This window comes from Gordonia sp. (in: high G+C Gram-positive bacteria), assembly GCF_012515855.1.
Lineage (GTDB): Bacteria > Actinomycetota > Actinomycetes > Mycobacteriales > Mycobacteriaceae > Gordonia.
The window spans coordinates 1-42621 of record NZ_JAAYXO010000085.1; the positions used below are offsets into that span (position 1 = coordinate 1).

Sequence of the window (42621 nt, forward strand, 5' to 3'; positions counted from 1 at the left end):
ATCGCCTCGACGATCACCGGTGCGAGGCCCATGCTGAGCTCGTCGATCAGTAGGACGTCGGGCTGCTGGAGCAGCGCGCGGGCGAGTGCGAGCATCTGCTGCTCGCCACCCGACAGTTGGCCCGCGGCCACCGACATCCGCTTGCGCAGGGCGGGGAAGTAGTCGAGCGCCACCTCCATCTCCTTGGCTGCCGCCTTGCGGCCCCGTGCGCGACACGCCAACCGCATGTTCTGCTCGGTGGTCAGCTTGCGGAACAGCGACCGGTCGTCGGGAACCAGCACCAGTCCGCCGCGGACCGCTGCGCGCGGATTGCCCGACGGCAGGTCTGCGCCGCCCAGGACGACCTTGCCCGACTCGCGAGGGAGAAGGCCGGCGAGGGTCTCCAGGAGCGTGGTCTTGCCCGCCCCGTTGGGGCCGAGCAGGGCGATCACCTCACCCTTGTCGACAGTCAGGTCGACGGCGTGGACGCACGGATTGCCTGCGATCCGTGCGGCCGAGAGGGACTCGCATGCGAGAACGTTCACTTCTGGGCCTCCGTCGTTGCCGTCGCGAGCGGTGAGCCGAGGTAGGCCTCGACCACCTTGTCCGATGTCCGAATCTCGTCGGGTGTACCGCTGGCGATGACCGCCCCGAGATCGAGGACGATCACTCGATCGCACACGCCGAGAACCAGGTCCATGTCATGGTCGATCAACAGCATCGCGGTGCCCGAGGTCTGCGCGGCGCGCAGTCGGGCGCCGAGCCACTGGCTCTCGGCGGTGTCGAGGCCGGCCGCGGGCTCGTCGAGCAGTGCGACGCGAGGTTCGCCGGCGAGCACTCGAGCCAGGGACACGAGTTGGCGTTGCCCCTGGGACAGGTCGGCGGCAGCGACGTCGGCCAGGTCGGTGATGCCGAGCAGTTCCAGGGCGTGCTCGGCGGCACCGTCCGGGCTGCGGCCCGCGGCGACCTTCAGGTTCTCCGCGACGGTGAGGTCGTCGTACAGTTCGATGTCCTGGAAGGTACGCCCGAGACCCGCGCGTGCCCGCCGGTGCGGCGACATCCCGTCGAGGCGGACGTCGCCGGCGGTCACCCTGCCGGTGGCGGGAACGAATCCGCAGATGGCGTCCACCAACGTGGTCTTGCCCGCGCCGTTGGGGCCTATCAAGCCCACGATCTCGCCCGCGCGGAGCTCGAAGGAGACGTTGTCGACGGCGGTCACGTTGCCGTACTTGACGCTCACCTGATCGACGGTGAGAACGGGTTCGCCGATGGTTCGGGCGGGGACGTCGGCGTCTGGAACCGCGTCGGTGCCACGGGAGACCTCGACCTCCGAGTGCTTGGCCGGGCGCAGGTTGGTGAGGCGGCCGGCGATGCCGTCGGGGCTGGTGACCACCGTCAGAATGAGGAGTACGCCGCTGGCGAGCATGTAGTAGTCGCCGAAACTGAGCCACCGGTCGGTCGCGAAGTACATCAGTGCGCCCGGCGCCATCAGACCGGCGAGGATGGATCCGGTGATCGAGGTGACGCCCGCGATGTAGATGACGGCGAACAGGGCGATCCCGCTGAACACCATGTACGACGCCGAGGCCGCGAGGGTCTGCTGGTAGGCGAGGAGAGATCCGCCGAGGCCCGCGATGAACGAGGCGATCGCGAAGGCGGCCAGCTTGGTGGTGCCGACATTGATTCCGGCGGAGGCCGCCGACCGCTCGTTGGCGCGGACCGCGAGCATCGACGCGCCGAGCCGACTGCGGCGCAGCGCCGCCACGGCCAACGCCGTCAGGGTGAGGACGACCAGACACAGGAGGCCGAAGGCGATGCGGGGATAGCCGTCGCCCGCACCGATGCCGAGATCGAGACCGAACAGCGTCGGGTTCTCGATGGGCGCGCCGTCGATGCCGCCGTTGAAACTGGGGTTGCGGAACCAGAAGGCTTCGGCGAACACCGCGAGGGCCAGGGTGGCGACCATCAGCGGGAGTCCGCGGACGCGTAGCGCAGGCAGCCCGACGACAACGCCGATGACCATGGCGACCACGGCGGCGAGCAGCGGGGCGATCGGGAACGGCAGGCCCATGTTGACGCCGAACCGGCTGAGCGCGAAGGCCCCGGTCCCGGCCAGCGTCAGCTGGGCGAGGGAGACCTGTCCGGCATATCCGGTGACCACCAGTTGCGACAGCGCGATCATCGCGAAGATCGTCGACGAGATCACCGCGAGGCGCAGGCTGCCGGTGGTGGCGACCAGTGCGACCACCGCGATCGCGATGCTGATGAGCGCCGGCACGACAATCCGTTTCGGCCGGGGCGACCGCCCGAGGTCGCTGGTCGAGATGGCGCCGCGCCCGGGGAGCGGTCGACCGCGCAGAAGCAGGAAGCCGAGGATCAGAATCAGCGGAATCGCTTCGGCCAAGCCCGCATCGGGCAGGGTGTCCCACACCGACTGCAGGTAGGTGGACTCCGACTGCAGCATCCCGATCGCCAGGCCCGCGGCGACGGTGACGCCGATGCTGGCGAAGTCGCCGACCAGTGCGGCGGCCAGGGCGGGCACGATGAACATCGTGTACGCGATGGGATTGAGCGGCACGATCGGCGCGATCACCACGCCGCCGATACCCGCGGTGGCCGACGACAGCGCCCAGTTGGCCACCGAGATCTTGTTCGGTGACAGACCGGTCAGCAGCGCGCCCTTCTCCGACTCCGCCGACGCCTCGGTCGCAATGCCGAAGCGGGTGTATCGCAGCACCAGGCCCGCGCAGACGGCCAGCGAGATGATCACCGCGGCCAGCCACAGGCGGTCGGTCGGAACCACGGCGTCGCCGATCCGAATCGTCGACTGTTTGAAGATCGGTGCCACCGAGGGGGTGTCCGAGCCGACCTGCAGCGCGATGAGCGCCTGCAGCACCAGCATCACACCGATGGAGGCGACGGCTTTCGCCAGCACCGGAGCGGTGCGCATCGGCCGGAAGACGAGGAGTTCGACGATCACGCCGACCACGGCGGCCAGCACGACGGCCACCACGAGGGCGGGCAGCACCGACCACGGGCCGCCGACGTCGATGGTGGACTTGAGGCCGGGTATCGGGACCAGCAACTCGCCGTGACGCAGGTAGGCGAACGTGTACGCCGCGTACAGCGCGACGGCTCCGGTGGCGAAGTTGACCACGCCGGAGCTCTTGTAGGTCATCACCAGTGCCAGGCCCAGGGCGGCGTAGACGGCGCCATTGCCCATGCCCAGCAGCAGGTATGCGAAAACGGAAGTCATTGGTGTCCTCGGGAGGCGAAGGGGATTAAGCCGGGGAAGCACATCGGGGACTGCCGATCACGGCAGCCCCCGATATGCCCCACTGGTTCGTGCGCTGTTGTCAGTCCTTGTTCACGACGACGCTGTCGACGAGCTTGCCTTCGGACGAGATCTTGCTGACGAGAGCGGCCTTGCTGCACAGGCTCGGCAGCTGCGGCATCGCCTTGCCGTTGCACGTGAACGTCAGGCCCGGAGCGGCCGGGATCGGAACGTCGGTGGCTTCGCGCAGTGCCTTGGTGAAGTCGGCGGAGCTGACCTCGGCGGCCGGCAGCTTGTTGCCGATTCCCTGCATCGCCATGACGACCTGGTAGCCGAGGTAGCCGATGCCGCGGGCGTCGGCCTCGGGAGCGTACTGGGCCATCACGCTGCGGTAGATCTTGACCGACTCGTCGGCGTCGTCGTCGAGGTTGACGGTCGAGATCGCGGTGGATCCGGCGATCGTGTCGACGCCGACGGCTTCCACGACCTGCTGGTCGAAGCAGGTGGAGATGAGGTACTTCTTCATGTCCGGTGCGACGGTCTTCAGCGCCTTGAGCGCGGTGATGCACTGGCGCGAATCGCCGAGGATGTTGATCGCGTCCGGCTTGTTCGCATTGATCGCGGCGGTGATGTTCGGCGTCGGATCGGCGATCGACGTCGGGACCGTGATGACGTCGAATTCGACGCCTGCGCGCTTGAACATCGGCTCGCCGAGGGCCTTGACCGAGGCGGCTGCGTCGCCGGTGTCACCGATGATGACGGCGAACTTCTTGACGCCGTCCTTGGCGGCCTGCGTCGCCATCGCCATCAGGGTTCCGGGCGTGCCGGCCGAGAGCATGAACGACATCGGGGAGACCATCTCGGCCTGCGAGACCGGGGCCATCGAGATGTAGGGGATATTGGCACCGGACAGGATCGGCAGAATCACCGCGCCGGTGGAGGTGAAGGGCGAGACGACGGCGGCGACCTTCTGCTCCACCATCTGGTTGGCGCACTTGGTGGCCGACGCGGGCTCCTCCTGCTCCTTGCAGACCACCAGGTCGATCTTGTGGCCCGCGATGCCGCCGCCGTTCTCGTTCAGGTACTTCACCGCGGCCTCGCCCGCCTGGCGGACCTCCGGCAGGCTGACCGCGCCGCCCTCGGGGGTGATGAAGCCGAGTTTGATGGCGGGACCGGTGGCCGGGTTCGCCGACAGTTCGACGGTCGCGCCGGTGGTGTCGGACGACGAATCGTCCGACGCGCAGGCGGTCAGTCCGCTGCCGAGGACCGCCGCTGCCGCGAGGACCGCGCCGGCGGCGCGGAGTCGACGCATTCGGGGTGAGGTTACTTTCACGAGATTCCCTTCGGTGAGGTCCGCGCCGCCGCCCTGTGGCGGTGCTGTGCGGATCAACTGACTCGGAAGGAATGTCCGAGTCGGCCAACCCTGGGAATCTAACGTGATCTGAATCATGAAAAGACCAGATTCGTGAACTTCATCACCGATCTGACTCGGCGCTTTCTATCCGCACCATGGATGACGAGGGCGGACCCGATTGCCGAAGGTGGCACAGATTTGACGTTGTGCGCTGTCCGATCGGGCTACGCGACGCGGTTCAGCACCCGCAGTGAGCCGTGCACCGACTCCTCGACGAACCGACCCGAATCGAGCGCTTGCCGGTAGATCTCGTAGGGCGGTCGGCCGCCGTCCCTCGGGTCGGGAAAGACGTCGTGAATGAGGAGGGCGCCGCCGGGGCGCACCCACCGGGCCCAGCCGTCGTAGTCGTTCTGCGCGGCCTCCATCGAGTGCCCGCCGTCGATGAAGACGAAGTCCACCTCTCGTCCCCAGACCTGTGCTGCGGCGGTCGAGGGCGCGAGCAGGCCGAGGATCGTGGCCTCGAGTTCGGCGTCGAAGATCGTCTGGCGGAAACGCGCAGCCGTGTCGAGGAGTCCGCTGTGCTCGTCGACCAGCGCGGTGTCGTGGTACTCCCAACCCGGCTGATGCTCTTCGGATCCGCGGTGGTGATCGACCGTCACCACCAAGGCGCCGACCGGTTCGGCGGCAGCGCCGAGGAAGACGGTCGACTTGCCGCAGTAGGTGCCGATCTCGACTCCGAGGCCGACCGAGTCGGTCTGCGACAGATAGCGAGCCGCGATGTCGTGGAGTGCGCGCGCCTCGTCGATCGGCATGAAGCCCGGTGCCTCGTCGGCGACGCGCAAACGGTGGTCGGAGAGGCCCTGCGAGGGGGAGGTCGATGCCATGAATCGATCGTATAGACAGCTGTCCGGCAGTTACGGTAGGAGGTATGAAAGCACAGGTGATCGTGACCGAGTCCGGCCCGGAAGGGCTGGAACTGCAAGACATTCCGAATCCCGAGCAGCATCCGGGGATGTACCTGGTGGACGTGCGTTCGTGCGGCATCTGCTTCCCGGACCTGCTGATGAGCCAGGGCAAGTACCAACTCCGACCGCCGCTGCCGTTCACCCCCGGAACCGAGGTGGCCGGTGTCGTCAGCTCCGCTCCCGAGGGTGGAGCGTTCGCCGTCGGAGATCGGGTGGTGGTCGCCTCCATGCTCGGCGGCTTCGGTGAGCAGATCGCCGTGGTCGAGCAGCAGTTGTTCCCGCTGCCGGATGCGCTGACGTTCGACGAGGGCGCGGCGCTCGGCATCAACTTCCAGACCGCGCTGTTCGCTCTGAAGACGCGGGCCAACCTGCAGCCGGGGGAGACCGTCGGAGTCCTCGGGTCGGCGGGCGGCATCGGCGTCGCGTCGATCATCGTGGCCAAGGCGATGGGCGCGAAGGTCGTCGCGGTGGTGCACCGCACCGGCAATGAGGAGATGCTGCGCGGGCTCGGCGCCGACGAGGTGGTGCAGCTGACCGACGGATGGAAGGACAAGGTCCTCGAACTCACCGGAAACGGCGTCGACGTGATGATCGACCCCGTCGGCGGCGACGTGTTCGACGAAGCCCTCCGTGCGGTCGCGCCCGACGGCCGCTTTGTGGTCATCGGTTTCGCGGCCGGCGGCATCCCGACGGTGAAGCTCAACCGCGTCCTGTTCCGCAACGTCTCCATCGTCGGCGCGGCATGGGGCGAGTACATCCGCACGCACCCCGAGGTTCCGGGCAAGCTGCACGAGGACATCGTTCGCTTGGTCACGGAAGGCATGCGTCCCCCGGTGAACCACCTCTACGAGCTGGCGCAACTGCCCGAAGCGCTCACCGACCTCGCTGAGGGTCGAGTGCGCGGCAAGGCCGTCGTGCGGGTGTCGGAGGGCTGACGGCGCCGGCGGCCGATGCCTCCCCTGTTGGTCGAGTAGGCGAGCGCGCCCTCCCTGTTGGTCGAGTAGGCGAGCGAGCGTAGCGGGGGTGCCTCCCCTGCTGGTCGAGTAGGCGAGTGAGCGTAGCGAGCCCGCTCAAAATCGAGACCGGACCGACCGCGCAGGGGGGATCTCGATACACCGTTGCGGGCTTCGCGCCGCAGCGGCACTCGATCATCTTGCTGGTCGAGTAGGCGTGTGAGCGTAGCGAGCCCGCCTGATATCGAGACCGGGGCGACCGCGTGCCGGGGGATCTCGATACGCCGTTGCGGGCTTCGCGCCGCAGCGGCACTCGATCATCTTGCTGGTCGAGTTGGCGCCGCAGCGGCACTCGATCATCTTGCTGGTCGAGTCGGCGAGTGAGCGTAGCGAACCCGCCTGATATCGAGACCGGGGCGACTGATCAGCTCCGTCGCACGGCCGATCCGACCTCAGCCAGCAATTCGGGATCGGCCGCATACGGGGTGTTCAGTCCCATCCGGTCGACCAGGTCGCCATACCGAGACAACAGATCGGCCGCTCCGGCGGCGGGGCCGTCGATCGTCACCGCGATCGCGTCGACGAGGGTGTCGTCGACCAACGTCGCCATTGCGGTCCAGTCGCCGGATCGCGAAAGCTCGTGCAGTCGTGGACCGATGTCGCGGTAGCCGACCGACTCCAAGACCGGGTGATACGCGGGAGTGGAACCGTAGAACGCGATCTGCCTGCGGACGGCCTCGCGTGCCTCGGCGCGCGCAGCGGCGTCGTGGCCGACGATCACCATGGCGGAATGGTGAATCGCAGGCATCGAACGCTCGGACTGCGTCGCCGCCGATCTGAGTGTGGGCACGGTGGTGTCACGGAGGAACTCCGGCGGGCACAGCGGATGGGAGAGGAACCCGTCGGCCACCTCACCCGCGACTCGGGTCATCGCAGGCCCGACGCCCGCCAACCAGATCGGCGGGGGACCGAAGCCGTCGACCTGCGCCGCGTCGGGTCGGAACAGCGGCGGCATCAGCGTGTGCTGGTAGAACTCCCCGCGGTGGTCGAGCCGACTGCCGTTCTCCCAGCTGTCCCAGATCGCGCGGATGCCTGCGATCATGTCGCGCATCCGGGCGGCCGGGCGACTCCACGGCATCGAGTAGCGGCGGGTGATGTGCGGTTTGATCTGAGTGCCCAGGCCGAGCACGAATCGACCGCCCGAGTACGCCTGCAGATCCCAGCCGATGGTCGCGAGCGTCAGCGGATTCCGCGCGAAGGCAACCGCGATCGAGGTGCCCAACTGCACGTTCTCAGTGTGCTCCGCCGCCAACAACAGCGGGAGGAACGGATCGTGCGCGCCCTCGAACGTCCAGATGCCGTCGTATCCGGCTGCCTCGGCTGAGGCGGCCGCAGCGCCCATGTCTCGCAGGTCGCGGACGATCGTCGAATCGACCAGCATGGCGTCAGCTGATGCCGAACAGCTTCGAGGCGTTGTCGTGGAAGACGGCGCGCAGCCAGTCGTCGCCGAACCCGAGACGCGCGCACGCGTCGAGGGCGTGCGTGTACCCGTAGGGAATGTTCGGGAAGTCGCTGCCGAAGAGGACCTTCTCGCCGAGGTCGCCGAGCCGCTTCATCAGGTCCTTCGGGAAGGGAGCGCCCTCCTCGGAGAAATCGGTGAACGACATCGTGGTGTCGAGCCGGACGTTGTCGAAGCGCTCGGCGAAGTCGAGGAACTCCGCGTACTCGGGCATCCCCATGTGCGCGACGATCAGCGGCAGCCGAGGGAAGCGATCGAGGAGCGTCGCGATGCGGTCGGGTCCGGTGAACTCACCCGGCGCCGGGCCGGATCCACAGTGGATCACCACCGGGATCTGGGCGTCGTCGATCTGCCCCCACACTCCGTCGAGCAGGGGATCGATCGGCGAGTACGCCCCGACCTGGATGTGTGACTTGAAGATCGCCGCGCCGGCTTCGATGGCCTCGGCGACGTACTCGGTCGCGCCCTCCTCCGGATAGAAGGTCGCCGTCTGCAGGCAGTCCGGGTGTTCGGCGGCGAACTCGATGCCCCACCCGTTGAGCCACTTCGCCATGTCTGGCTTGTGCGGGTAGATCATCGACGAGAACGCGCGCACGCCGAAGGACCGCAGCACCTCGACGCGCTTCTCCTCATCGGCGCGGTACGCGATGGGCCATTCCCGGCCCAGCATCGGTCCCGCGGAATCGAAGTAGGCCCACACCTTGTCCATCACCGGACGCGGCATGAAGTGCGTGTGCACATCGATCAGGCCCGGCAGGCCGAGTTCCTGCCAGCGGCTGCGGACCGCGTCGGCCTCGGCGTCCGAGAAGGGCTTCACATCGTGATCGTCGCACATGGACCCGACGCTACCTGTGGGACGAAACGCCGTCCGCGGAACCCCTGAACGAGTGCTTACTCGGGGGCCCCGGGCCTACTCGGACAGCTCGGCCCGGAGGCGTTTGATCTCCTCGTGGCGGGGATGATTCGCCGGCGAGATCATGATGCCCTCGGCCACCACCGTGGGGCCTTCGGCGTCGCAGAGCTCCGCGCGAGCGAAGAACTTGCGGCCCTCGTTCCCGGTGGTCACCGCGTTGAGGCTCAGCGGGCCGAGCGGCGTCGGGCGCAGGTACTTCACCGTCAGCGTGCCGGTGAAGCAGGGCGTTCCGTTGCCGACGCTCACCGCCTCGCCGAGCAACTGATCGAGAAGCATCGCCGACACGCCGCCGTGCACCAGCCCGGCGGGACCCTCGTACGCGGCGCCGAGAGTCACCTCGCTGGTCGCGCTGCCGTCCGGGTGGTGCTCGATCCGGAGCGGCGGCGCGATGGCGTTGCGCGCCCCGACCGCCGCGTTCCCGTACGGCATGCCGTGCAGGGTCTTGGTGAACGGAACGCCGTAGCTGCCCGGCTTCTGCTGCTCGCGCAGCGACTCCACGACGGCCTCGATCTGCTCGCGGGCAGCGTTCAGACGGTCGTCGTCCACCTCGGTGCGGATCACCGCATCGATGAGTTCGCGCACCGAGTTCGCGAGGGGCTCGACGACGCTGAGCTCCTGTTCGATCTCCGCGTCGGTCATGTCGGTCAGTCGGAAGTCCATGCGGTCACCTTACGAGTCCGGGTGGTCGGCGACGATTGCACGCTGTGGTCACTGCACAGACTTGCGGTGCTTCTTGATCTGCTCACCGAACATCATCGTCATCTTGGTCCCGAGCGGCCAGCCGACGTAGTAGCAGAGGAACAGGCCGATCTCGTTCAGCTCCTCGGGCGTGAGTTCGCCGTTGCCCAGGGCGGCGCCCGCTTGGATCTCGGCGATGTCGACCTGTCCGTTCGCGGCGAGGGCGCCCAGTAGCAGCAGCCGACGGTCGCGGTGGGTGAGGCCTTCGCGGCTCCACACCTCGCCGAAGACCTGATCGGCGGTGTGCGCGAAGAAGTCGCCGGGACCGTCGGCCATCTCCCATCCGTAGACCTCGGACATCGTCTTCAGGCCCTTGCGGCGCTGGTCGGTCATCGGTGACGCGTCGTCACCGGGCTGTTGGGAAGTCATGAGGCTCCTTGACTGGTGTGGGGCACGCCGAGTCCGGCGGCCAGGTCGATGCGGGCTCGACGACCCAGGGGGAGGTCGACGCCCAGATGGTCGGCGAGGTCGAGTGCGAGACCGAGATCCTTCTCGCCGAGACTGCGGACGTGGGTGAAGACGCCGTACCAGAAGTCGTCGGGATCGATGGCCGCGGTGGTGTCGCGCAGCATGATGGCGCCCGCTCCGCCGGTGATCGCATCGGTGTGGCGCACCACCTTGCCGAGTTTGGCGATGTCGATGCCCGCGGCCTCGGCCAGTCGGGACGCCTCGGCGGTGGCGGCGAACGAGACGAAGTGGAGCAGGTTCCGTGCCAGCTTCATCCGCGTTCCGTCGCCGGCTTTCTCGCCTGCGTGGACGATCATGTCGCCTGCGGGAGCGAGTGCGGTCTTGGCTTGCTGGTAAGCGGCGCGGTCGCCGCCGATCATGATGGCGAGGCGCCCCTGCTGGGCGCCGGGCGCTCCCCCGGAGATGGGCGCGTCGAGCAGGATCACGTTCTGCTCGGCGCAGACGACCGCCTGCTCCGCGGCGGTCTCCGGCGAGATGGTGGAATGCACGGCGATCAACGCTCCGGGCGCCAGGTGGGGGAGCAACTCGCCGACGACGTCGCGCACTTGCTGGTCGTCGCGCACACAGATGCTGACGAGATCGCTGGACCGGGCGAGGTCGGCGATGCTCCCGGCCGCGGTCGCGCCCGCCGCCACCAGTGTGGCGACGGCCTCTGTGGCGACGTCGAAGACGGTGATCGGGCCGGCCTCGGCGAGTCGCCCGGCCATCGGACCGCCGATGTTTCCCAGCCCGATGTAACCGAGGCGCAGAGGGGTGTCCGTCATGAACGGATCACCTGACCGCCGTCGACGTTGAAGATCTGCCCGGTGATCCACGACGCCTCGTCCGACAGCAGGAACAGGCACATGCCGACGAGATCTTCCGGCGTGCCCATCCGGCCCATCGGCAGCTTCGACACCATGTCCTTGACGATCTCGGTGGGCGTGGTGGACCGCGTCGCCTCGGTGTCGATGGGGCCCGGCGCGATGGCGTTGATGCGGATCCGCTGGCCGCCGAGTTCCACGGCTAGCTGCTGGGTGAGGCCGTTGACGCCGACCTTCGCCAGTCCGTAGAAGCCGCTGTACACCCAGGCCGCGGTCGACGACTGGTTGACGATGGCACCCCCGTGCCGCATGTGGGTGTAGCAGGCGCGGGTCACGTTCAGTGCGCCGTCGAGGTTCACGCTCATGAACTTCTTGTAGTAGTCCCACGGCACGGTGGTGAGGAAGTCGAGCTTCATGCCGCCGTAGATGGCGGCGTTGTTGACGAGCGCGTCGATCTTGCCGCGCTCATCGACGACGGCCTTGGCCAGCGCTGCCGCGGAGTCGGGGTCGGCGACGTCGGTGTGCACGTACATCCCGCCGATCGAGTCGGCGACCGCCCGGCCGGCCTCGTCGTTGACGTCGGCGATCACGACGTACGCGCCCTCGGCCGCGAGCGCGCGCGCATAAGCCTCGCCGATCCCGCCTGCCGCGCCGGTGACGATCGCGGTCTTGCCTTCGAATCTGTTCATGTCTTCCTCTTTCTGTGGGTGTGTGGTTTTTGGGCGGGTGTCCGCCGGTTGTGCGGGGCTCGGGCTGCGTTGCCTCGACAGTCCTCGCTCCTCGGCTAGCGCCTCGTCCCTGCGGAGAGCTCGGCAATCACAGCCCGAGCCCCGCACAACCGGCTGCTTCGCGACCACCTGCCGAATCGACATACAGCGGCTGGGATCGCAACTGCCAACGAAACGAACGGACTACGAAGCGGGGAGCGAAACGAGCGAAGCAACGAAACAGGGGGTGGGCGGGATGGTTGCGACGAGCTCTCCGCAGCGACGAGGCGCTAGCCGAGGAGCGAGGACTGCCGAGGAGTAACCATCCCGCCCACCCCCGGGCAACAAGGAACCGAAACGCAACAAACGAAACGAATCACAAGACAGGCACGGCAACAGCCTTGGTATCGAGATACTCGGAGAACCCAGCCATCCCCATCTCACGCCCGATCCCCGATTGCTTGACGCCGCCGAACGGCACGTCGGCGGAGTACCAGATGCCGCCGTTGACCCCCATGGTTCCGGTGCGGACGCCGTCGACGACGGCGTTGATGCGGTCGGGATCGGTGCCCCAGACCGCGCCGGAGAGGCCGTAGGGCGAGTCGTTGGCGATGTTGATCGCGTCCTGATCGCCGTCGTGCGGAAGGATCACGAGCACCGGCCCGAAGATCTCTTCCTGGGCCACCCGCGCGGAGTTCTCGAGGCCGGAGATGAGAGTCGGTTCGACGAAAAAGCCGCGGTCGTGTGCGCCGGGACGACCACCGCCGGTCTCGATGACGCCGCCTTCGTCGCGCGCGAGTTGGATGTAGCCCTCCACGCGTTCGCGTTGGCGTGCGGAGATCAGCGGACCGCAGATGGTTCCCGGTTTGGTCGGATCGTCGGCGGCGAGGCCTGCCATGGCGTTCTTAGTGAGGGTGATCGCTTCGGCGAGGTTCTCACGCGGGACCAGCAGCCGGGTGGTGATGGCGCAGCCCTGGCCGGCGTGGGTCACGACGGAGAATGCGGCCATGTTGCAGGCGGCGGCGAGGTCGGCGTCGTCGAGCACGATGAACGCCGACTTGCCGCCGAGTTCCAGGAACACCTTCTTGAGGGTCGGTGCGGCGGCCGCCATCACGGCGCGGCCGGTCGCGGTGGAGCCGGTGAACGAGACCAGGTCGACACGGGGGTCGGTCGAGAGTTGTGCGCCGAGGCCGTGGTCGGTGGAGGTCACGATGTTGATGACGCCGGGCGGGAAGTCGGTCTCCTCCGCGATCACCTTGCCGACCAGCGCGGCGCTCCACGGGGTGTCGGGCGCGGGTTTGAGGACGACGGTGCAGCCGGCGGCGAGCGCGGGACCGATCTTGGCGAAGTTGATCTGGTGCGGGAAGTTCCACGGGGTGATGGCGCCGACCACACCGACCGCTTCGGAGCGCAGTTCGCGGCGGTTCTTGATTCCCATCGGGCTGGCCTCGCCGAGGTCGACGGTCCAGGTGTGGTTCTCGGCGAGGTCGGCGAAGTACCCGAGGTCGGTGATCGGTCCGACGAGCTGGGGGCCGTGGGTGAGGAAGCTGGGGCAGCCGACTTCGGCGACGGTCAGCTCGCGCAGTTCGTCGGTGTGCGCGAGGAGGGCGTCCCGGAGTTGACGCAGGCAGTGGGCTCGGAAGGCGTGGTCGCGTGACCAGTCGGTGTGGTCGAAGGCGCGGCGGGCGGCCGCGATGGCCGCGTCCATGTCGGCGGCGGTGGCCTCGGCGGCCTGGCCGATCACCTCTTCGGTCGCCGGGTTGATCACGTCGAAGGTTCCGCCGGATCCGGGGATCAGAGCGCCGTCGACCAGGAGGTCGCTGGCGATCGCAGGGCGGAGTGGCTTGGGTGGGGCGGTGGCTGGTCGAGTCATTCTCGGAACTCCATCTGGACAAGTGTCTGGACTTCGATTCAACCGTAGAGTAGCGTGCGTCACATGTCCACTACCAATACGTCCGGGGTCGCGGTCGAATCCACTCGCCGACGCCTGAGCCCGCAGCAGGCAGAGAAGATCACCAAGATGGCCGACGCGGCCGTCGAGATCCTCGCCGACGGTGGCTTCGACGCCCTCACGGTGCGCGACGTCGCCAAGCGCGCGGGGGTCGCCCCGGCCACCGCGTACACCTACTTCAGCTCCAAGAGTCACCTGGTTGCGGAGGTGTTCTGGCGTCGATTGGCGGCCGGTGTTCCGGAGCCCGATCTCTCGCTTCCCGCCGCCGAGCGGGTGGCACAGGTGCTGCGCGGGGTGTCGATGGTGGTCGCGGGCGAGGGCCAGCTCGGCGGCGCGGTCACCGTCGCGCTGCTGGGCAGCGACCCGGACTCCGAACACCTCCGCTGGCGGATCGGTGGGTTCATCCACGATCGCCTCAGCGTGGCCGTCGGCACCGATCATCCGGATCACGAACGGGTGGTGGACGCCCTGCAGATGCTCTACGCCGGCGGACTGGTGACCGCGGGAATGGGCCATCTGACCTACGAAGCCACGTCCGAGCGGCTGGTTGCAGCCGCCGCACTGTTGATGGGATGACGCACACGATGACAACCGTTGCCGACGGCATGCAGGGCTCGATTCCGTTCGACCCCTACGACTACGACTTCCACGAAGACCCGTACCCGACGTACGCGCGATTGCGCGAGCAGGCGCCGGTGTACCGCAACACGGACGGCGACTTCTGGGCGCTGGCCCGGCACCACGACGTCACCGACGCCTTCCGCGACAACATCCGGCTGTCGAACAGCTGGGGCGTCTCGATGGACCCGGCGTCGTACAACGAGAACGCCGAGTACGCGATGAGCTTCCTCGCCATGGACGACCCCCGTCACCTGCGCCTGCGCAAGCTGGTCTCCAAGGGATTCACACCGCGCCGCGTCAGCGAGTTGGCGCCGCGGATCGAGGAACTGACCCGTCAGCACTGGGCGCGCTGTCTCGAGATGGGCGAGTTCGACTACGTCCACGACTTCGCCGGGCTGCTCCCGATGGACGTGGTCTCCGAGCTCCTCGGGGTGGGTCCCAACGACCGCGCCTACCTGCGCACGCAGTCGGATCTGCTGATCCACCGCGAAGAAGGCGTCACCGACGTGCCCCAGGCGGCGATCACCGCCTACCTCGAGCTGCACCGCTACTACACCGACCTCATCGCCGACCGTCGCAACAATCTCGGCGACGACCTGGTCTCGGCGCTCATCGGCGCCGAGATCCGCGACGACGACGGCGAGCTCACGATGATGAGCGACCAGGAGATCATCGGCTTCATGATGCTGATGGTGGTCGCGGGCAATGAGACCACCACCAAGCTCCTGGCCAACTCCGTGTACTGGGCGCACCGCAGCCACGACCAGCTGGCGCAGATCCTGTCCGCGGTGGGCGACGGCGCCGACGCGGTGGAGAGCGTGCAGGACTGGGTGCAGGAGACGCTGCGCTACGACACCTCCACCCAGATGCTGCTGCGACGAGTGGTCGAGGACGTCGAGTACGGCGGCTTCACCATTCCGGCCGGCGATCGGGTGCTGCTGCTGATCGGCTCGGCCAACCGCGACGAAGAAGTCTTCGGCCCCGACGCCGATCGGTACCGAATCGGTCGCGACAGCGATCGCACGATCCTCTCGTTCGGGCTCGGCACGCACTTCTGCCTGGGCGCACACCTCGCGCGACTCGAAGCGGAGCTCGGGCTCGCTGAGATCGCACGCACAGTGTCCGACTTCGAGGTCGATCTCGAGGCGGCGGAACGGGTCCACTCGGTCAACGTCCGCGGCTTCGCCTCCCTCCCGATGAAAGTGCAGGCTCGATGAAGTTCCAACCCCATCCCGAACGCCGTCCGACCCTGGTCGCCGGCGCCTCCTCCGGCATCGGTGAAGCGACCGCCCGCGCCCTCGGTGCGGCCGGATATCCGGTGGCACTCGGCGCGCGGCGCGTGGAGAAGTGCGCCGAGATCGCCGCGCAGATCGTCGCCGACGGCGGCGAGGCCGTCGCGGTCGCGCTCGACGTGACCGACGACGAGTCGGTGCGCGCCGCCGTCGCCGCGGCCGAAGCGGCACTCGGTCCGCTCGAAGTGGTGGTGACCGGGGCGGGCGATCTGCAGATCGGCCTCGCACACGAGATGCCGGTCGCGGAGTGGGCGGCGCAGATCGACGTGCACCTGGTCGGCGCCTATCGCGTCTACCGCGCGGTGGCCCCGGCGATGATCGAGCGTCGTCGCGGCGACATCGTCTTCATCAGCTCCGACGTCGTCGCCAATCCGCGCCCGTGGTCGTCGGCGTATGTCGCCGCCAAGTTCGGCATCGAAGGTCTGGCCACCACCATCGGGATGGAACTCGAGGGCACCGGCGTGCGGTCGGGTCTGGTCCGCCCCGGTCAGACCCTCACCGGCATGGGAATGAACCTCGACCAGAAGCAGACCGAGTCGATGCTGAACGACTGGATCAAGTTCGGCCTCGCTCGCCACGGCCACTTCCTCCGGCCCGAGAATCTCGCCGCCGCCGTGATGGCGATGGTCTCGATGCCGCCCGGCGCGCACATGCGCTCGGTGGACGTCGAAGCCGAAGGCAAACTCATCGCACCGACTCCCCAGAACGAAGGAGCCCCAGCATGACCTCGACGACGTCCACCACCTCCCTCCGGGTCTCCGGCGGGGAGGGCCAACACGGCCACCTCGACGAGCTCGCCACCGACCCGATCGCCCTCTTCCAGCGGGTGCGCGACGAGCACGGAGAGGTCGGCATGTTCCAGCTCGCCGACCGCGAGGTGGTCCTCGTCAGCGGCGCCGCCGCCAACGAGGAGTTCTTCCGAGCACCCGACGAGGTGCTCGATCAGGGCGCCGCGTACCCGTTCATGACGCCGATCTTCGGCGAGGGCGTCGTCTTCGACACCAGCCCGGAGCGGCGGTCGGAGATGCTGCACAACCAGGCGCTCAAAGCCTCGCACATGAAGCAGCACGCGGTGACGATCCCCGACGAGGTGGAGCGGATCATCGCCGACTGGGGCGACGAGGGCGAGATCGACCTGCTCGAGTTCTTCGCCGAACTGACCCTGTACACCTCGTCGTCGTGCTTGATCGGTCGCAAGTTCCGCGAGGAGTTGTCGGCCCACATCGCGCACCTGTACCACGAGCTGGAGAAGGGTACCGACCCGATCGCGTACGTCGACATGCACGCCGACATCGAGAGCTTCCGTCGTCGAGACGCCGCGCGCGAGGAACTGGTGGAGTTCATCGCGGGCGTCCTGGACGGTCGGATCGCCAACCCGCCCGCCGACAACAGCGACCGCGACCTGATGGACGTGCTGGTCTCGCTGAAGAACGACGACGGCTCGCAGATGTTCAGCCCCGACACCGTCACCGGCATCTTCATCTCGATGATGTTCGCCGGGCACCACACCACGTCGGGCACCGCCGCGTGGACGTTGATCGAGCTGCTGAAGCATCCGGAGTACCTGGCGGAGGTGACCGACGAGCTCGACGCCATCTACGCGGACGGAATCGAGTACAGCTTCGCGGCCATGCGGCAGATCCCCAAGCTCGAAGGCGCGATCAAGGAGGCCCTGCGGCTGCATCCGCCGTTGATCATCTTGATGCGTCTGGTCCAGGAGGACTTCGAGGTCGGCGGCGTCACGGTCCGCAAGGGCCAGTCGATCGCCGTCTCGCCGGCCGTCTCGAACCGCCTGCCCGAGGACTTTCCGAATCCCGACTCCTTCGATCCCGCGCGCTACCAAGAGCCCCGGCAGGAAGACCTGGTCAACCGCTGGACGTGGATCCCGTTCGGAGCCGGCCGGCACCGCTGCGTCGGCGCGCAGTTCGCGATGATGCAGCTCAAAGCGATCTTCTCGGTGCTGCTGCGCAACTATGAATTCTCCCTCGCCCAGGACCCCGAGAGCTACCGCAACGACCACTCGAAGATGGTCGTTCAGCTTCAGCAGCCGTGTCGGGTGAGCTATCAGCGTCGGGTCGACGCAGAGTCCTTCGCCGGAGAGTCCTGATGCGCGTCGTCGTCGACCTGGACCTGTGCCAAGGCCACGGGATGTGCGAGATGGAGGCACCCGACGTCTTCGAGGCCGGGCGCGACTCGGTCTCGATCCTTGAACCCGAATTCGATGAATCCCGGCGCGCCGAAGTCGAGGCCGCCGTCCGTTACTGCCCAACCCAAGCCCTGAAGATCGTGGAGGATTGACATGCCCTTTGACCGTGCCGAACTCGATGAGATGAAGCGCCGCTGGCTCGACGCCAACGTCGAAGCCGAGAAAGCTGGTGACTGGAAGCCGCTCGCCGAGTTCTACACCGAAGACGCCACCTACGGCTGGAACTACGGACCGGAGAAGGACTTCATGGCCGTCGGGCGCGACGAGATCCGCGATCTCGCGCTCGGCCAGGAGATGGACGGCCTCGAAGGCTGGGAGTACCCGTACCAGGCGTGGGTGATCGACGAGCATACCGGCGACATGATCGGACTGTGGCGACAGATCAACGAGGGCACGCGAGCCGACGGGACGCACTACGGCGTGCACGGCATCGGCGGCAGCTGGTTCCGGTATGCGGGTGACTTCCAGTTCAGCTGGCAGCGCGACTTCTTCGACTTCGGCAACGTCTCCGCGCTGTTCTTGGAGATGCTGACGAACCAGGCGTGCAGCGACGGGATGTTGAAGCGGATCGAGAAATCGGCGCCCGGCAACCTGCCCGGCTGGTATCCGCTCGGCGAGGCACCCGTCGGCCTGTGGACGCTGCCGTGACCCTGCATCATTTGACGCACGACCAGCTGGCCGCGCTGGTCCCGGAGTCGTTGCTGTCGGGCCAGCTGATCGACCGCTCCGGCATGGCCCACCTGATCTCGGCGTTCGGGCGCGAGGGCATGACGCAGGTCGCGATCGAGGAGTGGATGGCCGCCAGCCCGGTCTACACCGGCCGGATGCGGGACGCGCTCGGGATCGACGGCGACGGTGTCGAGGACATGTTCAAGTGCCTTCAGCTCGACATCGGCGCGCCGCCGCAGTTCATGGACTTCCGGTATTCGATCACCGACAAGTACCACGGCTCGTTCGTCCTCGATCACTGCGGCGCGCTGCTCGACGTGGAGCCGATGGGCGATGAGTACGTGACCGCGATGTGCCACGACATCGAAGACCCGACCTTCGACGCCACCGCCATCGCCACCAACCGTCGGGCTCGGATCCGACCTGTGCACCGACCGCCGCGCATGCCCGTCGACCGCACGCCGCACTGCGAGTGGACCGTCACGATCGAACCCGATCGCGACGAACTGCCGCTGCCGAAGGTCACCGAACCGACGTTGCAGACCCGGGCTGCGACCATCGAGCTCAGCGCGATCGACCCGACGGCAGGCGACGGTCGCAGCGACTATCGGGGGCCGCTGACGGAAGACCTGGAGTTCGGTGAGTTCTCGTCGTCGGCGCTGGTGCGGATCGCGGAGGAGGCCGCGCTGCAGCACCAACTCCTGGCGTTCGGCTTCCTGATGTCGGTGTTGCGTCGGACCGATCCCGATGCGGCCGACGACATCCTCGAGAAGCAGCTCATCGGCATCGCGGGCATCACCGCCGAGCGTCTGGCGGCCGCGCTGTTCGACGGCCGTTCCGATGCCGCGACCCTCGCCGACGTGCTGACCGTGCACCCGGTGTTCGGGCCGGTTCAGTACACCGGAGTGGTGGCCGAGGCGGTCGGCGACCAGGTCCGCGTCCGGATCCCGCGTAGTTCGCCCGCGGTCGAGGACGGCGCCTGGCTGCGCCTGCTGTCGCAGGGACGCGTCGACGCACTGCAATCGGCCGCACGTGCGGTCGACGAGACGTGGGTCGTCGGTGAGACCGTCGTCGAAGGTGATGAGCTGGTCGTCTCGATCGCGCGCGGCGAGCCCCAGCGCGAGTCGGGCGAGGTGGCGATCGTGCGCTTCTCGGCTGGGTCGTCGTTCGCCTTCGCCGATCGCGGTCCGTCGAGGCCGCTGCCGCTGACGGTGGTGTAGCGCCTGCCGGCGATCTCTAGACTTCTCGCATGACCTCGATCGAAGCCGTCCAGCGGCGGACGCTGCGCGTCGTCGTCGCCAGCCAGGTGATGGGCGGAGCGGGACTGGCCGCGGGCGTCGCGGTGGGCGCGCTGCTGGCGGCCGACATGCTCGGGAGCGACGGCCTCGCGGGACTTCCGATCGCGCTCTTCACTCTCGGTTCGGCCTTGGCCGCCTACCTCATCGGACGGTTCACGCAGAGTCGCGGCCGACGGCTCGGACTCGGCCTCGGCTTCGCTGCCGGCGGGCTCGGCGCCGTGGGCGTCGTCGTGGCCGCCGTGACCGGGAGCATCCCGCTGCTGTTCGTCTCGTTCGTCGTCTACGGATCGGGGACCGCCAGCAACTTGCAGGCGCGGTATGCGGGCACCGACCTCGCGACCCCCGAACAACGCGGACGGGCGGTGAGCGTGGCGCTGGTGTCGACCACGCTCGGCGCGGTCGCCGGGCCGAATCTGATCGAGCCGCTCGGACGACTGGCCGAGGCGTTGGGGATACCGGCGCTCGCTGGACCGTTCCTGCTCGCCGCCGTCGCCTACCTCGCGGCGGGCGCGGTGCTGATCGCGCTGCTGCGCCCCGATCCCTATCTGCTGGCACGCACCCTCGAACCGCAGTCCGACGACGGTCCGGCCGTCGGGAAACGGTCGCCGTTCAGGTCGCGCGCGGTGATCGCCGGGGCCTCGGCGATGGTGCTGACCCAGATCATGATGGTGGCCGTCATGACCATGACGCCGGTGCACATGCGCGCCCACGACCATTCGCTGGGGCAGGTGGGTCTGGTGATCGGCGTGCACATCGGCGCGATGTATCTGCCGTCGTTGGTGACCGGAGCGTTGGTCGATCGCATCGGCCGCACCGCGATGGCACTGGCAGGCGGGGTCACCCTGCTGCTCGCCGGGGTGCTCGCCGCCCTGGCGCCCGCCGACTCGCTCGCCCTGCTGATTCTCGCGTTGGCGCTGCTGGGTCTGGGCTGGAACTTCGGTCTCATCGCGGGCACCGCACTGATCGTCGACGGGACCGCAGTCTCCGAACGGGCACACGTTCAGGGATCGGTCGACGTTCTCATCGCTCTCGCGGGCGCCGGCGCCGGCGTGGCGTCCGGCGTCGTCGCGTCGGCGACGAGCTTCGGCACGCTCGCCGTGGCGGGCGGCGTGGTGGCGATGGCGATCGTCCCGATCCTCATGTGGAGTCGGAGCTCCGGGGACACGCCACCCCGACCGTCGTGACGGTCGCGACGAGCCCGTCGCCTCAGACGTCGAACCGAGCGTCTGCGGTGGCGCGGCCCAGGAGCTGCTCGCCGTCGTACATGCGGGCGTCGAAGATCGACAGTCGACGACCCAGCTTCACCGGCGTCACCTCGACGCGGACCGAGCGACCGTCCACGACGGGGGAGCGGTGGAATTCGCAGGTGAAGTCGATCAACTGGTAGCCGCCGCCGGCCCGGACGTTGCGCTGTGCGTCGAACGAGCAGGCCTGCGCGAGCATGGCGGCGATCACGCCGCCGTGCATGGTCCCCATCAGATTCGCCATCCAGGGGGCCGCGGTGAACTCGACGGCCACCGAGCCATCGTCGTCGCTGCGGGTCACCGAGCCGCCGAGGAGTTCGGTGATCGGGCCGACGGGCAGGGTGCCGTCGATCAACTGCGCGACGACCTCCGCACCGGACAGCGCGGGATCGAGCGGCGCGACCGCGGGCTGCGAGTTCGGGGCGACGGGCTCGGGCAGCGCGAGGTCGTCGGAGCCGTCGACGACGGGACGGCCGACCCGGACGTTGCGAGCGGTGCCGACGCAGACGACGGAGCCGTCGGCGCGCGTGATCTGCACGGTGGTGGAGCCGTAGCCGGGGTCGCTGATGGCGAGTTCGGCCGTGGCGCGCAGACGGTCGTGGACCTCGGGGCGATGCAGCATCGACATCGACAGACGTGCCTGCATCGAGGACGTCTCGGGCTCGGCGAAGTAGAAGGGCATGCCGCCGAGGTCGTCGAACAGCACGGCCAGCGCAGGCAACTCGACGAGGCCGCGGTGGTCGGTGACCCCGGTGCCGAGCAGTTGCGTCATGGCCGGTGGCGGATAGCCGGGCTCGCGATCGATGGCGAACGCGGCGAACGGGTCGGTGGTCGTCGAGGCACCGGGAGGCATGGTCATGGGTCTGTCCTATCAGGAGCGCCCAGGTCACGAGAAACCGTCGACTGGGCGGCGGGGACCGTCGCCGACCTGGCGGCACTCGGCGGTGCGGTGAAGATCAGCCGTCGGACGGACGCGCGAGGGAAGGCTTCCCTCGAAACATCGTGAGCGGGAGGATCTTTGCAGTTCAGGGCGTCGGCTACCGAACGCCGTCGACTTCGACCGTAGAAACAATCATGCATGCTTGATTTGTTTGTCGATTCGTGTGACTCTGGTCGCATGGCGATTGTGGACCAACTCGTACAGGCTCTGCAGGACGAATCCGATTCGCTCGATGGGCTTGTCGCGACTCTGCCCGACGAGAAGTGGGCGACGATGACGCCGTCCGAGGGCTGGAGCATCGCCCATCAGATCGGGCACCTGCTCTGGACCGACCGCGTCTCGCTGCTGTCGATCACCGACGAGGCGGCCTTCGCCGAACTCGTCGCGTCGGCGATGACCGACCCGATGGGTTTCGTCGACGCAGCCGCGGAAACCGAGGCCGCACGACCACCGGCCGAACTGCTGACCGACTGGCGCAAGACGCGTGCCAGGCTCGCCGGCGCACTGCTCGCCGTCGAGGAGGGCCGCAAACTCAACTGGTTCGGCCCGCCGATGTCGGCGGCGTCCATGGCCACGGCTCGACTGATGGAATCGTGGGCGCACGGACTCGACGTGGCCGAGGCGCTCGGCGTTCCGCATCCCGAAGGCGACCGCATCAAGCACGTGGTCCATCTCGGCGTGCGGACCCGCAACTTCGCGTACCTGGTCAACGGTCTCGACGCTCCCGCCGACGACTTCCGCTACGAGATCACGGCGCCGTCCGGCGAACTGTGGACGTGGGGGCCGGACACCGCGACCAACGTCGTGCGCGGCCCGGCGGTCGACTTCTGCGAACTCGTCACCCAGCGCCGACACCTCAGCGATCTCGCCCTCGAGGTGATCGGCGACGACGCCGCGCAGTGGGCGTCCATCGCGCAGGTCTTCGCAGGCCCGCCCGGAGGCGGCCGCCCCGCGCAGAGCTAGTCCGACACCAGCGCTCGCCAGGTGAACCCGCTTCTCTCAGTGCACACAGGAGGAACTCTTCATGTCTGACACCCCTCGCCCCATCCGCATCGGCAACGTGTCCGGCTTCTACGGCGACCGTTTCAGCGCGGTCCGCGAGATGCTGGAGGGCGGCGACCTCGACTACATCGTCGGTGACTACCTCGCCGAGCTCACCATGCTCATCCTCGGCCGCGACCGCCTCAAGAACCCCGACCTCGGTTACGCGAAGACCTTCCTGCGCCAGATGGAGGAGAACCTGGAGCTCCTCGCCGAGAAGGACGTCAAGGTGATCGTGAACGCCGGCGGTCTCAACCCGCACGGCCTGGCCGTCGCGCTGCGCGAGGTGATCGACAAGCTCGGCGTCGACCGCCGGGTGGCCTTCGTGAACGGCGACGACATCGTCGGCCGTGCCGCCGAACTGGGCCTCGGCACCCCGATCACCGCCAACGCCTACCTCGGTGGATTCGGGATCAAGGCGGCGCTCGACGCCGGAGCCGACATCGTCGTGACCGGTCGCGTCACCGACGCCTCGCTGGTGGTCGGCACGGCCGCCTCGGCCTTCGGCTGGGGCTACGACGACCTCGACCAGCTGGCCGGCGCCGTCGTGGCGGGCCACGTGATCGAGTGCAGCGCGCAGGCCACCGGCGGCAACTACTCGTTCTTCACCGAGATCGAAGACATGGGCAAGCTGGGCTTCCCGATCGCGGAAGTGGCGGCCGACGGCTCGTCGGTCATCACCAAGCACGAGGGCACCGGCGGTGCGGTGCTGGTCGGTACCGTCACCGCGCAGCTGCTGTACGAGGTCGCCGGCCCGCGCTACTACAACCCCGACGCCACCGCCCGCCTCGACACCATCGCGCTGTCACAGGAAGGACGCGACCGTGTTCGCATCAGCGGGGTCAAGGGCGAGGCCCCGCCGAAGGACCTCAAGGTCTCGATGAACCACCTCGGCGGCATCCGCAACGAGTTCGAGGTGGTCCTCACCGGCCTCGACATCGAAGCCAAGGCCGCCCTGTTCCAGAAGCAGTTCGAGGCCGCGCTGCCGTCCCGTCCGGCCGAGCTGACCTGGGAACTGGTCCGCCTCGACCGCCCGGACGCCGACACCGAGGAGAAGGCCAGCGCCATGCTCCGCTGCGTGGTCCGCGACGCCGACCCCAAGAAGGCCGGTCGCCAGTTCACCAGCACCGCCGTCGAACTCGCGCTCGCCAGCTACCCGGGCTTCACCCTCACCGCACCTCCCGGCAACGGCTCGCCCTACGGCGTCTTCGAACCCGGTTACGTCGACGCCGCACTGGTGCCGCACCAGGTCAACCAGCCCGGCGGGGTCACCGTCCGCATCGAGCCGTCGCCGCTGCGCGCCGAGCCGATCGTGGACCAGAGCGTCCCGTCATCCGGTACCACCGCGGAGTGGGGCGCCACCGTCGACGCGCCCCTCGGGACCGTCGCCGGAGCCCGCTCGGGCGACAAGGGCGGCAGCGCCAACATCGGACTGTGGGCCCGCAGCGACGACGAGTACGCGTGGCTCGACCAGATCCTCTCGGTCGACAAGCTCAAGGAACTGCTTCCCGAGGTCGCCGATCTCACCGTGCACCGCTACCCGCTGCCCAACATGCGTGCGGTCAACTTCGTGATCGAAGAAGTCCTCGGGCGCGGTGTGGCCGAGAACGTCCGCTTCGATCCGCAGGCCAAGGGCCTCGGCGAATGGCTGCGGTCGCGCGTCGTCGCCGTTCCGGCCCGATTCTTGAACGAGTCGACCACCACGAATGAAGGGAACTGACCCGTGCCCATCGCCAGTGCCATCTGGGACTCCCCGGAGCGCCGCGAACTCCGCAGCATGATCGCCGGGTTCGCCGAGCGACACATCCTGCCGTTCCAAGACGAGTGGGAAAGCGACGGGCTGATCCCGCGCGAGCTCCATCTTGCGGCCGCGGAACTGGGGCTGTTCGGCCTCAGCGTCCCCGAAGAGATCGGCGGGAGCGGTGGCGATCTGATCGACGCCTCGATCCTCGCTGAGGAACTGCACTACAGCGGAGTTGCCGGCGGCGTCTTCGCTTCGCTGTTCACCAACGGGATCGCGTTGCCGCACCTGATCGCGGCCGGCGACCCCGATCAGCTCGAGAAGTGGGTCAGTCCGACGCTGGCCGGCACCAAGATCGGCAGCCTCGCGATCACCGAACCCGGCGGCGGCAGTGACGTCGGGCATCTGCGCACCACGGCCGTGCGCGACGGCGACCACTTCGTCGTCAACGGCTCCAAGACCTTCATCACCTCGGCGGTTCGCGCGGACTTCGTCGTCACCGCGGTCCGCACCGGCGGCGACGGCGCGGCCGGCGTCTCGCTGCTGGTGATCGAGAAGGGCACGCCGGGCTTCGAAGTGGCACGCAAGCTCGACAAGATGGGCTGGCTCAGCTCCGACACCGCCGAGCTCTCGTTCACCGACGTCCGGGTCCCGGTCGCCAACCTGGTCGGCGCCGAGAACTCCGGGTTCGCGCAGATCGCGCAGGCCTTCGTCACCGAACGCGCCGCGTTGGCCGTGCAGGCGTACGCGAGTGCGCAGCGCTGCCTCGACCTCACGCTCGAGTGGGTCCGCAACCGCGAGACCTTCGGCAAGCCGCTCATCAAGCGACAGTCGGTGCAGGACGCGGTCACCGAGATGGCCCGCAAGGTCGACGTCGCTCGCACGTACACCCGCGCGGTGATCGAGCGTCGCGTCGAGTCCGGCGACGATCTCATCGCCGAGATCTGCTTTGCCAAGAACACCGCGGTCGAGGCCGGCGAGTGGGTGGCGAACAAGGCCGTGCAGTTGCACGGCGGCATGGGCTATATGCGCGAATCCGAAGTCGAACGCCAGTACCGCGACATGCGGATCATCGGCATCGGCGGCGGCACCAACGAGATTCTGACCGGCCTCGCGGCCAAACGATTGGGGTACCAGGGATGACCATCATCCGGAGTAAGGTCGACACCTCGTCTGAGGAGTTCGCGGCCAACGTCGAGGCGATGAACACCAAGCTCGCCGAGCTTGATCTGGAGTTCCGCAAGGTTCTCGCGGGCGGCGGCGAGAAGTACGTGGAGCGGCACCGGGCGCGCGGCAAGATGACCGCGCGCGAGCGCATCGAGCTCCTCATCGACGAGGACTCGCCGTTCCTGGAGCTGTGCCCGCTCGCGGCGTTCGGCTCGCAGTTCACCGTCGGGGCCTCGGCGGTCGTCGGGATCGGCGTCGTCGAGGGCACCGAGTGCATGATCGTCGCGAACGATCCCACGGTGAAGGGCGGCACCTCGAACCCGTGGACGCTGCGCAAGATTCTGCGCGCCAACGACATCGCCATGCAGAATCGCCTGCCGGTGGTCTCGCTGGTGGAGTCCGGCGGGGCCGACCTCCCGACGCAGAAGGAAGTCTTCGTCCCCGGCGGACGGATGTTCCGCGACCTCACGCGGCTGTCGGCGGCAGGCATTCCGACCGTCGCGCTGGTGTTCGGCAACTCGACGGCGGGTGGCGCCTATGTCCCCGGCATGAGCGATCACGTGGTGATGATCGAAGACCGCTCGAAGGTGTTCCTCGGCGGTCCGCCGCTGGTCAAGATGGCCACCGGTGAGGAGAGCGACGACGAAGAGCTGGGTGGTGCCAAGATGCACGCCCGCGTTTCCGGTCTGGGCGACTACCTGGCCGCCGACGAGCAGGACGCGGTCCGGATCGGTCGACGCATCGTGGCCCGGCTCAACTGGCGCAAGCAGGGCCCGGACACCGTGGCCGAGGTGGTAGCGCCGCGCTACAGCGAGGAGGAACTGCTCGGCATCGTGCCCCCGGACCTCAAGATCCCCTTCGATCCGCGCGAGGTGATCGCCCGGATCGTCGACGATTCCGACTTCGACGAGTTCAAGGCCGAGTACGGCTCGTCGCTGTGCACCGGCTGGGCGCGCATCCACGGCTATCCGGTCGGGATCCTCGCCAATGCCCAGGGCGTCCTGTTCTCGCAGGAGGCGCAGAAGGCCACCCAGTTCATCCAGCTCGCCAACCGCAGCAACACGCCGCTGCTGTTCCTGCACAACACCACCGGGTACATGGTCGGCAAGGAATACGAGCAAGGCGGCATCATCAAGCACGGCGCGATGATGATCAACGCCGTCTCGAACTCCACCGTTCCGCACCTGTCGGTGCTGATCGGCGCCAGCTACGGCGCGGGCCACTACGGGATGTGCGGTCGGGCCTACGACCCCCGCTTCCTGTTCTCCTGGCCCAGCGCCAAGAGCGCCGTGATGGGTGCCGCGCAGCTGGCGGGCGTCATCTCGATCGTCTCCCGCGCGGCCACCGAGGCCCGCGGCGGCACGGTCGACGAGGAAGCCGATGCAGGCATGCGCGCCATGATCGAGGCGCAGATCGAAGCCGAGTCCGTGCCGATGTTCCTGTCGGGAATGTTGTACGACGACGGCGTGATCGATCCCCGTGACACCCGCACGGTGCTCGGCCAGTCGCTGTCGGCCATCGCGTCGGCGCCGATCGAGGGCACCAGCAACTTCGGCGTCTTCCGGATGTGAGGAACCAGAACATGACTACTGCAACTCTCCAGAGTGCAAGCACCCAGAAGACCATCACCCGCGTCCTCGTCGCGAACCGCGGCGAGATCGCGAGCCGCGTGTTCGCGACCTGCGTCGCAATGGGCCTGGGCACTGTCGCCGTCTATTCCGACCCGGATGCCGACGCGCCGCACGTACGGGCAGCCGACGCCGCGGTCCGACTGCCGGGCTCCACGTCGGCCGAGACCTACCTGCGCGGTGAGAAGATCATCGCCGCGGCGCAGGCCGCGGGCGCCGACGCCATCCACCCGGGGTACGGCTTCCTGTCGGAGAACGCCGAGTTCGCTCAGGCCGTCATCGACGCGGGCCTCACCTGGATCGGTCCGCCGCCCGCGGCGATCGTCGCGATGGGATCCAAGGTCAACGCGAAGGCGTTGATGGACGCGGCAGGCGTGCCGGTCCTCAAAGACATCGACCCGGACGCCGTCACCGCCGACGATCTTCCACTGCTCATCAAGGCCTCGGCGGGCGGCGGCGGTCGCGGGATGCGTATCGTGCGCGACCTCGCCGAGTTGGCCGACGCCGTCGCCGGTGCTCGCCGAGAAGCGGAGTCGGCGTTCGGCGACGCGACGGTCTTCTGCGAGCCCTACGTGGAGCGCGGCCATCACATCGAGGTGCAGGTGATGGCCGACGAGCATGGCGAGGTCTGGACCGTCGGGGAGCGCGAGTGCTCCATCCAGCGACGCCACCAGAAAGTGGTCGAGGAGGCGCCGGCACCGCTCGTCGAGCGGGTGGGCGGCGACATGCGCGAACGACTCTTCGCCGCGGCAAGGACGGCCGTCGAGTCGATCGGGTACCGCGGCGCGGGCACCGTCGAGTTCCTGGCCGACGAGTCGGGCAAGTTCTTCTTCCTCGAGACCAACACCCGACTCCAGGTGGAGCATCCGGTCACCGAACTGACCACCGGCGTCGACCTCGTCGAATGGCAGCTGCGCGTGGCGCAGGGCGAGCCTCTCGGCGACTCGGCTCCGACCTCGTCCGGCCATGCGATCGAGGTACGGCTGTATGCCGAGGACCCGGCGCACGACTGGCAGCCGCAGTCGGGCACCGTTGCCCGCATCGATCTGCCCGCGACCACGCGGTTCGGACTGCTGGAGCGGCCCGGCGTGCGCGTGGACTCCGGCATCACGGGCGGTAGCGAGATCTCCACCTTCTACGACCCGATGCTCGCCAAGGTGATCTCGTGGGCGCCCGACCGCACCCGGGCCGCGGGCATCCTGGCACGTGCCCTGGCCGACGCGCGGATCCACGGCCTTGTCACCAACCGCGACATGCTGGTCAACACCCTCCGCGAGCAGGACTTCCTTGCCGGACACACCGACACCGGCTACCTCAGCGAGGAACGGATCGCCGAGCTGTCGAAGCCCCTCGCGGGCGACGGCGCCGACCTGGTGGCCGCGACCGCCGCCGCACTGGCCCAGTCGGTGCGGAACCGCGACGGCGCGGTCGCCGTTCCCGGCGCTCCATCGGGGTGGCGCAACCTCGCCTCCGACTACCAGCGCAAGGCGTACGTAGCCGCCGACGGAACCGAGATCATCGCTCGGTACCGCATCGGACGGGGCGGCGAGGTGGAACTGCCCGACCTGGACGGGGTCACCGCGGCCGCGGTGTCGTCGGACGTGGTGGTCCTGATTCGTGACGGCGTGGCCCGCCGGTACGAGGTCAGCCTCGTCGGCGATCAGGTGTTCGTGGACTGGCCCGGTGCGTCGGTGACGCTCACCCGCGCGCCGCGTTTCGTCGATCCCGCGGCGGTTCAGCGCCCGGGTTCGCTGCTGGCGCCGATGCCGGGTTCGGTGATCCGCGTGGCCGTCGCCGAGGGCGACCGGGTCACCGCCGGTCAGCCGCTCCTGTGGCTGGAGGCGATGAAGATGGAGCACACCATCTCGGCCCCCGCCGACGGCATCGTCTCCGTTCTCGCCGTGGAAGAGGGCCGCCAGCTCTCGGTCGGTGAGGTGCTGGCCGTGATCACCGAGGAAGACGAGTAGCGGGCAGCAGGCCGGCCCGCCACCAGCACGAGAACCACGCGTCACCAGACACCAGACACCACACAAGAAGGACTCACATGAGCTTCATCGAAACCGAAGAACAGACCGCCCTCCGCGAGGCCGTGTCCGGCCTCGTCAAGAAGTACGGCCAGCAGTACTTCAACGACTGCGCCCGTCAGGGTCGCAAGACCGACGAACTCTGGAACGAAGCAGGCGAGCTCGGCTTCATCGGCGTGAACCTGCCCGAGGAGTACGGCGGCGGCGGAGCGGGCATGTACGAGCTCGCGATCGTCATGGAAGAGCTCGCCGCGGGCGGCACCGGTCTGCTGATGCTGGTGGTCTCGCCCGCGATCTGCGGCAACATCATCGCGCGCTTCGGCACCGACGAGCAGAAGCAGCGCTGGATCCCGGGTCTCGCCGACGGCTCCATCACCATGGCCTTCGGCATCACCGAACCCGACGCAGGCTCCAACTCGCACCAGATCACCACCACGGCCGCGCGCGACGGCGACGAATGGGTGCTCAACGGCCGCAAGGTGTTCATCTCGGGCGTCGACCAGGCGCAGGCCGTGCTGATCGTCGCGCGCACCGAGGACTCGAAGACCGGTCGCCTCAAGCCCGCGCTGTTCATCGTCCCGACCGACGCCAAGGGCTTCGAAGCCCAGATCATCGACATGGAGATGCTGAACCCCGAGAAGCAGTTCACCCTGTTCCTCGACGACGTGCGCCTCCCGTCGGACGCCCTTATCGGTTCCGAAGACGCCGCGCTGAGCCAGCTCTTCGCGGGACTCAATCCCGAGCGCATCATGGCCTCGGCGTCGGCCGTCGGCATGGGCCGCTACGCGCTCGACCGCGCCGTGGCCTACGCCAACGACCGCACCGTCTGGAAGACGCCGATCGGCACCCACCAGGCCATCGCGCACCCGCTGGCGCAGGGCAAGATCGAGCTCGAGATGGCCAAGTTGATGATGCAGAAGGCCGCCACGCTGTACGACGCGGGTGATGACTGGGGCGCCGCGGTGCCTGCCAACATGGCCAAGTACGCCGCGGGTGAAGCTGCGGCGAAGCTGGTCGACCAGGCGATCCAGACGCTGGGCGGCAACGGGCTCACGGTCGAGTACGGCCTGGCCGCGATGCTCCCGCTGTCGCGTCTGACTCGGATTGCGCCGGTGAGCAGGGAGATGATTCTGAACTTCGTCGCTCAGACGAGTCTGGGTCTGCCCAAGTCTTACTGATATTCGTTCGCTCGGTTTCACCCGGGTTCGGCGGGGAAGTTCCCTCCTCGGCAGTCCTCGGTCCTCGGCTAGCGCCTCGTCCCTGCGGAGAGCTCGTCGGGAACTTCCCCGCCGAACCCTGTTCCAGCGGACCTCTTGCTGGTCGAGTAGGCGGGGACGTATCTTGCTGGTCGAGTAGGCGGGGACGTAACTTGCTGGTCGAGTAGGCGGGGACGTAGTCACCGGCGTTATCGAGACCGCCGCGGGCCGGGTCAGCATTCACCATCGTTCTAGGAGTCACCAATGACAGACGACATCCTCGTCAGAACAGCGGTCGACGCGTCCGTGCTCACGGTCACGCTCGACTCGCCGTCGAATCGCAATGCGCTCAGCTCGACCCTCGTCGGGCAGCTTCAGGACGCGTTCGACACCGCGGCCGATTCGGCGATCCGTGCCGTCGTGCTCACCCACACGGGCGGGACGTTCTGTGCGGGCGCCGATCTCGGGGAGGCGTTGAAGCGCGGGCTCAGCCCGGAGGAGGCGACGGCCGAGGGCGGCAAGGCGATGGTCGGGTTGATCCGCACCATCCTGGAGCTCGACAAGCCGGTGATCGTCGTCGCCGACGGACACGTCCGTGCGGGAGGCCTCGGCCTGGTCGGGGCGGCCGACATCGCGCTCGTCGGACCGGCGACCACCTTCGCACTCACCGAATCGCGGCTCGGACTGGCGGCGTCGATCATCTCGATCCCGCTGCTGGCGAAGATGACCGCGCGGTCGGCCGGACGCTACTTCCTGACCGGAGAGAAGTTCGGCGGTCAGGAGGCTCAGCAGATCGGCCTCGTCACCGCGGCGTCCGACACCGGCGACGGGTTGGCCGCTGAACTCGACAGCGTCCTGGAGGGGATCCGCAAGGCGTCGCCGCAGGGACTGTCGGTGAGCAAGAAGCTCACCACCGCGGCCCTGCTCGACGGCTTCGACGAGGCCGCCGCCACCCGTGCCGCGGAGTCGATGGCCCTCTTCGCCACGGACGAAGCACGCGAAGGCATGACGGCGTTCCTTAGCAAGCGTCGCCCGGAGTGGGACTCGAGCCGGGCATGACGTCGGTGCGCGAACCGCAGCAGGACCGCTCCCGCGCCACGCGGGAGCGGCTCCTCAGCTCCACCGTCGACCTGCTGGCCACGCAGGGGTGGGCGGCGACCACGGTCGCCAAGGTCGCCGAGGAGGCGGGGGTCTCGCGCGGCGCCGCGCAACATCACTTCCCGACGCGCGAAGCGCTGTTCACCGCGGTCATCGAGCAGATGTACGAGACGATGACCGCCGAGGTCGGAGACGCACTCGTCGACATCCCGGTGGGCCCGGACCGGATCGCCGCGGTGGTGGACCAGGCGGTGGCGATCTATACGGGCAAGCGGTTCAAGGCGGCGCTGCAGGTGTGGTCGGCGGCGGCGTCCGACGAGGCATTGGGCGAGGTGATCCGTCCGCTCGAACTGAAGCTGGGTCGCGCCGCGCACCAATTCGTTCTCACCGGGCTCGATCCCGACGGCACCCATTCCCAAGCGCACCGCCTCGCGCAGATCACCCTCGACCTCGCCCGCGGTTTCGGCCTCGCCGACACGCTGACGGACGACTCGCGTCGTCGTGCGGGCGTGGCTGCGGCGTGGGTGGAACAGTTGCAGGGAGCACTCGGCTGAGGCAGCTGCCGGTCGGCACTCAGTCCCACCAGAAGGCCCAATAGGACCACACGTCGAGGGCCTCGAGATACTGCTCGTAGGGGATACCCTGATCGATGTTGTCGGGGCAGAAGCCGTAATGCTCGGCCGCGAGTTTCCGTCGCTGGTCGTCGGTCGAAGGCGGGCGCGGCACGTACACGGTGATCGTGTCGAACGTCATCTCGGTCGGGATCGCGCCGAAACGGTCCTCCCACGAACGCAGAGCCGCGGAGACCGGTTCGCCGTTGTACCCGTAGTTCGTCGGCCCGAGCCACCCCAGTACCTTGGACACATTGGCCGGGCGGTCGACGGGGACCAGGACGAGTGTGCCGGGCCTGTTGAAGTCGATGTCCTGCGGATTCGCCTCCGGGCCGGGCACCGGGTCGGCGAGACCTGTGAACGGGACTGCCGGCGGGTACTCGTCGTCGAAGTTCCAGCTGCCGCTGAAGACGGCGACCGGATCGACCGTCTGGCCGTCGAAGCCCGCGACGAACTCATCGGAGATCAGACCGCTGTCAAAGTCCGCGTGGTCACCCAGCCCAACCGTGTGCAGCGGCCACAGGCCGGTGGCTGGAAAAGCCGACATCAATTCGCGGAACAGCTCGGTGATGCGTTCCGCCGGGAGCACGGACTCCGACATCCACATGATCGGTGCCGTCGGATCATCCGGGTGAGCGAGCGCTCTGCCCGGCGGCAGCTCGATTCCCGCTGCCGTCGGAGTGCCGGATGCGGGCACGGTGCCCGGTGTCGCGATGAACATCCGATCAGCGTAAACCGAGATTCAGGTGGGGCAGGCGTGACTGACCGACGACTCACGCTCGCGGGCCGGGTCAGCCCGCCGGACCCAACGGTGCCGATGCCGATGCGTCGCCTGCGCTCGCAGGCTCTTTCAGTTCGACGAACAGCACGTGTGTCGCAGTGTCGCCGATGTTCTCGCCCGCATGGTCCTGAGCGGGAAGCCAGCCGACGAATCCGGCAGGCATCTCGACCTCGCGGGTGTCGTCGCTGCTTCCGCTGACGAGTCGTCGGCGAAAACTGCTGAGGGTGTACATCACGCTGTCGGGATGATGGTGGATCGTGGTCCGATGCCCGGGTGCGTCCGTGTACTCCAGCACGCGAACCCGGTCGTTCTCGAAGACGACCTGATAAACATCACCGTTGCTGACCGTCGGATCGCTGGTCATCTTTCGACGGTACGCCCGCTCTGACCTGCAGACAAGGGTCCGTGCGCGGCTCGTTCCGGGCCGACGAACTGGAACCGCGGGCCCGCCGAACGCGCAGTGGCGTCGGCGGACCCGCGGGGTCGGGTGCATGACTCAGGCGTGCACGATCACGCCGCGAACGTTCTTGCCGTCGCGGAGATCCTGGTAGCCCTGGTTGACGTCCTCGAGCGAGTAGCGCTGCGTGATCAACTCGTCGAGCTTGAGCTGGCCCGCGTCGTACAGGCGCAGGAGGCGGACGATGTCGTACTGCGGGTTCATCGAACCGAAGAGCGAACCCATGATCGTCTTTTGATTCAGCGTGAGATCCGCACCCGAGACCTGGACGGTGAGCTTGGCCGGATCGGCGAGGCCGGTGATGACCACCTTGCCGCCCTTGCCGATGACGGCGGTCGCGGCCTGAACCACGGGCACGTCCACCGTGCCGACCAGGATCAGCGCGGCGTCGGCGCCCTGACCCCAGGTGAGCTCGGTGACCTTCTCCTGGGCCTCCTCGGCGGTCGCGAAGGCGTGGGTGGCGCCGAACTTGAGAGCCTCGGTGCGCTTCATCTCCACCGGGTCGACCACGACCACGTACTTGCAGCCGGCCGAGACCGCGCCCTGGACGGCGTTGATGCCGAGGCCGCCGATGCCGTAGATGACGGCGGTGTCGCCGGCGCGGAGGTTGCCCGCGTTGACGGCGGTGCCCCAACCGGACGGGACCCCGCAACCGACGAGGACGGCGGTCTCCAGCGGCAGCCAGTCGTCGACCTTGACCACCGAGTGCTGCGAGATGGTCGCGTACTCGGAGAAGGTGCCGAGCATGCACATGGCGCCGAAGTCCTTGCCGTCGCCGTGGAACCGGAAGGTGCCGTCGGTCATGGCGCCTTCGAGGATCGTGGCACCCATGTCACAGAGGTTCTGGCGGCCGGTGGAGCAGTAGCGGCAGGTGCCGCAGTTGGGGATGAAGCTGCACACCACGTGGTCGCCGGGCTTCACCTTGGTGACGCCGGGGCCCACCTCCTGGATGATGCCGGAACCCTCGTGGCCACCGACGATCGGGTAGCGCGGCGGCAGGTCGCCGTCGGTGAGGTGCAGGTCGGAGTGACACAGGCCGGCGGCGGTGTACTTGATCAGCACCTCGCCTTCGCGCGGGCCGTCGAGCTCGAGTTCCATGATCTCGAAGGGCTTGCCTGCTTCGAGGAGTACTGCGGCCTTGGTCTTCATATCGAGTGAATCCTTTCGGGGTGAGATGTGGGCGAGAAGTGGATCAGAGCGCGATGTTGACGGACTTGTTCTGGGTGTAGAGGTCGATGGCGGAGTCGCCGAGCTCGCGGCCCCAGCCCGACTGCTTGAAGCCGCCGAACGGGAGCGCGGTGTCGAAGCCGTTGTACTGGTTCACCCACACCGAGCCGGCCTGGACCTTGGCTGCGGTGCGGTGGGCCTTGGAGAGATCCTTGGTCCAGATGCCCGCGGCGAGACCGTAGATGGAGTCGTTCGCAGCGCGCGCGACGTCGTCCTCGTCGTCGAACGGCAGCGCGGCCACCACGGGCCCGAAGATCTCCTCTTCGACGATCGAGAACTCCGGCTTCACGTCGACGAACACCGTCGGCTCGATGAAGTAGCCCTGATCGCCCCAGCGCTTGCCGCCGGTGAGGGCGCGGGCGCCGTCGGCCAGGCCCTCGTTGATGTAGCGGCTGACGCGATCGAACTGCTCCTGCGAGACCAGCGGGCCCAGCTCGGTGGTCGGATCGAGGCCGGGACCGATCTTGGCCTGCGACGCGGCGTCGGCGACGGCCTGGGTGAACTCGTCGAAGATGCTCCGCTGGACGAAGAGGCGGGTGCCGGCGACGCAGCACTGGCCGTGGTTGAACATCCACGCGGCCACCGAACCGGCGACGGCCGACTCGATGTCGGCGTCGGCGAACACGATGTTGGGGCTCTTGCCGCCGAGCTCGAGGGAGACCTTCTTCAGGTTGCCGGTGGCGGCCTGAACGATCTTCTTGCCCACCTCGGTGGACCCGGTGAACGCGACCTTGTCGACGTCCATGTGTGCCGACAGCGCGGCGCCGGCGTCGCCGAAACCGGTGACGACGTTGACGACGCCGGGCGGGAAGCCGGCCTCTTCGAAGACCTGGCCGAGCATCAGCGCGCTGAGCGGGGTCTGCTCGGCGGGCTTGAGGACCACGGTGTTGCCCGCGGCGAGTGCCGGGGCGAGCTTCCACGTGGCCATCAGGATCGGGAAGTTCCACGGGATGATCTGCCCGCAGACGCCGAGCGATTCGCGACGGGTGTAGGCGTGGAACTGTGCGTCGGGGCCCGCGAACGGCATCGACGGGGTGATCGAGGAGCCCTTGATCTTGGTGACCAGCCCGGCGTTGTAGCGCCAGACGTCGGCCGACCAGTTGACGTCGACGGCGGTCGCGATCGCTACGGACTTGCCGTTGTCGAGAGCCTCGAGCTGCCCGAAGAGCTCGGCGCGCTCGGAGAGGATGTCGCCGACTCGCCAGATGAGACGTTCGCGCTCGTTGGGCTTCATGCGGCCCCACGGGCCCTCGTATGCCGCGCGAGCGGCGGCCACTGCGCGGTCGATGTCGGTGGCGTCGCCGTGCGCGACGTTGGTGATGACCTGCCCGGTGGCGGGGTCGTGGGTGGCGAAGGTGCGGCCGGACGCGGCGTCGACCCACTCGCCACCGATGAGCATCTGGCGGTCGCGGGAGACGAATTCGGCGACGGCGGGATGAAGCGCCGAGTTGAGCGTGGCGGTCATGAAAGCCTCCTGAAGATGAACGCGGCGTGCATCAGGTGTGATGCACGACACCATTGAGGTGATGCACCATTCTCTCCACGGCGGGAGGGACGCGCCGTGTACGGAAACTGAACAGTCGTCCCGGACAGTGAACAGCGGCTGGTCTGATGCCGCCGGACATGGCAGGTCAGCCGGTGATTCCGAGCGCACGGATGCGCGCGTACAGGGTGGTCCGCGAGACGCCGAGGGCCTTGGCGGCGTGCGATTTGTTGCCTGCCGCGGTCTCGAGGGCATCGACGATGGCCTGCCGTTCGGCCTGTTCCCTGCCCATCAGCCGGGAAGCGCGGGTGGACCCGCGGTAGTCGGCAGGCAGATCGGTTGCGGTCACCAGGCGTGCTCCGCGCGCAAGCACCGTGGCCGCGGCCTCATCGAGGACGATGGACAGTTCGGTGAGGTTGCCGGGCCACTCCTGGCAGACGAGGGCGTCGGCGGCATCGGAACTCAACTCCAGCAGCGGGTCGCGTCGCGCGATGAGCTGTTGGCCGATCGCGGCGAGCTCGCCCGATCGTTGTCGCAACGGCGGCAGCGTCACCCGCTGGCGACAGCACGCGATGAGGGCGGCCAACGACGACGCTCCGCCGGCCGTCGGTTCCGACACCACGACGATCGGTGGTCGTCCCGGCTCGTGCGCGGCGATGGCGGCCTGCAGCAACCGGAGGGAACGATCATCGAGGAGATCGGCGCCGTCGACGACGAGTCCGGTGCCGAGCGAGCGGGCACGTCGGATCGCGTCGCCCACATCGGGTGCGGTCCCGTCCAGAAGCGCGGCGGCGACGTCGAGCCGCACGTGGTCGTCCGGAACCAGTGACTCGGCGCGGGTGGTGCGCCCGGTGCCGGGCTCGCCGCAGACGGCGACCGACGCGGCGTCCGCCGTTCTGGGCGGAGCGTAGGCGGCAGTGTCGTGCTCGATGCGCGGACGCAGCCGGAAGACGGCGGAATGTCGAACACCGGGCACCCGGTCGATGGCGACGTCGGCGGAGATCCCGGAGACCAGGGTGACGATGCGATCGCGGTCGGACGCGTCGTCTGCCATCATCCGCAGGGTGCCGAAATCACCTGGACTCAGCAGGCTGGCGGCGAGTGCGTTGGTGAGCTGCAGATCGTCGCCGACGGCTGCGACGGCGAGATCGCGCCGCCGCGACGCCTTCTCGAACGCGGCGATCACCGCGCGGTGATCGGAGTGCGAGCGGCTGAGCAGCCGCTCGGCGATGTCGTCCACCAGACCGCGGATCAGGGGTACCGAGAGCGGGTTGATCCGCGGGGCCACCTCGGTCATGCAGATCACGCCCGCCACGCGGCGAGTGGCCGGGTGGATGATGGGTCGCCCGAAGCAGCTCAGCGAACGGAACTGCTCGAGATAGTGTTCGTCGCCGTTGATGATGACGTCGCCGCGCACCTCCGCCGTGGTGCCGAGCGCGGTGGTGCCCATCGCGCTCTCGGTGAAGGCAGCACCGTCGACCGCACCGGCTTCGGCGAGGCCTCGCTCGAGGGAGGCGTCGGCCGACACCCGGGCCACCATGCGGCTGCGGTCGTCGACCAGCAGCAGGGCCGTCTTGGTGCCGTTCAGCACCTCGGCGGCGCGCGCCAGCACCGGGCGTGCCGCATCGAGCAGCGGATCGGCCGAGGTGATGTCGGAGAGGGTCGGGGCGGGCCGATCGTCGGGGGCCAGCCCCGACGACTGCGCGCGGCGCCACGAAGCGGCGATCACGTCACGATGCGGGAGCTGGGTCGTCACGCCTCAACTGTGGCATGGATTACATGTCGGGGCTAGCGGGCCTGCAGACCGTCGAGGAACCGTCGGTAACTGTCGGTGGCCACCGCGGAGATCGGCATCGTCACGGTGCCTGCGCATGGACCGGAGGCGATCGTCGTCTGCCAGACGCCGCGGAAGTATCCGTCTCGCTGGGGCTTGCTCGCTGGGGCTTGTAGGTCATGGTCGACTGGGCGGGCGTCCGCACCTTCGGTGTGGTGGGACCCGTGTAGCAGTCCCACTGCCAGGCGAACGTGTTCACCCAGGTCGTGTCGTTCCACTTGTACCTCGGTGGTGTCGGCACCGTTGGATTGCCAGCGGGCCCGCTGGCAATTCCAGCACTCGCCGACGCCCACCGGAAGGCGTCGGAGGCGGTGAGATTCAGGTTGGTCCGACCGGACGACTACGGTGTCCGTTATGCGCGTGGCGACTTGGAACGTGAACTCTGTCAAACAGCGGATCCCGCGGCTTCTGCCCTGGTTGGACGAACGCGAACCCGACGTGGTGTGCCTGCAGGAGACCAAGGTCTCCGACGACGCCTTCGCCGCCGAGCTCGGCGACGAACTGATTGCCCGCGGGTATCAGTTCGCGCATGCCGGACAGGGGCAGTGGAACGGCGTTGCGCTCCTCAGCAAGGTGGGGCTCGACGACGTGCGGGTGGCGTTCCCCGACGCGCCCGGCTTCCCCGATCCGGCGAGTGAACCGGAGGGCCGCGCGATCTCCGCGGTGTGCGATGGGATCCGCATCTATTCGGTCTACGTGCCGAACGGTCGCGAGGTGGACTCGGATCATTACGAGTACAAGCTGAACTGGCTCGAGAAGCTGCGCTTGGCGGTGGAGCCGGAGGCCGATTCGACCATCGTCTGCGGCGACTACAACATCATCCCGACCGACGCCGACTGCTTCGACCCGTCGGCGTTCGTCGGGCACACCCACGTCACGACCGCTGAGCGCGAGGCGTTCGACGCGCTCACCGCGCTCGGACTGCGCGATGTGATGCGCGAGCGCTGGGCCGACGAACGGATCTACACCTACTGGGACTACCGCGCAGGCATGTTCCACAAGGATCTCGGCATGCGCATCGACTTCCTCCTCGCGGGCGGCTCGGTGGCCGACCGCGCGCAGGCCTCGTGGGTCGATCGCAAAGCCCGCAAGGGCACCAAGCCCAGCGATCACGCGCCGGTGTTCCTCGACCTCGACACGGCCCCCGACGGAGACATCGGGCCGGTGGTGCCGCCGCCGTCGCGTCCGGCCAAGGTGGCTGCCGGTTCGGTGAAGCTGCCGCACTCGGTCGGGGAGTAGTCGGGCCGGCCGATCGATGCCGTCGGTCGGCCGACCGATACCGCTGCCGGTCGGCCGACCGATACCGCTGCCGGTCGGCCGCGGCCGCGGCTAGCGTCGAACCATGGGACTCTTCGACAGACTGACCGGCACTAAGAAACCCGACGGCGACACCCCGGCGGCGGCGCCGCAGGACGTCGCGAACGCGATCCTCGGCGTCAACCGGCCGACGGCGCCCTTTCAGATTCGCCAGGCCAATCCCGGCGAGGGATGCGACTTCGTCGCCGAATGGCGGATCGTGGACGCCCGCTGGTACGAGATCTTCGCCAAGGCGGGCCTGGCGGCCGTCTTCCAGATCCTCCTCAAGCTCGACCCGTCGTCCAACGAGGTCCGGGCCGTGGACCGCGAATGGACCGTGGAATGGCGAGCCGGAGTGCCGTCGTTGTCGATGGCCGCCGAGGGCTTCCGCGGCCAGAAGGTGCAGTTCGCGTTCGGTGCCGTGTACGCGTTCACCGAGCAGGGCCGGCACGGCGAGGTGTACAACTACCGGTTCCGGACCTCGGAGATCAGGGGGCCGATCCAGGACGCGGTGACCGGGGCCGGCTGGACCTACCGGGCGGTCTCCTTCGGAAAGCTGTGACCCGATGGCCGATCATCCGTAGGTGAACGAGAACACCTGGAGTCCGGGCGAGACCGTCACCTCGACACGTCCCGATCCGTTGTCGGGCTTCGCGACGATCTGATGCAGGGTCGGCGGGCCGCTGATCTGTTTGGTCGACGTTGATCCGTTGCTGCGCACGGTGAGAGTCCCGGCGCCGCCGACGACGATGAACACGTTCTTCGCGTGGTAGTTGAGCGCGATCGTGGCGTCGCGCTCGGCGCGCGCTCCCTGGTAGTCGAGGCTCCACCGACCGCGCAGGGCGAACGTGTCGGGACGCTGGTCGGCGGGGAACGCGAAGTCGGCGGTGCCCGCACGGTAGGGCGCCGCGCCGCCGTAGTTCACCATCTTGCCGACGCCGAGATAGGTCTCGGCGGTGGTCGACTCGGTCGGGGTGGTGTCGGCCTTCTCGGTGGGCGCGGGGAGCGCGACGCCGGGCCGGGCATCGGTGAGGAGTTCCCGAATCATCCGCTCCGACTGTGCGTAGCCGCCTTCGCCGAACTCGATGTGCCGCACGGTGCCGGAGGCGTCGATCAGGTACTGGGCGGGCCAGTAACTGTTGCGGTAGTTGGTCCAGGTGGAGAACGCCGGATCGAGGGCGATCGGGTACTCGATGCCCAGACGGCTCGCCGCGGCGGTGACATTCGACGGCACCTTCTCGAAGGCGTACTCGGGAGTGTGGACGCCGATCACTTCTAGACCGGCGTCGCGGTAGGTGTCGTACCAGTCGACGACGTGCGGGATCGAGCGCTGGCAGTTGATGCACGAGTAGGCCCAGAAATCGATCAGCACCACCCTGCCGCGCAGCTGCGACAGCGACAGCGCCGCGTTGTCGGGGGTGTTGAACCAGTCGGTGATCCCGGTGAGCTTGGGAGCGGTTCCGCACGACTGCAGATCCGGCGCACCGTCGGTGCACTTGGACAGCTCGCGGTTCTCGTCGGTGACGATGCCGCCCAGGCTGAGCTTGTTGTTCAGGTCGTCGGCGCCGTCGACCGATTCCTGCAGCGCCGACGTGTAGTCGGGGATGGCCCGCTGCAGCGCGCCGGGGACGTCGAAGACGAGGCCGATGGCGAGGGCGATCATCACCACGCCGCCGACCACGCGGATCTGCCGCTGCCGACGGCGGAACGCCGCGACGCGTTCGGCGACGCGACGGCCCGCCAGCGCGAAGATCAGCAGCGGCAGAGTGGCTCCGATGGCGAACGACAGCGTCAGGACCACCGTCGAGATCCCGATCTCACCGGTCGCCCCGGCCACGACGATCGCTGCGAGCACCGGGCCCGCGCACGGCACGTACAGCACGCCGAGCGCCAAACCGAGTCCGAAGCCTGAACGGCGCTGCCCGACGGGGCGCTGCGGCAGCCGGGAGAAGGGCTTCTCCAGCCATTCCTCGACCTTCGGGAAGATGAGTCCGAGCCCGATCGCGGTGAGCGCCACCAGGCCGAACCATCGGATGCTGTCCTGGGGCAGTCGGACCAGCGACAGCAGGCTCGAACCGACCAGCGTGACGATGGAGAAGCTGACGACCAGCCCCGCGATCACCAAGTAGGGGCGCGCGCTCTCGGAGAACCGGGCCCGGCGGGAGCTCGAAGCCGGATCGGGCGCGTCGTCGTTGTCCCTGGCGCTCTGGGCGCCGGACAGGAACAGCACCGGAAGCACCGGGAGGATGCACGGCGAGATGCCGGTGATGAGGCCGCCGATGAAGCCGATGACGATGACTGTGTTCATGCCGGGTATTCGTTCGGGCCGCGTGTGCGGATGGGTCGTCTCAGCAGATCGACAGCATTCTCAAACTTGTTCGTCATCCGACCCATCCGATGTTCGTCGGGCTCCGAATGACCCATGTCACTGCTGATGATCGCCGACGACCGTCGGCGATCCACGACAAGGGAGAGCAGGCTGATGAGAACCAGCAACACCAGGGGCGCCAAGATCGCTGCGATGGGTTTCGCCGTCGCGATCGCCGCAACGATGACCGCATGCTCCAGCGACGACTCGACCACCAACACCATGTCGAGCGAGGCCGCGCCGATGAGTACCTCCGCGATGGCCGACCCCGCGGCGGATCTGGTGGGTCCCGGATGCAAGGCGTATGCGGAGCAGGTCCCGACCGGCCCAGGTTCGGTGACCGGCATGTCCACTGAACCGGTCGCGGTCGCCGCGGCCAACAATCCGCTGCTCACCACGCTCACTTCGGCGCTGTCGGGCAAACTCAATCCGGACGTGAACCTCGTAGACACGCTCAACGGCGGTGAGTTCACCGTGTTCGCACCGGTCGACGAGGCGTTCGCCAAGGTGCCGCCGGCCACCATCGATTCGCTCAAGACCGATGCGCCGGCGCTGAAGTCGCTCCTGACCTACCACGTGGTGCCGGGTCAGCTCAGCCCCGATCAGGTTGCCGGGATGCACAAGACCGTGCAGGGCGAGTCGGTCGAGGTGACCGGTAGCGGCAACGACCTCAAGGTCGACGGCGCCAGCGTCATCTGCGGCGGCGTCCACACCGCGAACGCCACCGTGTACTTGATCGACCAGGTCCTGATGCCCCCGGCCAAGTCCTGACGCG

Annotated in this window: 38 protein-coding genes; 20 read left to right on the plus strand and 18 right to left on the minus strand. The window is 68.2% G+C overall.

The genetic code is table 11. The features are described 5' to 3' along the window. The 4 genes from GX543_RS06375 to GX543_RS06390 all read right to left on the minus strand — a co-directional run. Positions 1–524, minus strand: a 524-nt coding sequence (locus GX543_RS06375; RefSeq protein WP_290850656.1) for an ATP-binding cassette domain-containing protein, incomplete at its 3' end; no start/stop codon positions are given. Further along, a complete protein-coding gene (locus GX543_RS06380) occupies positions 521–3235 on the minus strand; it encodes a branched-chain amino acid ABC transporter permease/ATP-binding protein (protein WP_290850658.1) in 2715 nt (904 codons plus the stop codon). The genes GX543_RS06380 and GX543_RS06375, both read right to left, overlap by 4 nt. Positions 3236–3335: 100 nt before the next feature. Next, complete coding sequence (locus GX543_RS06385) at positions 3336–4565, minus strand: ABC transporter substrate-binding protein (protein ID WP_290850659.1); 1230 nt, start codon at positions 4563–4565, stop codon at positions 3336–3338. Between the two features lie 266 nt (positions 4566–4831). After that, entirely contained in the window at positions 4832–5491 is a 660-nt protein-coding gene (locus GX543_RS06390) for a class I SAM-dependent methyltransferase (protein WP_290850660.1), read from the minus strand. A 44-nt stretch (positions 5492–5535) separates the two neighbouring features. Between GX543_RS06390 and GX543_RS06395 the strand changes: the two genes are divergently transcribed. Further along, the gene (locus GX543_RS06395; RefSeq protein ID WP_290850662.1) at positions 5536–6507 is read left to right on the plus strand and encodes an NADPH:quinone oxidoreductase family protein; all 972 of its coding nucleotides are present in this window, start codon (positions 5536–5538) and stop codon (positions 6505–6507) included. Positions 6508–6949: 442 nt separating this feature from the next. On the opposite strand, the gene GX543_RS06400 is transcribed toward GX543_RS06395, so the two are convergent. The 7 genes from GX543_RS06400 to GX543_RS06430 all read right to left on the minus strand — a co-directional run bounded on the left by GX543_RS06400 (position 6950) and on the right by GX543_RS06430 (position 13546). Next, positions 6950–7966, minus strand: a complete 1017-nt coding sequence (locus GX543_RS06400; RefSeq protein WP_290850664.1) for a TIGR03617 family F420-dependent LLM class oxidoreductase — start codon at positions 7964–7966, stop codon at positions 6950–6952. Positions 7967–7970: 4 nt separating this feature from the next. Further along, positions 7971–8879 carry an amidohydrolase family protein gene (locus tag GX543_RS06405; protein ID WP_290850666.1) on the minus strand — a complete coding sequence of 303 codons (909 nt, stop codon included), beginning with the start codon at positions 8877–8879 and terminating at the stop codon, positions 7971–7973. Between the two features lie 75 nt (positions 8880–8954). Beyond that, on the minus strand, positions 8955–9617 hold the full coding sequence (locus GX543_RS06410) for a PaaI family thioesterase (protein ID WP_290850668.1): 663 nt from the start codon (positions 9615–9617) through the stop codon (positions 8955–8957). 48 nt (positions 9618–9665) lie between these two features. Next, positions 9666–10028, minus strand: a complete 363-nt coding sequence (locus GX543_RS06415; protein WP_290850712.1) for a carboxymuconolactone decarboxylase family protein — start codon at positions 10026–10028, stop codon at positions 9666–9668. Positions 10029–10060: 32 nt separating this feature from the next. Continuing rightward, entirely contained in the window at positions 10061–10927 is an 867-nt protein-coding gene (locus GX543_RS06420; RefSeq protein ID WP_290850669.1) for an NAD(P)-dependent oxidoreductase, read from the minus strand. Then, the gene (locus GX543_RS06425) at positions 10924–11655 is read right to left on the minus strand and encodes an SDR family oxidoreductase (RefSeq protein WP_290850671.1); all 732 of its coding nucleotides are present in this window, start codon (positions 11653–11655) and stop codon (positions 10924–10926) included. Before GX543_RS06425 ends, GX543_RS06420 begins: the two co-directional genes overlap by 4 nt. Positions 11656–12049: 394 nt before the next feature. Beyond that, on the minus strand, positions 12050–13546 hold the full coding sequence (locus GX543_RS06430) for an aldehyde dehydrogenase (RefSeq protein WP_290850673.1): 1497 nt from the start codon (positions 13544–13546) through the stop codon (positions 12050–12052). 63 nt (positions 13547–13609) lie between these two features. On the opposite strand from GX543_RS06430, the gene GX543_RS06435 reads away from it, so the two are divergent. From GX543_RS06435 to GX543_RS06470, 8 genes are read left to right on the plus strand one after another with little or no spacing between them, the layout of a single operon-like run. After that, on the plus strand, positions 13610–14200 hold the full coding sequence (locus GX543_RS06435) for a TetR/AcrR family transcriptional regulator (protein WP_290850675.1): 591 nt from the start codon (positions 13610–13612) through the stop codon (positions 14198–14200). Positions 14201–14208: 8 nt separating this feature from the next. After that, positions 14209–15462 (plus strand): cytochrome P450, encoded by a 1254-nt coding sequence (locus GX543_RS06440; protein WP_290850677.1) that lies wholly within the window; start codon positions 14209–14211, stop codon positions 15460–15462. Continuing rightward, complete coding sequence (locus tag GX543_RS06445; protein ID WP_290850680.1) at positions 15459–16262, plus strand: SDR family oxidoreductase; 804 nt, start codon at positions 15459–15461, stop codon at positions 16260–16262. The genes GX543_RS06440 and GX543_RS06445 overlap by 4 nt, the downstream gene beginning before the upstream one ends. Then, positions 16259–17644 carry a cytochrome P450 gene (locus GX543_RS06450; RefSeq protein WP_290850682.1) on the plus strand — a complete coding sequence of 462 codons (1386 nt, stop codon included), beginning with the start codon at positions 16259–16261 and terminating at the stop codon, positions 17642–17644. Before GX543_RS06445 ends, GX543_RS06450 begins: the two co-directional genes overlap by 4 nt. After that, a complete protein-coding gene (locus GX543_RS06455; protein WP_290850683.1) occupies positions 17644–17835 on the plus strand; it encodes a ferredoxin in 192 nt (63 codons plus the stop codon). Before GX543_RS06450 ends, GX543_RS06455 begins: the two co-directional genes overlap by 1 nt. Position 17836: 1 nt before the next feature. After that, positions 17837–18391 carry a nuclear transport factor 2 family protein gene (locus GX543_RS06460; RefSeq protein ID WP_290850684.1) on the plus strand — a complete coding sequence of 185 codons (555 nt, stop codon included), beginning with the start codon at positions 17837–17839 and terminating at the stop codon, positions 18389–18391. Beyond that, on the plus strand, positions 18388–19632 hold the full coding sequence (locus GX543_RS06465; RefSeq protein WP_290850686.1) for a hypothetical protein: 1245 nt from the start codon (positions 18388–18390) through the stop codon (positions 19630–19632). Before GX543_RS06460 ends, GX543_RS06465 begins: the two co-directional genes overlap by 4 nt. Before the next feature lie 29 nt (positions 19633–19661). Further along, entirely contained in the window at positions 19662–20894 is a 1233-nt protein-coding gene (locus GX543_RS06470; RefSeq protein ID WP_290850688.1) for an MFS transporter, read from the plus strand. A gap of 22 nt (positions 20895–20916) precedes the next feature. Here GX543_RS06470 and GX543_RS06475 read toward each other — a convergent pair whose 3' ends face one another. Then, positions 20917–21813, minus strand: coding sequence for a PaaI family thioesterase (locus GX543_RS06475; RefSeq protein WP_290850690.1), 897 nt, complete (start codon positions 21811–21813; stop codon positions 20917–20919). 258 nt (positions 21814–22071) lie between these two features. Here GX543_RS06475 and GX543_RS06480 point away from each other — a divergent pair, with 258 nt between their 5' ends. From GX543_RS06480 to GX543_RS06515, 8 genes are all read left to right on the plus strand, one after another. Then, positions 22072–22857, plus strand: coding sequence for a TIGR03084 family metal-binding protein (locus tag GX543_RS06480; protein WP_290850691.1), 786 nt, complete (start codon positions 22072–22074; stop codon positions 22855–22857). Between the two features lie 61 nt (positions 22858–22918). Then, positions 22919–24655 (plus strand): acyclic terpene utilization AtuA family protein, encoded by a 1737-nt coding sequence (locus GX543_RS06485; RefSeq protein ID WP_290850692.1) that lies wholly within the window; start codon positions 22919–22921, stop codon positions 24653–24655. A gap of 3 nt (positions 24656–24658) precedes the next feature. Continuing rightward, on the plus strand, positions 24659–25819 hold the full coding sequence (locus GX543_RS06490; RefSeq protein WP_290850693.1) for an acyl-CoA dehydrogenase family protein: 1161 nt from the start codon (positions 24659–24661) through the stop codon (positions 25817–25819). After that, positions 25816–27414: a carboxyl transferase domain-containing protein gene (locus GX543_RS06495; protein WP_290850694.1), complete on the plus strand. Its 1599-nt coding sequence runs from the start codon at positions 25816–25818 to the stop codon at positions 27412–27414. The genes GX543_RS06490 and GX543_RS06495 overlap by 4 nt, the downstream gene beginning before the upstream one ends. Before the next feature lie 11 nt (positions 27415–27425). Next, entirely contained in the window at positions 27426–29438 is a 2013-nt protein-coding gene (locus GX543_RS06500; RefSeq protein WP_290850695.1) for a biotin carboxylase N-terminal domain-containing protein, read from the plus strand. A 77-nt stretch (positions 29439–29515) separates the two neighbouring features. Further along, a complete protein-coding gene (locus tag GX543_RS06505; RefSeq protein WP_290850697.1) occupies positions 29516–30673 on the plus strand; it encodes an acyl-CoA dehydrogenase family protein in 1158 nt (385 codons plus the stop codon). A 282-nt stretch (positions 30674–30955) separates the two neighbouring features. Further along, positions 30956–31750 (plus strand): enoyl-CoA hydratase family protein, encoded by a 795-nt coding sequence (locus tag GX543_RS06510; RefSeq protein WP_290850699.1) that lies wholly within the window; start codon positions 30956–30958, stop codon positions 31748–31750. Then, a complete protein-coding gene (locus GX543_RS06515) occupies positions 31747–32343 on the plus strand; it encodes a TetR/AcrR family transcriptional regulator (protein WP_290850714.1) in 597 nt (198 codons plus the stop codon). The genes GX543_RS06510 and GX543_RS06515 overlap by 4 nt, the downstream gene beginning before the upstream one ends. A 19-nt stretch (positions 32344–32362) precedes the next feature. Here the strand turns inward: GX543_RS06515 and GX543_RS06520 are convergent, their stop codons facing one another. From GX543_RS06520 to GX543_RS06540, 5 genes are all read right to left on the minus strand, one after another. After that, on the minus strand, positions 32363–33121 hold the full coding sequence (locus GX543_RS06520; protein ID WP_290850701.1) for a DUF4253 domain-containing protein: 759 nt from the start codon (positions 33119–33121) through the stop codon (positions 32363–32365). 70 nt (positions 33122–33191) lie between these two features. Continuing rightward, complete coding sequence (locus tag GX543_RS06525; protein WP_290850702.1) at positions 33192–33545, minus strand: cytoplasmic protein; 354 nt, start codon at positions 33543–33545, stop codon at positions 33192–33194. A 132-nt stretch (positions 33546–33677) separates the two neighbouring features. Further along, positions 33678–34787, minus strand: a complete 1110-nt coding sequence (locus GX543_RS06530) for an NDMA-dependent alcohol dehydrogenase (protein ID WP_290850703.1) — start codon at positions 34785–34787, stop codon at positions 33678–33680. 43 nt (positions 34788–34830) lie between these two features. Continuing rightward, on the minus strand, positions 34831–36330 hold the full coding sequence (locus tag GX543_RS06535) for an aldehyde dehydrogenase family protein (RefSeq protein ID WP_290850704.1): 1500 nt from the start codon (positions 36328–36330) through the stop codon (positions 34831–34833). Between the two features lie 166 nt (positions 36331–36496). After that, positions 36497–38104: a helix-turn-helix domain-containing protein gene (locus GX543_RS06540; protein ID WP_290850706.1), complete on the minus strand. Its 1608-nt coding sequence runs from the start codon at positions 38102–38104 to the stop codon at positions 36497–36499. A gap of 432 nt (positions 38105–38536) precedes the next feature. Between GX543_RS06540 and GX543_RS06545 the strand changes: the two genes are divergently transcribed. Both GX543_RS06545 and GX543_RS06550 read left to right on the plus strand, forming a co-directional pair. Continuing rightward, entirely contained in the window at positions 38537–39421 is an 885-nt protein-coding gene (locus GX543_RS06545) for an exodeoxyribonuclease III (RefSeq protein ID WP_290850707.1), read from the plus strand. Positions 39422–39524: 103 nt separating this feature from the next. Continuing rightward, complete coding sequence (locus tag GX543_RS06550) at positions 39525–40040, plus strand: hypothetical protein (protein ID WP_290850708.1); 516 nt, start codon at positions 39525–39527, stop codon at positions 40038–40040. 12 nt (positions 40041–40052) lie between these two features. Here the strand turns inward: GX543_RS06550 and GX543_RS06555 are convergent, their stop codons facing one another. Continuing rightward, complete coding sequence (locus tag GX543_RS06555) at positions 40053–41786, minus strand: cytochrome c biogenesis protein DipZ (RefSeq protein WP_290850710.1); 1734 nt, start codon at positions 41784–41786, stop codon at positions 40053–40055. A gap of 213 nt (positions 41787–41999) precedes the next feature. On the opposite strand from GX543_RS06555, the gene GX543_RS06560 reads away from it, so the two are divergent. Beyond that, positions 42000–42617 carry a fasciclin domain-containing protein gene (locus GX543_RS06560; RefSeq protein WP_290850715.1) on the plus strand — a complete coding sequence of 206 codons (618 nt, stop codon included), beginning with the start codon at positions 42000–42002 and terminating at the stop codon, positions 42615–42617. The last annotated feature ends 4 nt before the right edge of the window (positions 42618–42621 follow it).

Excerpts from the sequence above, each read along its gene's own strand:
- GX543_RS06450 (WP_290850682.1), top strand. The coding sequence starts at position 16,259 with ATGACCTCGACGACGTCCACCACCTCCCTCCGGGTCTCCGGCGGGGAG.
- GX543_RS06405 (WP_290850666.1), bottom strand. The coding sequence starts at position 8,879 with ATGTGCGACGATCACGATGTGAAGCCCTTCTCGGACGCCGAGGCCGAC.
- GX543_RS06385 (WP_290850659.1), bottom strand. The coding sequence starts at position 4,565 with ATGCGTCGACTCCGCGCCGCCGGCGCGGTCCTCGCGGCAGCGGCGGTC.
- GX543_RS06390 (WP_290850660.1), bottom strand. The coding sequence starts at position 5,491 with ATGGCATCGACCTCCCCCTCGCAGGGCCTCTCCGACCACCGTTTGCGC.
- GX543_RS06520 (WP_290850701.1), bottom strand. The coding sequence starts at position 33,121 with ATGTTCATCGCGACACCGGGCACCGTGCCCGCATCCGGCACTCCGACG.
- GX543_RS06415 (WP_290850712.1), bottom strand. The coding sequence starts at position 10,028 with ATGACCGACCAGCGCCGCAAGGGCCTGAAGACGATGTCCGAGGTCTAC.
- GX543_RS06480 (WP_290850691.1), top strand. The coding sequence starts at position 22,072 with ATGGCGATTGTGGACCAACTCGTACAGGCTCTGCAGGACGAATCCGAT.
- GX543_RS06460 (WP_290850684.1), top strand. The coding sequence starts at position 17,837 with ATGCCCTTTGACCGTGCCGAACTCGATGAGATGAAGCGCCGCTGGCTC.
- GX543_RS06500 (WP_290850695.1), top strand. The coding sequence starts at position 27,426 with ATGACTACTGCAACTCTCCAGAGTGCAAGCACCCAGAAGACCATCACC.
- GX543_RS06550 (WP_290850708.1), top strand. The coding sequence starts at position 39,525 with ATGGGACTCTTCGACAGACTGACCGGCACTAAGAAACCCGACGGCGAC.
- GX543_RS06435 (WP_290850675.1), top strand. The coding sequence starts at position 13,610 with ATGTCCACTACCAATACGTCCGGGGTCGCGGTCGAATCCACTCGCCGA.
- GX543_RS06530 (WP_290850703.1), bottom strand. The coding sequence starts at position 34,787 with ATGAAGACCAAGGCCGCAGTACTCCTCGAAGCAGGCAAGCCCTTCGAG.
- GX543_RS06455 (WP_290850683.1), top strand. The coding sequence starts at position 17,644 with ATGCGCGTCGTCGTCGACCTGGACCTGTGCCAAGGCCACGGGATGTGC.
- GX543_RS06440 (WP_290850677.1), top strand. The coding sequence starts at position 14,209 with ATGACAACCGTTGCCGACGGCATGCAGGGCTCGATTCCGTTCGACCCC.
- GX543_RS06485 (WP_290850692.1), top strand. The coding sequence starts at position 22,919 with ATGTCTGACACCCCTCGCCCCATCCGCATCGGCAACGTGTCCGGCTTC.
- GX543_RS06445 (WP_290850680.1), top strand. The coding sequence starts at position 15,459 with ATGAAGTTCCAACCCCATCCCGAACGCCGTCCGACCCTGGTCGCCGGC.
- GX543_RS06475 (WP_290850690.1), bottom strand. The coding sequence starts at position 21,813 with ATGACCATGCCTCCCGGTGCCTCGACGACCACCGACCCGTTCGCCGCG.
- GX543_RS06495 (WP_290850694.1), top strand. The coding sequence starts at position 25,816 with ATGACCATCATCCGGAGTAAGGTCGACACCTCGTCTGAGGAGTTCGCG.
- GX543_RS06395 (WP_290850662.1), top strand. The coding sequence starts at position 5,536 with ATGAAAGCACAGGTGATCGTGACCGAGTCCGGCCCGGAAGGGCTGGAA.
- GX543_RS06505 (WP_290850697.1), top strand. The coding sequence starts at position 29,516 with ATGAGCTTCATCGAAACCGAAGAACAGACCGCCCTCCGCGAGGCCGTG.
- GX543_RS06425 (WP_290850671.1), bottom strand. The coding sequence starts at position 11,655 with ATGAACAGATTCGAAGGCAAGACCGCGATCGTCACCGGCGCGGCAGGC.
- GX543_RS06470 (WP_290850688.1), top strand. The coding sequence starts at position 19,662 with ATGACCTCGATCGAAGCCGTCCAGCGGCGGACGCTGCGCGTCGTCGTC.
- GX543_RS06560 (WP_290850715.1), top strand. The coding sequence starts at position 42,000 with ATGGGTTTCGCCGTCGCGATCGCCGCAACGATGACCGCATGCTCCAGC.
- GX543_RS06515 (WP_290850714.1), top strand. The coding sequence starts at position 31,747 with ATGACGTCGGTGCGCGAACCGCAGCAGGACCGCTCCCGCGCCACGCGG.
- GX543_RS06510 (WP_290850699.1), top strand. The coding sequence starts at position 30,956 with ATGACAGACGACATCCTCGTCAGAACAGCGGTCGACGCGTCCGTGCTC.
- GX543_RS06430 (WP_290850673.1), bottom strand. The coding sequence starts at position 13,546 with ATGACTCGACCAGCCACCGCCCCACCCAAGCCACTCCGCCCTGCGATC.
- GX543_RS06400 (WP_290850664.1), bottom strand. The coding sequence starts at position 7,966 with ATGCTGGTCGATTCGACGATCGTCCGCGACCTGCGAGACATGGGCGCT.
- GX543_RS06380 (WP_290850658.1), bottom strand. The coding sequence starts at position 3,235 with ATGACTTCCGTTTTCGCATACCTGCTGCTGGGCATGGGCAATGGCGCC.
- GX543_RS06525 (WP_290850702.1), bottom strand. The coding sequence starts at position 33,545 with ATGACCAGCGATCCGACGGTCAGCAACGGTGATGTTTATCAGGTCGTC.
- GX543_RS06545 (WP_290850707.1), top strand. The coding sequence starts at position 38,537 with ATGCGCGTGGCGACTTGGAACGTGAACTCTGTCAAACAGCGGATCCCG.
- GX543_RS06535 (WP_290850704.1), bottom strand. The coding sequence starts at position 36,330 with ATGACCGCCACGCTCAACTCGGCGCTTCATCCCGCCGTCGCCGAATTC.
- GX543_RS06410 (WP_290850668.1), bottom strand. The coding sequence starts at position 9,617 with ATGGACTTCCGACTGACCGACATGACCGACGCGGAGATCGAACAGGAG.
- GX543_RS06420 (WP_290850669.1), bottom strand. The coding sequence starts at position 10,927 with ATGACGGACACCCCTCTGCGCCTCGGTTACATCGGGCTGGGAAACATC.
- GX543_RS06555 (WP_290850710.1), bottom strand. The coding sequence starts at position 41,786 with ATGAACACAGTCATCGTCATCGGCTTCATCGGCGGCCTCATCACCGGC.